General features: G+C 74.0%; 44 protein-coding genes and 1 pseudogene (1 of these 45 running past the window's edge). 17 read left to right on the top strand and 28 right to left on the bottom strand.

Annotated elements, in window-relative coordinates:
* On the top strand, positions 1–310 hold the 3' portion of the coding sequence (locus ACFIF2_RS29755; RefSeq protein WP_395576339.1) for a DinB family protein. 206 nt of this gene lie to the left of the window's left edge; 310 of the gene's 516 nt are visible here — the last part of the coding sequence; its start codon lies beyond the left edge, outside the window; the stop codon is at positions 308–310.
* Here the strand turns inward: ACFIF2_RS29755 and ACFIF2_RS29750 are convergent.
* Together ACFIF2_RS29750 and ACFIF2_RS29745 are read right to left on the bottom strand one after the other, a co-directional pair.
* Entirely contained in the window at positions 292–1,371 is a 1,080-nt protein-coding gene (locus tag ACFIF2_RS29750) for an adenosine deaminase (protein ID WP_395576338.1), read from the bottom strand. The genes ACFIF2_RS29755 and ACFIF2_RS29750 overlap by 19 nt on opposite strands.
* Before the next feature lie 44 nt (positions 1,372–1,415).
* Positions 1,416–1,811: a VOC family protein gene (locus tag ACFIF2_RS29745; RefSeq protein WP_395576337.1), complete on the bottom strand. Its 396-nt coding sequence runs from the start codon at positions 1,809–1,811 to the stop codon at positions 1,416–1,418.
* Positions 1,812–1,981: 170 nt separating this feature from the next.
* Between ACFIF2_RS29745 and ACFIF2_RS29740 the strand changes: the two genes are divergently transcribed.
* Positions 1,982–2,440 (top strand): pyridoxamine 5'-phosphate oxidase family protein, encoded by a 459-nt coding sequence (locus ACFIF2_RS29740; protein ID WP_395576336.1) that lies wholly within the window; start codon positions 1,982–1,984, stop codon positions 2,438–2,440.
* A gap of 191 nt (positions 2,441–2,631) precedes the next feature.
* Here ACFIF2_RS29740 and ACFIF2_RS29735 read toward each other — a convergent pair whose 3' ends face one another.
* Together ACFIF2_RS29735 and ACFIF2_RS29730 are read right to left on the bottom strand one after the other, a co-directional pair.
* Positions 2,632–3,522 (bottom strand): glycoside hydrolase family 19 protein, encoded by an 891-nt coding sequence (locus ACFIF2_RS29735; RefSeq protein ID WP_395576335.1) that lies wholly within the window; start codon positions 3,520–3,522, stop codon positions 2,632–2,634.
* A 219-nt stretch (positions 3,523–3,741) separates the two neighbouring features.
* Positions 3,742–5,064, bottom strand: coding sequence for an aldehyde dehydrogenase family protein (locus ACFIF2_RS29730; protein WP_395576334.1), 1,323 nt, complete (start codon positions 5,062–5,064; stop codon positions 3,742–3,744).
* Positions 5,065–5,288: 224 nt separating this feature from the next.
* Between ACFIF2_RS29730 and ACFIF2_RS29725 the strand changes: the two are divergent.
* A pseudogene (locus ACFIF2_RS29725) lies at positions 5,289–6,366 on the top strand (acyl-CoA dehydrogenase family protein).
* A gap of 46 nt (positions 6,367–6,412) precedes the next feature.
* On the opposite strand, the gene ACFIF2_RS29720 reads toward ACFIF2_RS29725, so the two are convergent.
* From ACFIF2_RS29720 to ACFIF2_RS29705, 4 genes are all read right to left on the bottom strand, one after another.
* Positions 6,413–7,555 (bottom strand): LLM class flavin-dependent oxidoreductase, encoded by a 1,143-nt coding sequence (locus ACFIF2_RS29720; protein WP_395576333.1) that lies wholly within the window; start codon positions 7,553–7,555, stop codon positions 6,413–6,415.
* A gap of 114 nt (positions 7,556–7,669) precedes the next feature.
* Positions 7,670–8,233, bottom strand: a complete 564-nt coding sequence (gene ssuE, locus ACFIF2_RS29715; RefSeq protein WP_395576332.1) for an NADPH-dependent FMN reductase — start codon at positions 8,231–8,233, stop codon at positions 7,670–7,672.
* 253 nt (positions 8,234–8,486) lie between these two features.
* Positions 8,487–8,570, bottom strand: a complete 84-nt coding sequence (locus ACFIF2_RS29710) for a putative leader peptide (RefSeq protein WP_395576402.1) — start codon at positions 8,568–8,570, stop codon at positions 8,487–8,489.
* 204 nt (positions 8,571–8,774) lie between these two features.
* Complete coding sequence (locus ACFIF2_RS29705) at positions 8,775–8,954, bottom strand: hypothetical protein (protein ID WP_395576407.1); 180 nt, start codon at positions 8,952–8,954, stop codon at positions 8,775–8,777.
* A gap of 184 nt (positions 8,955–9,138) precedes the next feature.
* Here ACFIF2_RS29705 and ACFIF2_RS29700 point away from each other — a divergent pair, with 184 nt between their 5' ends.
* The gene (locus ACFIF2_RS29700) at positions 9,139–9,579 is read left to right on the top strand and encodes an SPW repeat protein (RefSeq protein WP_395576331.1); all 441 of its coding nucleotides are present in this window, start codon (positions 9,139–9,141) and stop codon (positions 9,577–9,579) included.
* Positions 9,580–9,659: 80 nt separating this feature from the next.
* Here the strand turns inward: ACFIF2_RS29700 and ACFIF2_RS29695 are convergent, their stop codons facing one another.
* Complete coding sequence (locus ACFIF2_RS29695) at positions 9,660–10,619, bottom strand: NAD-dependent epimerase/dehydratase family protein (RefSeq protein ID WP_395576330.1); 960 nt, start codon at positions 10,617–10,619, stop codon at positions 9,660–9,662.
* Positions 10,620–10,806: 187 nt separating this feature from the next.
* On the opposite strand from ACFIF2_RS29695, the gene ACFIF2_RS29690 reads away from it, so the two are divergent.
* Entirely contained in the window at positions 10,807–11,292 is a 486-nt protein-coding gene (locus ACFIF2_RS29690; protein WP_395576329.1) for a nucleoside deaminase, read from the top strand.
* 148 nt (positions 11,293–11,440) lie between these two features.
* On the opposite strand, the gene ACFIF2_RS29685 is transcribed toward ACFIF2_RS29690, so the two are convergent.
* Positions 11,441–12,172, bottom strand: coding sequence for a chaplin family protein (locus ACFIF2_RS29685; RefSeq protein WP_395576328.1), 732 nt, complete (start codon positions 12,170–12,172; stop codon positions 11,441–11,443).
* A 260-nt stretch (positions 12,173–12,432) separates the two neighbouring features.
* On the opposite strand from ACFIF2_RS29685, the gene ACFIF2_RS29680 reads away from it, so the two are divergent.
* The 4 genes from ACFIF2_RS29680 (at position 12,433) to ACFIF2_RS29665 (ending at position 17,967) form a co-directional block, all read left to right on the top strand.
* On the top strand, positions 12,433–14,031 hold the full coding sequence (locus ACFIF2_RS29680) for an alpha/beta hydrolase (protein WP_395576327.1): 1,599 nt from the start codon (positions 12,433–12,435) through the stop codon (positions 14,029–14,031).
* A gap of 102 nt (positions 14,032–14,133) precedes the next feature.
* Positions 14,134–15,228 (top strand): chemotaxis protein, encoded by a 1,095-nt coding sequence (locus tag ACFIF2_RS29675; protein ID WP_395576326.1) that lies wholly within the window; start codon positions 14,134–14,136, stop codon positions 15,226–15,228.
* 115 nt (positions 15,229–15,343) lie between these two features.
* Complete coding sequence (locus tag ACFIF2_RS29670) at positions 15,344–16,363, top strand: Gfo/Idh/MocA family protein (protein WP_395576325.1); 1,020 nt, start codon at positions 15,344–15,346, stop codon at positions 16,361–16,363.
* Between the two features lie 272 nt (positions 16,364–16,635).
* Positions 16,636–17,967, top strand: a complete 1,332-nt coding sequence (locus tag ACFIF2_RS29665) for a SpoIIE family protein phosphatase (protein ID WP_395576324.1) — start codon at positions 16,636–16,638, stop codon at positions 17,965–17,967.
* A gap of 15 nt (positions 17,968–17,982) precedes the next feature.
* Here ACFIF2_RS29665 and ACFIF2_RS29660 read toward each other — a convergent pair whose 3' ends face one another.
* Positions 17,983–19,488 (bottom strand): hypothetical protein, encoded by a 1,506-nt coding sequence (locus ACFIF2_RS29660; RefSeq protein ID WP_395576323.1) that lies wholly within the window; start codon positions 19,486–19,488, stop codon positions 17,983–17,985.
* A 289-nt stretch (positions 19,489–19,777) separates the two neighbouring features.
* On the opposite strand from ACFIF2_RS29660, the gene ACFIF2_RS29655 reads away from it, so the two are divergent.
* The gene (locus ACFIF2_RS29655) at positions 19,778–20,920 is read left to right on the top strand and encodes an aminoglycoside phosphotransferase family protein (protein WP_395576322.1); all 1,143 of its coding nucleotides are present in this window, start codon (positions 19,778–19,780) and stop codon (positions 20,918–20,920) included.
* A gap of 303 nt (positions 20,921–21,223) precedes the next feature.
* Positions 21,224–23,143: an N-acetylmuramoyl-L-alanine amidase gene (locus ACFIF2_RS29650; protein WP_395576321.1), complete on the top strand. Its 1,920-nt coding sequence runs from the start codon at positions 21,224–21,226 to the stop codon at positions 23,141–23,143.
* Between the two features lie 8 nt (positions 23,144–23,151).
* Here ACFIF2_RS29650 and ACFIF2_RS29645 read toward each other — a convergent pair whose 3' ends face one another.
* The 4 genes from ACFIF2_RS29645 to ACFIF2_RS29630 all read right to left on the bottom strand — a co-directional run bounded on the left by ACFIF2_RS29645 (position 23,152) and on the right by ACFIF2_RS29630 (position 26,697).
* Positions 23,152–23,649: a hypothetical protein gene (locus ACFIF2_RS29645; protein WP_395576320.1), complete on the bottom strand. Its 498-nt coding sequence runs from the start codon at positions 23,647–23,649 to the stop codon at positions 23,152–23,154.
* A gap of 104 nt (positions 23,650–23,753) precedes the next feature.
* Positions 23,754–24,665: a universal stress protein gene (locus ACFIF2_RS29640; RefSeq protein WP_395576319.1), complete on the bottom strand. Its 912-nt coding sequence runs from the start codon at positions 24,663–24,665 to the stop codon at positions 23,754–23,756.
* Positions 24,666–24,827: 162 nt separating this feature from the next.
* A complete protein-coding gene (locus tag ACFIF2_RS29635; protein ID WP_030182473.1) occupies positions 24,828–25,070 on the bottom strand; it encodes a DUF397 domain-containing protein in 243 nt (80 codons plus the stop codon).
* A gap of 121 nt (positions 25,071–25,191) precedes the next feature.
* Entirely contained in the window at positions 25,192–26,697 is a 1,506-nt protein-coding gene (locus ACFIF2_RS29630; protein WP_395576318.1) for an acyl-CoA synthetase, read from the bottom strand.
* A gap of 140 nt (positions 26,698–26,837) precedes the next feature.
* Between ACFIF2_RS29630 and ACFIF2_RS29625 the strand changes: the two genes are divergently transcribed.
* Together ACFIF2_RS29625 and ACFIF2_RS29620 are read left to right on the top strand one after the other, a co-directional pair.
* Positions 26,838–29,258 carry a penicillin acylase family protein gene (locus ACFIF2_RS29625; protein ID WP_395576317.1) on the top strand — a complete coding sequence of 807 codons (2,421 nt, stop codon included), beginning with the start codon at positions 26,838–26,840 and terminating at the stop codon, positions 29,256–29,258.
* 160 nt (positions 29,259–29,418) lie between these two features.
* Positions 29,419–31,194: a serine hydrolase gene (locus ACFIF2_RS29620; RefSeq protein WP_395576316.1), complete on the top strand. Its 1,776-nt coding sequence runs from the start codon at positions 29,419–29,421 to the stop codon at positions 31,192–31,194.
* Between the two features lie 43 nt (positions 31,195–31,237).
* On the opposite strand, the gene ACFIF2_RS29615 is transcribed toward ACFIF2_RS29620, so the two are convergent.
* From ACFIF2_RS29615 to ACFIF2_RS29595, 5 genes are all read right to left on the bottom strand, one after another.
* Positions 31,238–31,429: a DUF2795 domain-containing protein gene (locus ACFIF2_RS29615; protein WP_395576315.1), complete on the bottom strand. Its 192-nt coding sequence runs from the start codon at positions 31,427–31,429 to the stop codon at positions 31,238–31,240.
* 83 nt (positions 31,430–31,512) lie between these two features.
* Entirely contained in the window at positions 31,513–33,102 is a 1,590-nt protein-coding gene (locus tag ACFIF2_RS29610; protein ID WP_395576314.1) for a phytoene desaturase family protein, read from the bottom strand.
* 184 nt (positions 33,103–33,286) lie between these two features.
* On the bottom strand, positions 33,287–35,509 hold the full coding sequence (locus ACFIF2_RS29605; protein ID WP_395576313.1) for a tetratricopeptide repeat protein: 2,223 nt from the start codon (positions 35,507–35,509) through the stop codon (positions 33,287–33,289).
* A gap of 61 nt (positions 35,510–35,570) precedes the next feature.
* Positions 35,571–36,440 carry an oxygenase MpaB family protein gene (locus tag ACFIF2_RS29600; protein WP_395576312.1) on the bottom strand — a complete coding sequence of 290 codons (870 nt, stop codon included), beginning with the start codon at positions 36,438–36,440 and terminating at the stop codon, positions 35,571–35,573.
* A 62-nt stretch (positions 36,441–36,502) separates the two neighbouring features.
* Positions 36,503–36,880 carry a four-helix bundle copper-binding protein gene (locus ACFIF2_RS29595; protein ID WP_395576311.1) on the bottom strand — a complete coding sequence of 126 codons (378 nt, stop codon included), beginning with the start codon at positions 36,878–36,880 and terminating at the stop codon, positions 36,503–36,505.
* A gap of 323 nt (positions 36,881–37,203) precedes the next feature.
* On the opposite strand from ACFIF2_RS29595, the gene ACFIF2_RS29590 reads away from it, so the two are divergent.
* Positions 37,204–37,560 carry a DUF6479 family protein gene (locus ACFIF2_RS29590; RefSeq protein WP_395576310.1) on the top strand — a complete coding sequence of 119 codons (357 nt, stop codon included), beginning with the start codon at positions 37,204–37,206 and terminating at the stop codon, positions 37,558–37,560.
* Between the two features lie 161 nt (positions 37,561–37,721).
* Here ACFIF2_RS29590 and ACFIF2_RS29585 read toward each other — a convergent pair whose 3' ends face one another.
* The 4 genes from ACFIF2_RS29585 to ACFIF2_RS29570 form a co-directional block, all read right to left on the bottom strand.
* Positions 37,722–38,972, bottom strand: a complete 1,251-nt coding sequence (locus ACFIF2_RS29585) for a CaiB/BaiF CoA transferase family protein (protein WP_395576309.1) — start codon at positions 38,970–38,972, stop codon at positions 37,722–37,724.
* A gap of 141 nt (positions 38,973–39,113) precedes the next feature.
* Complete coding sequence (locus ACFIF2_RS29580; RefSeq protein ID WP_395576308.1) at positions 39,114–39,758, bottom strand: hypothetical protein; 645 nt, start codon at positions 39,756–39,758, stop codon at positions 39,114–39,116.
* Complete coding sequence (locus ACFIF2_RS29575) at positions 39,755–41,257, bottom strand: ATP-binding protein (protein WP_395576307.1); 1,503 nt, start codon at positions 41,255–41,257, stop codon at positions 39,755–39,757. Before ACFIF2_RS29575 ends, ACFIF2_RS29580 begins: the two co-directional genes overlap by 4 nt.
* A 2-nt stretch (positions 41,258–41,259) precedes the next feature.
* Positions 41,260–41,949, bottom strand: coding sequence for a response regulator (locus ACFIF2_RS29570; RefSeq protein WP_395576306.1), 690 nt, complete (start codon positions 41,947–41,949; stop codon positions 41,260–41,262).
* Between the two features lie 113 nt (positions 41,950–42,062).
* Between ACFIF2_RS29570 and ACFIF2_RS29565 the strand changes: the two genes are divergently transcribed.
* The gene (locus ACFIF2_RS29565) at positions 42,063–43,004 is read left to right on the top strand and encodes a DUF3152 domain-containing protein (protein ID WP_395576305.1); all 942 of its coding nucleotides are present in this window, start codon (positions 42,063–42,065) and stop codon (positions 43,002–43,004) included.
* Positions 43,005–43,047: 43 nt separating this feature from the next.
* Here ACFIF2_RS29565 and ACFIF2_RS29560 read toward each other — a convergent pair whose 3' ends face one another.
* From ACFIF2_RS29560 to ACFIF2_RS29545, 4 genes are all read right to left on the bottom strand, one after another.
* Positions 43,048–43,257 carry a hypothetical protein gene (locus tag ACFIF2_RS29560; protein WP_395576304.1) on the bottom strand — a complete coding sequence of 70 codons (210 nt, stop codon included), beginning with the start codon at positions 43,255–43,257 and terminating at the stop codon, positions 43,048–43,050.
* A gap of 92 nt (positions 43,258–43,349) precedes the next feature.
* Positions 43,350–44,429, bottom strand: coding sequence for a TerC family protein (locus tag ACFIF2_RS29555; protein ID WP_395576303.1), 1,080 nt, complete (start codon positions 44,427–44,429; stop codon positions 43,350–43,352).
* Positions 44,430–44,436: 7 nt separating this feature from the next.
* Positions 44,437–45,462 (bottom strand): SPFH domain-containing protein, encoded by a 1,026-nt coding sequence (locus ACFIF2_RS29550; RefSeq protein WP_395576302.1) that lies wholly within the window; start codon positions 45,460–45,462, stop codon positions 44,437–44,439.
* 2 nt (positions 45,463–45,464) lie between these two features.
* Positions 45,465–45,896 carry an NfeD family protein gene (locus ACFIF2_RS29545; RefSeq protein ID WP_395576401.1) on the bottom strand — a complete coding sequence of 144 codons (432 nt, stop codon included), beginning with the start codon at positions 45,894–45,896 and terminating at the stop codon, positions 45,465–45,467.
* 271 nt (positions 45,897–46,167) lie between these two features.
* On the opposite strand from ACFIF2_RS29545, the gene ACFIF2_RS29540 reads away from it, so the two are divergent.
* Both ACFIF2_RS29540 and ACFIF2_RS29535 read left to right on the top strand, forming a co-directional pair.
* Positions 46,168–46,929 carry a thioesterase II family protein gene (locus tag ACFIF2_RS29540; protein WP_395576301.1) on the top strand — a complete coding sequence of 254 codons (762 nt, stop codon included), beginning with the start codon at positions 46,168–46,170 and terminating at the stop codon, positions 46,927–46,929.
* A gap of 285 nt (positions 46,930–47,214) precedes the next feature.
* On the top strand, positions 47,215–57,671 hold a 10,457-nt coding region (locus ACFIF2_RS29535), incomplete at its 3' end, for an SDR family NAD(P)-dependent oxidoreductase (protein WP_395576300.1).

Here is a 57,671-nt window from a genome sequence, read left to right as displayed (position 1 = left end):
CGGGTGGGAGAAGCGCTTCGGCCTCGGTCTGCCCCGGCACGACACCGGGTACGGCCACAGCTCCGCCGAGGTCGCGAAGGTGCGGGTCGACTCGGCCGGCCTGCTGACCGGCTACCACGACGCCGTGCACGAGCAGACGCTCGGCGCCCTGCGCTCCCTGACCGCGGGGGACCTGGAGCGGGTCGTGGACGACAACTGGGACCCGCCGGTCACGCTGGGCGTGCGGCTGGTCAGCGTCCTGTCCGACGACCTCCAGCACGTCGGACAGGCCGCCTACGCGCGCGGGCTCGTTCAGAGCGCCGAGGCGTAGCCCGGCAGGACCACGTCCTCGATCAGGGCCCGGCGCTCGTCGAACGGGATGAAGGCGCTCTTGAGGGCGTTCACCGTGACCGTGCGCAGGTCCTCGGCCGTCCAGCCCGCCTGCTCGACCAGCAGGGACATCTCGCGGGTCATCGTGGTGCCGGAGACGAGGCGGTTGTCGGTGTTGAGGGTGACGCGGAAGCCGAGGTCCTTGAGCGCGGTGATGGGGTGCTCGGCGATCGAGGTGGCGGCGCCGGTCTGGAGGTTGGAGGTCGGGCACATCTCCAGGGCGATCCGGCGGTCCCGGATCCAGCCGGCGAGGCGGCCGAGCTTGCCCGCCGCGAGGTCCGGGATGTCGTCGGTGATGCGCACGCCGTGGCCGATGCGCTGGGCGCCGCACACCTGGAGCGCCTGGTGGATGCTGGGCAGGCCGTGCGCCTCGCCGGCGTGGATGGTGAAGGGCACGTTCTCGCGGCGCAGGTACGCGAAGGCGTCGAGGTGGTCGGCGGGCGGGAAGCCGTCCTCGGCGCCCGCGATGTCGAAGCCGACGACACCGGCGTCCCGGAAGGCGACCGCGAGGTCGGCGGTCTCGCGGGTGCGGTCGAACATCCGCATGCCGCAGAGCAGGGTGCCGACGCGGACCGGGGTACCGGCCGCCGCCGCCTTGGCCATACCGGCGGCCAGACCCTCCTGGACGGTCTCGACGACCTCGGCGAGGCTGAGACCGCCCTTCAGCATCAGCTCGGGGGCGTAGCGGACCTCGGCGTAGACGACGCCGTCGGCGGCGAGGTCGAGGACGTACTCCTCGGCGGTGCGCAGCAGTCCCTCGCGGTTCTGCATCACGGCGAGGGTGTGCTCGAAGGTGGCGATGTAGCGCACCAGGTCGCCGGAGTTGGCGGCCTCGTAGTACCAGGCGGCCAGCTCGGCGGGGTCGGTGGTGGGCAGGCGGTGGCCGACGGCCCGCGCCAGCTCCACGACGGTGGCGGGGCGCAGGCCGCCGTCGAGGTGGTCGTGCAGCACCGCCTTGGGAAGGCGGCGGAGGGTCTCGGTGTCTATGCGCGTAGATGACATGTGCGGTCGTTCCTCGGCGGGTCGGTGCGGGAAGCGGGGACGGATCAGGAGGCGGCGGGCTGGAGCAGGTCCCAGCGGTTGCCGTACAGGTCCTGGAAGACGGCGACCGAGCCGTAGGGCTCGTGCCGGGGCTCCTCCAGGAAGGTCACGCCCGCGGCCGTCATGCGGGCGTGGTCGCGGGCGAAGTCGTCGGTGTGCAGGAAGAAGCCGACGCGCCCGCCCGTCTGGTCGCCGATCCGCGCGCGCTGGGCCTCCCCCTTGGCACGGGCCAGCAGCAGGGCGGTGCCCGACGTGGTGCCGGCGGGCTCGACGACGACCCAGCGGGAGCCGTCGGGCCGGGGCGCGTCCTCGGCGAGGCGGAATCCGAGGGCCTCGGTGTAGAAGCGGATCGCCTCGTCGTAGTCGTCGACGACGAGGGTGACCAGGGCGATGCGTGTCATCGGGACCTTTCGGGACGGGCGATTGACGGGAGAGGTTATACGTAAAACGCATCGCGGCGCCAGTCTCGCGGCGCCAGTCTCCGGTCGCACGGCCCTAGGCCCCGGGACGGAGACGCGGGACAGCCCAGGGCCCGAGGCGCGAGCGCCGCCCGCCCGTTACCGTCGCGGCCATGAGGATCACCGCACCGCCGCGCGAGCCCGGTCGCCGCAAGCAGGACGTGCTGGACCGTCTGGAGCGGGAGGAGGACGTCTGGGTGTCCACGGCGGACGCGGACGGGCTGCCGTGCCTGGTTCCGCTGTGGTTCGTGTGGCACGCGGAGTCGGTCTGGCTGTGCACCCGGCTCACCAACCCCACCGGCCGCAACCTGCGAGACGGCGGCCGGGTCCGGTTGGCGCTCGGGGACACCAGGGACGTCGTGCTGATCGACGGCGAGGTGGCGACGTTCGGCCGGCGCGAGGTCCCGTCCGCGGCAGCCGACGCGTTCCGCGCGAAGACCGGCTGGGACCCGCGTGAGGACAGCGCTTCGTACGCCTGGTTCCGGGTGCGCCCGCTCGCGGTGCAGGCGTGGCACGAGCAGCACGAGCTGCGGCAGCGGCACCTGATGCGGGACGGCGCGTGGGCCGTGTAGCGCGGCGTCGGACCCCGCCGGTGAGGCGCGGGGCGCCCGCCCGGGCCGGGCCGGCGAGACACAGGGCGCCCGCCCACCGCAGGGCGGACGGGCGGCGTGGCGGACGGGCGGGCCGACCGGGGGGCCGGGGGCACGCGGGCTCCGCCGTGACCGCCTCCGAGGCCGGCGGAGCCCCGCGCATCCGGCGCGGCTCAGCAGTAGAGGTTGGCGCCCGGTGAGACGCCGAGGATCTGGCTGAACTGCTGGTACTTGGTGACGCGGCTCTGGACCTGCGCGGGGTTCTTCCCGTCGCACTCCAGGGAGCCGTTGATGGAGCGGATCGTCTGGCCGAAACCGGCGCCGTTGACCATCGCGTTGTGCGGCGTCATGGTGCCGGGCCCGGACTGGGTGTTCCAGTACCACAGGGCGGTCTTCCAGGCGACGGCCGCGTCGTTCTGCACCAGCCAGGGGTTGCCCAGCAGATCGATGCCGAGCGCGTCGCCGGCCGCCTTGTAGTTGAAGTTCCAGCTGAGCTGGATGGGGCCGCGCCCGTAGTAGGCGGCCTGGCCGGCCGGACAGCCGTAGGGCTGGCTCCAGTCGCAGTAGTGCGGATAGTTGGCGGTGTTCTGCTCGACGACGTGCACGAGGCCGCCGGTCTCGTGGCTGACGTTGGCGAGGAAGGCCGCGGCCTCCTGCTTCTTGGTGGTGTCGCTCCCGGTGTTGGCGAAGCCGGGGTAGGCGGCGAGCGCGGTGGTCAGGCCGCGGTACGTGTAGAAGGCGTTCCGGCCCGGGAACATCTGGTTGAACTGGGCCTCGGTGACCACGAAGGTGCCGGCCGGCGTCTCGGAGCCGCCGTCGCAGGCGTACGGCTCCCAGTACCAGGTGCTGATGAGCGGGTCGTAGCCCGGGTTGGCGTGCTCGGCGATGTAGGCCTTGCCGTCCGTGTAGCGGACGATGTCGCCGGCGTTGTAGGACTTGCCGGCCGACCAGGCCGGGTAACTGAAGCACGCGGCGGCGGACGCCTCGGACGCGGGCAGGAACGCGGGCACGGCTGTCGCGAGGGCGAGTGCGGTCACCACGGCGGATATACGGCGCCTCGACACAGGTCTGCCTCCTTCGGCGGAGCACGGCCGCTCCCGTACAAGGGCAGCGAGGAGCGGAGCCTTGCGCGCGCGTGCCGGGCGGGCCGGCCACGGCGTGGGGGCGGCCGTGGTGGGGGGTGTGGAGGCACACTCAACCGCGTTGGTCTGTACCAGTCAAGGGTGTAGACCAGTCAACCCGGCCGATCCTGGGCCGGGTTGAGGGTGACGTGCGGCGGCGGCTCAGCCGAGCGGCTTCTTCAGGACGGCCTTGCGGTGGCTGAACGTCTCGATCGAGTAGCGGCCGTGATAGCTCCCCATGCCGCTCTCCCCCACCCCGCCGAACGGCAGGTCGGAGACGGTGAGATGGGCGAGCGGCAGCCCGTGGCCCAGACCCCCGGAGGACGTCTCGGCGGCGAACCGCTCCCGGGTCGCGTCGGACTCGCTGAAGACGTACAGCGCCAGCGGCTTGTCGCGGTCGTTGACGAAGTCGATCGCCTCGTCCAGCCCGGGCACGGTGACGATCGGCAGGATCGGACCGAAGATCTCCTCACGCATGACGGGCGCGTCGGGGGTCACGTCGGCGAGCACGGTCGGCGCGATGTACTTCGCCGTACGGTCGCTGTCGCCCCCGACGACCACGCGGCCGGAGTCCAGCAGGCCGGTCAGCCGGTCGAAGTGGCGCTCGTTGACGATGCGGGCGTACTGGGCCGACCGCGCCGGGTCGGTCCCGTACAGGGCCTCGACCGCGCGGACCAGGGCCGGCTCCAGGGCGGCGGCGGTCTCCGGGTCGGTCAGGACGTAGTCGGGGGCCACACAGGTCTGGCCGGCGTTCAGGAACTTGCCGGCCACGAGCCGGGCGGCGACGACGTCGAGGTCGGCGTCGCGGTCGACGAACGCCGGGGACTTGCCGCCCAGTTCGAGGGTGACCGGGGTCAGGTGCTCGGCGGCGGCGCGCATGACGATGCGGCCGACGGTGCCGTTGCCGGTGTAGAAGACGTGGTCGAAGCGCTCGGCGAGCAGGGCCGTGGTCTCGGGGACGCCGCCCTCGACGACGGCCACGGCGTCGGTGTCCAGGTACCGGGGCAGCAGGCGGGCCAGGGCGGCACAGGTGGCCGGGGCCAGCTCGCTGGGCTTGGCGACCACGGCGTTGCCCGCGGCCAGCGCGCCGACCACGGGGGCGAGCAGCAACTGGGCCGGGTAGTTCCAGGGCGCGATGACGAGGACGACTCCGAGGGGGTCGTACTGGGTCCAGGCCGTGGCGTCGTCGCCCAGATGGGCCGGGACGGGGGCGGGCTCGGGGCGCAGCCAGTCGTCGAGGTGGCCGAGGGTGTGGTCGATCTCGCGCACGGTGAAGCCGATCTCGGTGCGCTGCGCCTCGGCGGCGCTCTTGCCCAGATCGGCGTGGAGCGCGGCCTCCAGCTCCGGGCCGTTCTCCGTGAGCAGCGCCCGCAGCCGCCGCAGCTGCGCGGTGCGCCACTCGACGGGCTTGGTGCGGCCGGTGCGGAAGGTGGCGCGCAGGCGGGCCACGGTGTCGGCGGGCTGCTCGGGGGCGGGGTGGTTCACGGGTGCCTCGCTGGTGGGGAAGACGTCGACCGGTCGGTAGGGGCGACCGTGCGACCGGACTCTAGATGCTCTAGATGTATATGCCAACCTTTCAGGTGCCAAAATACATTCCCCACCGCACCGCCCGCTTCTTCCTCACCGCGCAGCCCGCTTCTCCCTCACCGCGCCGCCCGCTTTCCGTGGTGCCCTCGTCGCGGCCGGAGCCCGGTCGCGAGAATCGCCCCATGACCACCACGACACCCCACCCGCTCGTCACCGAGGCCCGTCGGCTCGCGGACGGCCTGCTCGCTCCGTCCGCACAGCGCGTCGACCAGGACGGTGTGCCCGTGAGCCACATCGAGGCGGTCCGCGCGTCCGGGCTGCTCGGCGTGAGCGCCCCCGAGGAGTACGGCGGGGCCGGCGCCCCGGACGCGGTCGCCCGGGAGGTCGCGGAGATCTTGGCGGGGGCCTGCTGCTCGACCTGGTTCGTGCAGACCCAGCACCACACGCCGGTACGGCTGCTCGCCGGGGCGGAGCCCGGGCTGCCCGCGCGCGAACGCCTGCTGCGCCCCCTCGCCACCGGTGAACTGCTCGGCGGCATCGCCTACGCGCACGTCCGCTCCCCCTCCCGGGTCCAGGTGCGCGCCACCGACGAGCGGGGCGGCCTGCGCTTCGACGGCACCGTGCCCTGGTACACCGGCTGGGGGCTGAACGACGTGATGCTGCTCGCCGGCGTGACGGAGGCGGACGAGGTGGTGTTCGCCGTCACGGACGCCCGCGCGCAGCCGGGGCTGCGGCCGTCGGCGCCCATGCGGCTGGCGGCGCTGTCGGCCGCCCGGACGGTCTCCGTCGAACTGGACGCCCTGTGGGTGCCCGGGGACGCCGTGGTGCTGCGCACGTCGCGCGAGGAGTTCGCCCGGGGTCGACGTGCCCCGCAGCACCAACACCTCCCCGGCCGTCTTCGGAGTGGCCCGCGCGGCCCTCGACCTGCTCGGCGGCGCGCCGGACGGGCGCGGGACCGCCGACGCGCTGCGGTCCCGGCTCGACGAGGTCAGGGCGCGGGCGTACGCCCTGGCCGACCACCCCGTCCCGCACGAGCACGTCGAGGAGCGGCTGGCGCTGCGGACGCGGGCGTACGACCTCCTGCGGGCCGCCACGACGGCGGCGGTCGTGGCCGGGGGCGGCCGGGCCATGAGCCTGGACGGCCCGGCCCAACGACTGGCCAGGGAGGCGATGTTCCTCCTCGTGCAGGGCCAGACGGCACCGGTTCGCCGGACCCACCTGGCCGCGCTGGCGGGGTCCGGTTCCGGGTCATGGTCCTGAGTTCCGGGTCCGTCCGTCCGAACAACCGGCCCCGGTGACCGTACGACTAGACCGCGAGCGGCACCGGCGCGCCGGTGTCCCTCCGCGTCCCGGCCGGGTGGCGCCACAGGCCCCGCGCGGCCAGGCGCGGCAGGACGCCCTCGCCGAACCAGTACGCCTCCTCCAGGTGCGGGTAGCCGGAGAGGACGAACTCGTCGATGCCGAGCGCGTGGTACTCGGCGATCCGGTCGGCGACCTCGTCGTGGCTGCCGACCAGGGCCGTTCCCGCGCCGCCGCGCACCAGCCCGATGCCGGCCCACAGGTTGGGGTGGATCTCCAGGTTGTCGCGGGCCCCGCCGTGCAGGGCGAGCATGCGCCGCTGTCCCTCGGACTCGCTGCGGGCGAGCCCCTCCTGCACGGCCCGCACGGTATCGGGGTGGAAGCCGTCGAGCAGCCGGTGCGCCTCGGCCCAGGCCCCTTCCGCGGTGTCCCGCGTGATGACGTGCAGCCGGATGCCGAAGCGCAGGGTGCGGCCCTCCTCGGCGGCCAGTGCCCGCATGCGGGCGATCTTGCCGGCGACCTGCGCGGGCGGCTCGCCCCAGGTGAGGTACACGTCGACGTGCCGGGCGGCGACCTCGCCGGCGACGGGCGAGGAGCCGCCGAAGTACACCTCGGGCACCGGGTCGGGCACCCGCACCAGCCGCGCGTCCTCCACCTGGACGTGCTCGCCGCGCAGAGTCACCGCCTCGCCCCGCCACAACGCCCGCACGACGTGCAGGAACTCGCCGGTACGGCGGTAGCGGGCGTCCTTGTCCAGGAAGTCGCCGTAGGCCCGCTGCTCGCGGCTCTCACCGCCGGTGACGACGTTGAGCAGGAGCCGTCCGCCGGTCTGCCGCTGGAAGGTGGACGCCATCTGCGCGGCGAGCGTGGGCGAGACGGAGCCGGGGCGGAAGGCGACGAGGAACTTCAGGCGTTCGGTCTCCCGGGACACCATGGCGGTGGTCAGCCACGCGTCCTCGCACCACGCACCGGTGGGCGTGAGCGCGCCGACGAAGCCGAGGTCCTCGGCGGCGCGGGCGATCTGGCTCAGGTAGGCCACCGTGGGCGGCCGGTCGCGCCCGGAGTCGGTGGCGGGGGCACCGTGGCCGCCGCCGACGACATCGCGGCTGTCGCCGCTGGTGGGCAGGAACCAGTGGAAGGTGAGGGACACGGGGGTCTCCGTTCGGGAGGTCGTACGGGTCATGCGGGGCGCGCGGGTCGTGCGGGTCGCGGGTCGCAAGGGGGCGGACCGATCGCGAGGGGGCGGACGGGACGGATCCTGCGGTCAGCCCGCGGCGGCCAGCACGGGGCCGTGGACGCGGGCGCCGAGAGCCGCCGAGAACTGGTCGACCACCTGGGCGAGGGCCTCCGCCGCGCCCTCGGCCACGGTCACCGCGCCGCCCTCCTGGACGGAGATGTCCCGGTCGAGGGTGAACCAGCCCTGCACGATGTGCGCCGCGCCCATGGAGTTCAGCACCGGGCGGAGCGCGTAGTCGATGGCCAGGACGTGGGCGGTGGAGCCCCCGGTGGCGAGCGGGAGCACCGTCTTGCCGGTGAGGGCGTACTGCGGCAGCAGGTCGAGGAGCGCCTTCAGGACGCCGGAGTAGGAGGCCTTGTAGACGGGGGTGCCGACGACGAGGCCGTCGGCGCGGGCGACCAGCGCCGCGGCCTCCGCGATGGCGGGGTGCCGGAAGTCCGCGCCGAGCAGGGCGTCGGCGGGGATGGTGCGCACGTCGAGGGGGATCACGTCGTGCCCCTGCGCGGTCAGCCGGTCGTCGAGGTGGCGCAGCAGGCGGTGGGTGCGGGAGGAGACGGAAGGGCTGCCGGAGACGGACAGGACGGTGGCCATGGGTCCTCTTTTCGGGAAGGCGGGCGCACGGCGTCCGCCGGCCGGCGCCGGGTGCCGGGCGGGCACGGGGACCAGGGGCGGCGGTGTCACCGGTGGGCGGCGCCGACGAGACGTCGCGGGCACCACAGGCGGCGGGCGCGTACGGCGGCCGCGTGCGGGCGGTGCGGGGGAAGCGCTCGCACGCGAGCACCGGGCCGGTGCGGCGCGGTGAACGGAACGAGGCGGTCGGGGACGGGGCGGCGGATCGGCGGAATCAGGCCGCGGCGCGACAGGCGGCGCTGGAGACGCGGGCGAGGTCGACGTGGCGTCGCCGCGTGAGGTCCGGTCGCGTGGTCATGCCGTCGATCGTGGCAGCAGCCGTCGAGGAGGGTCAACGGAAAGCGGACCGGTCTCGGATCGCGGACCGGGATTTCACACGCGTGTGACAAAGAGCGACGGCGCGGGGCCCGGGAACGCGCCGTCGCGCGTTCCCGGGCCCCGGTCTCTCAGTCCGCTGCCTTCAGCCCGCTGCCTTCCACCCGCTGCCTTCGGTCCTCTGTCTTCAGTCCTCGTCGCGGGCCGGGACGACGACCAGGAAGGCGTCCGACCTGAGGTCCATCACGACGGTCGCGGCCTCACCCTGAGCACGGCGGCGTGCGGCGTACTCCTCGGCCGGCCACGATCCGCGCGGAGAACCCGCTGGAAACCGCTCCAACACCTTCTCGCCCATAGCGGCGGTCACCTCCACTGCCTCCGTGTCCGTTCACGCTCTCGTGCCTGAGCGTTTGCCCGCGTTCCGCGTGGACATGTCCCATCGATCCCCGACTACACATAAGGAGAAAATAAGAGCAGAATGGTGCATATACGGCGCTACCGCACACCGCGTCAGACGCGGTTCGGCCCCGGCTACTCGAAGGAGACGACTCATGGCCAACGTCTCGCACCCCCGAGGTGACATCACCAGTCATCCCGACGCCCCGGAAATGCAGGCGCGATACGCCCGCATGCTCGGCGGTCGCGATGTGGCACTCGTGGACGGGCCGGTGTTCCTGCTCGGCCTGTACTGTGCCGTGTCCCCGTGGATAGTCCACTTCACCGCGAGTCAGCCCGCACTCGTGGCGCACAACCTGATCATCGGCGTCGCCATCGGCCTGCTGGCCCTCGGCTTCACCCGCGCCCCGGAACGCATGTACGGCCTCAGCGGAGCGATGTGCGCGATGGGCATCTGGATGATCATCTCCCCGTGGATCGTCGGCACGAACCCGGACGCCGGTGTCATCTGGAACAACATCATCATCGGCGCCCTGACGCTGGCTCTGGGGTCCGTGTGCGCCGCCACGGCGGCGAAGAGCATGCGCAAGCCCTAGAGGCGGAACAGCACACCACAGGCCGGCCCGCGCCCCCGCGGACCGGCCCGCGCACGCCCGTGGGCCGGCCGCGCGGGGCGTCACCGTGCGGCGAGCCACTCCTCGTACCAGGTCACGGTGGCGTCCACGGTGTCCTCCAGCGATCGCGGGGCGAGACCGAAGGCCCGCTCGAAGGCGGTGGAGTCCATGATCTGGGGCTCCGTGTGCTGGTAGAACATCTCCGCGTACTCGGCCATGAACCGCTCGTCGAACGGGCCGAAGGGGCGGGGCTCCGTCAGCAGCACGACGTTCAGCGGCCTGCCCACGCGCTTCTCGATCACCGTGTGGACCTGGCGCGTGCTGACGGCGGCCGCGGTGGGCAGGTGCCAGACACGCCCGTCGCCCTCGGGGCGTTCCCCGAGCGTGGCGAGACCTGCCGCCACGTCCCGGATGTCGGTGTAACTGTGCGGCAGGTCGATGTCGCCGATCCCGACGACCTCCCCGCCCGTGAGCGCCCCGGGGAAGACGGCGGCCCCGAGGGTCGAGCCGAGCACGCCCGGGCCGACGAAGTCGGCGCTGCGGCCGAGGACCACGCGGGCGCGGCCCGCCCGGTGCGTGGCGAGGTACCGCTCGTCCAGCTCGGCGCGCATCCGTCCCTTGCGGCTCGTCGCCTGCCAGGGACTGCCCTCCGTCATCACCGCACCCCCGGTCTCGCCGTACGGATACAGCGTGTCGAGCACGACCAGCCGGGCCCCCTTCTCCTCGACCGCGGTCAGGACGGCCTCCTGGACGCGGGGCATCACCTCGACCTGGAGGTGATAGGCGACGTTGACGCAGTGGTGGACGACGGCCGCCTCGCCGATCGCGGCCCGGGCGCCCTCGACCGTGCTCACGTCGGCGGCGAACCGCTCGACGCCCGCGAGGGCGGGACCGTCGCCCCTGCGGTCGACGAGGCGGACGGGGTGGCCCCGGCGCACCAGCTCACGGGCGAGCGCGGTGCCGGCGGGGCCGGACCCCAGGACGGTGTGCGGGACAGCCGACTGCGGTGCGGTGACGGACATGACGGGCCCTTCTCTCGGTTCCGGTGCGCGGCCGGCGCGAGGTGACGACGACCGGGCGACTACGACTTGGCGACTACGACCTCTCGCTTTAGTTAGAGACTATAACCATGGCGACAGCTCTTAGCAACGGCGTCCCGGAGACGTAGGCTGCCGGTGAGGATCACGTTGCCGAGGAGGGCCGAACGTCATGGTCGTGAAGGACGTCGAACTGCCGCACCTGCGCCGCTGCCTGGAGCTGGCGGCCGAGGCGCTGGAAGCCGGCGACGAGCCGTTCGGGTCGGTCCTGGTGGGCGCGGACGGCACGGTGCTGGCCGAGGACCGCAATCGCGTGGCCTCGGGCGACCGCACCCGTCACCCGGAGTTCGAACTCGCGCGCTGGTCGGCCGCGCACCTCTCCCCCGAGGAGCGGGCCGCCGCCACGGTGTACACCTCCGGCGAGCACTGCCCGATGTGTGCCGCCGCGCACGCCTGGGTCGGCCTCGGACGCATCGTGTACGTCGCCTCGTCGGAGCAGCTCGGGACCTGGCTGGCGGAGCTGGGCGTGCCCGCGCCGCCGGTGCGCACGCTGGCGGTCCGGGACGTGGCGCCCGGCGTGACCGTGGAGGGCCCGGTACCGGAACTGACCGGGGAGATCCACGCGTTGCACCGCCGGTTCCACCAGGAGCGGGCCTGAGCGGACGGGCCCCGGGCGGGCCCCCGGGCCGGCCCTCGCGTCACGGGCGGCCTGGGCGGCCCGGGCCGGGCCCGGAAACGGCACGTCCCGGCGGCGCCCTGTGCGGCGCCCCCGGGACGGGTGCCGGCGGTCGACCGCCGGCGGTCGGTCAGTTCGCGGCCGCCGGACGGAACCGGCGGTAGAGCACGGCTCCGCCCAGGACGAGCGCGGCGCCGCCCGCGAGCGCGGGCAGGGTGCGGTCCGCACCGGTGTGGGCGAGGGACGCCGACGGGTGCGGCGCGGGGGTGTGCGAGGACGCCTCCGGCCGGGAGCGCTCCTCCTCGGGCGCCGCGGGCTCCGAAGGCCGCTCCGGCTCCGAAGGCCGCTCGGGCTCGGCAGGCCGCTCGGGCTCGGGGCGTTCGCCGGAGGTGTTCGTCGACTCGTTGCCGACGGCCGGATTGCCGATGCCGACGACGTTCACGCTGTTGCCGCTGACGTTCACCGGAAGGTGGACCGGCAGCTGTACGCCGTTGCCGGAGAGCACGCCCGGCGAATCCTTCGCGCCGCCCTCGGCGACCGCGCCGCCGGAGGTGCCGGACGCGGCGTCGCCACCGGAGGCGCCCGCCCCCTTCTCCGCCGAACCGTTCCCTCCGGTGTTGGCGCACGTGTTGCCCGCGGCCGGGTTGAGGAGCCCCACCACGTTCACCGTGTTGCCGCACACGTTGACCGGTACGTCCACGGGGAGCTGCACGGTATTGCCCGAGATCAGCCCGGGCGAGCCGGCCGCCGAGCCGTCCGCGGCGGCGCCGTCGGACGCGAACGCCGCGTACGCCGGCATCGTCACGGCCAGCGCGCCGGAGGCGGCGACGGCGAACACACCGTTTCGGGTAACCCTTCTCATGAGGTTCCCTGCCTTCCAGACATGGTCACGGGCACTCGCCCGCACCGGTTAAAACGCGGGCGCACCATCCGAGTTATGGCTTATACGCCTTTCACCCCATCGAGTGGCCGCCTTGTCGAACGCGCGGCAAAGCGTCCGTACGCCCGCCGCGTCCCGTCCACGGACCGCGCCGGCGCCCGGAGGCGAGGCGTCCGGGCCCCGCTTATGGTGGGCGAGGGCGTCGACCACCGGTCCGCGACGGGGCGCCCCGGGAGGCATCGATGCTGGCCAAGCTGTCGCTTCTGCCCTCGGTCAGGTGCCGCGCGGCCACCGGAGTGCTGGGGCTGGCCCTGCTGGGGGCGGGGCTGCCCGCCGCGACGGCGGACGACGCCGAGCCCGGCCTGTCCCGGTTCTACGACCAGAGGATCAAGTGGTCGGCGTGCGAGGGCCTGGAGGCGCCGGAGGACCTGCAGTGCGGCAAGGTCACCGTCCCCCTCGACTACGACCGGCCGCGGGCCGGAACGCTGGACCTGGCCCTCGCCCGGTACCGGGCGACCGGTGACTCGCGCGGCTCGGTCCTGCTGAACTTCGGCGGTCCGGGCGGCTCCGGGGTCGCCGAACTCTCCGCCGGGGGCAAGGAGTTCATGCACCTGACCAACGGCTACGACGTGGTGACCTTCGATCCCCGCGGCGTCGGCCGGTCCTCCCCGGTCACCTGCGGCCCCGCCACCACGGAGATCATCGAGGCGACGGACGGGGACGAAGGGCTCGCCGACCCCGCCGACGTGCTCCGACGCCTGCGCGACGCGGCGGCCGAGTGCGCGAGGCACTCCGGTCCGGTGCTGCCCCACATCGGTACGGTCGACGCGGCGCGCGACATGGACGTGATGCGCCGGGCACTCGGCGACGACCGCCTCAACTACCTCGGCTTCTCCTACGGCACCCGGCTCGGCGCGGTCTACGCCGCCCGGTTCCCGGACAAGGTCGGCCGGATGGTGCTGGACGGCGTGGACACGCTGACGGAGCCGCTGACCGAGCAGGGCCTGGCCGGCGCGCGGGGCCAGCAGACGGCACTGGAGAACTTCCTCGACTGGTGCGTGGAGGACATCGCCTGTCCGTTCGGGCAGGATGCCCGCACCGCCCGGCGCCAGGTCCAGCAGGTCATCGCCTCCCTCGACGAGGATCCCGTGCCGTCGGGCTTCGGCGAGCCCTTCTCCGGACAGGACATGGTCGGCGCCATCGGCCAGGCCCTCTACAGCGAGGAGCTGTGGCCGCTGCTGCAGCGGGCCATCGCACAGCTGATGGAGGACGGGGACACCCGCGGCCTGGAGGGCTTCGTGTCCGGCGGCGTCACCTTCCCGGTCCGCGCGCAGAAACCCGCGGGCGCCCACAGCGGCCTCACCGACCCGGAGGACGTCCCGCTGGACAACCTGCCGGCCGCCCTGATGGCCATCAACTGCGCCGACGACCCCGACCGCCCCACCGCCGCCCAGGTGGCCGCTTCCCTGGACCGGCTGCGCGCACGCTACGAGGAGGCGTCGCCGGTCTTCGGCCGGTACCGGCTCACCCAGGTGCTGATGTGCCACGGCCGACCCAAGGGCACCGACTACATCCGGGACGAGGTGAAGGACCTCGACACCGCCCGGATGCTGCTCGTCGGCACCCGGGGCGACCCGGCCACGCCGTACGACTGGACCGTGGAGACGGCCGAGCGCCTCGGCCCCTCGGCCGTGGTCCTGGACAACCGGGGCGACGGACACACCGGCTACGCGTCGTCGGAGTGCGTGCACCGCAAGGTGGACGACTTCCTGCTGTACGGCTCCCTGCCGCGCGACGGCAGCTCCTGCGGCTCCGACGCACCCCGGGACGAGGACGACTGAGCCCCGGGACGAGGACGGCTGAGCCCGGCAGATGGGACGGGAACGAGCGAGTGGCGGATTGCTCCGAATGCCCGATACGCCCATCGGTCCTATCGTGCTGACATGGAGCACGATCTGAGTCCCGCCGCCCTCGCCGAACTCCGGCGCCCCCGCCCGTACCCGGCCGTGTCCGTGCTGACGCCGACGCACCGCCGCGAACCCGACAACGCCCAGGACCCCGTCCGGCTGCGCAATGTGGTCGCCGAGGCGAAGAAGCAGCTGGAGGACGATCCCTCGGTCACCCGCGAACGGCGTATCGAGGTGTCCCGGGAACTCGACCGGGCCCTCGCCGAGGTCGATCTCTCGCACATGGAGGACGGCTTGGCGATCTTCGCCGCTCCGGGCGAGCACCAGGTCTGGACCCTCGCCCGCCCGGTGCCGGAGCGCGTGGTCCTCTCGGACACCTTCCTGACCCGCAACCTCGTCGCCGCGCAGGCCGCCGAGCGGCCGTTCTGGGTGCTGTCGGTCGCCGCCGACCGGGTCACGCTGTGGAGCGGCGGCGCGGGCCGGGTCGTCGAGGACCGCACCGGCGGATTCCCGATGCACCGGCCGCCGCTGGACTTCGACCCCGAACGCCAGGAGCGGATCGGGGACGCGCCGAGCACCTTCCGGGACGAGACCACGCGCCGGTTCCTGCGCGACGCCGACACCGTGATGGGCAGGGTTCTGCGCGAACACCCCCGGCCGCTCTACGTCACCGGCCCGCAGCCCGCGCTGTCCCTGCTGGAGGAGACCGGGAACACCGTGCGGGACGCGGTGCTGGTCCCGCACGGCGGCCTCGCGCACGGCACGGCCGAGGCCGTGTGGCAGGCGGTGCGGCCCGTCCTCGACGACGAGGCGCGCGGCTCCGTCGAGGCCGTCGCCCGGGAACTGGAGGCGGCCCGTGGACGCAAGGACTTCGCCGCCGGCGTCGACGAGCTGTGGGAGAGCGCCCACACCGGCCGGGTCCGGCTGCTGGCCGTCGAGGAGAACTTCAAGGTGACGATGCGCGACGACGGCGAGCATCTGATCCCGGCGGACAGCGGCGACCTGGACGCCCGCGAGGACATCGTGGACGAGATCGTCGAGCAGTGCCTGGAGACCGGCGCCGACGTGCGCTTCGTACCGGACGGCGCGCTGGGCGAGGTGGAGGGCATCGCGGGCGTCCTGCGGTACTGAGCCCCGCCGCCGCACCTGAGGGCGCCCTCCCCTCTTGACGCCCGTGAAACCCTGTCCGCCGTACAGGTACCCGCCCCCGCGGGTGCGCGGCGGACGGGGAAGGAGCCGGCGGAGCGTGAGCGAACTTCTGGGTGTGGCGGTCCTGGGCGCGGGACACATGGGTGCCGACCACGTACGACGACTCGACCGTGTGGTGAGCGGCGCCAGGGTCGCCGCGGTGGCGGACCCCGACGCCGAGCGTGCGAAGGAGGCCGTGGGCGCGATCGAGGGCGTCACCGTGCACACGGACGTCGAGGCGGCGCTCGACGCGCCGGGCGTCGAGGCCGTCCTGATCGCCTCGCCGGGCGAGGCGCACGAGGAGGCGCTGCTGGCCGCCTTCGCCCGGGGGCTGCCGGTGCTGTGCGAGAAGCCGATGGTGCCGGAGTCCGCGGGAGCGCTGCGCGTGGTGGAGGCGGAGGCACGGCTGGGCCGGAGGCTGGCGCAGATCGGGTTCATGCGGCGGTACGACGCCGAGTACCTGCGGCTCAAGTCCCTGCTGGACGGCGGGCGGCTGGGGAAGCCCCTGATGCTGCACTGCGTCCACCGCAACGTGTCCTCTCCCCCGCACTTCACCTCGGCGATGCTGGTCACCAGCTCCGTCTCGCACGAGATCGACGCCGCCCGCTGGCTGCTCGGCCAGGAACTGACCGCGGTGACCGTCCTGCGTCCGCGCCCCTCGGCGGGCGCGCCGGCGGGACTGCTGGACCCGCAGTTCGTGCTCTTCGAGAGCGAGCGGGGCGCCCTGGTCGACGTGGAGGTCTTCGTCAACTGCGGCTTCGGCTACGAGGTGCGGTGCGAGGCCGTCTGCGAGGCGGGCAGCGCCCGGATCGGGGACCCGCGCACCATGGTGGTGACGGCGGCGGGCGGCGCGCGCGAGGAGGTGCCGCAGGACTACCTCGTACGGTTCGCGGACGCCTACGACCGCGAGGTGCGGGCCTGGGTGGACGCCACCCGGCGGGGCCGGGTCACCGGCCCGGACGCCTGGGACGGGTACGCCGCCTCCGTGGTCGCCGAGGCCGGCGTCCGCGCCCTGGAGACGGGGGCGCGCACCCCGGTCGCCCTGGCGCCCCGGCCGGCCCTGTACGACCCGGCGTAGAACAGAGGTCCGACGAACACCAGGACGACGACGTGACGAGGCCCGTCCGACCATCAAGTCGCGTAGCCGCTCTACGACTTGGCCGCCACTCCGCGTAGGCCCCGTACGTGCCCAAGTCACTCGGGGAAGACGGTGGCATATGCCGGAAGCACCACCGTATCGTGTGTCGCCGAATCCCTTACGGGGCATCGCGGGCTGTGCAACAGTCGTAACGGTCCTTCCGCCAGCCTCGGTTCCGCCTTGGTCGTACCGTCTGCACATCGGAGTGCGTCATGTCGTCCCCTCTCTCCGCGGACCACCCAGCCGCCCAGCCGTCAGGACGCGGTGCGGTCGAGGACCTGATATCGCAGGCCCGGCGGCTGAAGGGTGACGTGGACGCGGTACGGCGGGACAGCCGGGGCGACGGAACGGACCCCCGCGGACGCTGGCAGCGCGCCCTGTACGACCTGGCACTGCACCAACTCACCGACCTGGACGCGCACCTGGCGCAGCTGAGGGACGGCCCGGCGCCCGCGCCCCGCCCCGGATCGCTGCTCAGCCGGGTCGGCAGCGCGGAGTGGAACCTGCTGACGGACGAGGCCGAATGGTCCGGTGAACTCTTCCAGATCCTCGGACGCGCCCCGGACTCCGCCCCGCTCAGCCTCGACGAACTCCCGTCCCTGGTCATCGCCGAGGACCGGCCGAAGCTGACCGCGATGGTCACGGGCTGCCTCGTCGACGGCCGGCCGATCGACGGCGAGTTCCGCATCGTGCGGCCCGACGACACGGTCCGCACCGTGCACATGATGGGCGAGCCCGTGCTCGACGCCGACGGCAGCACCGCCTCGATGTGGGCGGTGCTGCGGGACGTCAGCGAACTGCGGCGCAGTCAGCGGGCGGTGAGCGAGACCCGTGACTCGCTGCACCGTTGCCCGCCGGCCGCTGCCGCCGGGCAACGGGCCGCGGTCGAACCGCGGGAAGCCGTGCCGCCGCCCTGGCACGGCCTCCTGCGGTTCCCGCACCGGGGACGGCCGGGCCTGGACCTGGCCGCCGGGTACCTGCCGCCGACCGCCCCCGCGCCCCCCGCGGCGCGGTACGACTGCTGGTACGACGCGTGCCCCCTGGCCGACGACGAGTCCCTGCTCAGCGTCGGACAGCTGGCCGGCCGGGCAGTCGAACCGGCGCAGGGCCCGGCGATGCTCATCGGCGCGCTGCGAGCCCTGGCGGCGGCGGGCACGCGGCCCGCGCACCTGCCGGACCGCGTCGACCGGTTACTGGAGGGCACCGCCCTTCCCCCCGTGCGCTCCGCCCTGTACTGCGGTTACCGGCCCGGCACCCGCACCCTGTCCTGGGCGCGGACCGGACGCCCCGCCCCCCTGCTGTTCCGCGCGGGGGCGGGGCGTGGTCTGGCCGGGCAGGCCGAGGTGACCCTCGAAGCGGGGGACCTGCTGCTCCTGCACACCGGCGGACTCGCACCGGAGGCCGAGCAGCGCCTGATCGCCCTGGCGCCCGATCTGGCCGGGGCAGGCTCGGCCGAGGACGCCGTGCGGATCGTGACGGGGAGCCTCGGCGCGTCCCCGCGTCAGGACGACGCGTGTGTACTGGTGGCCCGGGTGACGCCCTAGGGAGCGCGTCGCGCGCTACGCCGGGGCGGCACCGCCCCTCCCCTTCCCTCTGGGCGACTTGCCCTTGGGAAGCGCCAGTCGGATCTCCTCACGCAGCTCCTGGATCTTCGGGTACTCGGCGTACTCGGCGGTGAGCCGGTACATCTGACGCAGCCGGTCCCAGGTCCGCTGGGAGGAGTTGGAGCCCATCGACACCAGGGCGAGCCGCGCGTACCGGTCCGCCTGTTCGGGGTCGTCGGCGATGAAGCAGGCGGAGGCCATCGACAGATAGTCGAAGATCTTCGACCGCTGCCGGCCGTCGACGCGCAGGGCCAGGGCCTTCTCCGCGTAGTGCTGCGCGTGCGCGGCGGCGCCGGGCTCGAACTCGGCGAGCGTCCGGTAGGCCAGTGCCTGCATGCCGTACAGGTCCTCCTCCTTGAAGGTCTGCATCCAGTCCGGCGGCGGCACGTCCGCCTTGTCGGAGACGAAGAGGTCCTCGGCCCGTCCCAGGGTGCGGCGCATCGCCTGGCCCTTGCCCATGGACGCCTGCGCCCACGCCTCGATGGTGTAGAGCATGGCCCGGGTGCGCGGCAGGACCTGCTCCCCCGAGCCGGACTCGGCGAGCTTCATCAGGTCCAGCGCGTCGTCGGGCCGGCCCAGGTGCACCATCTGGCGGGCCGCCCGGGAGAGCGCCTCGCCGGCCCGGGGGCGGTCGCCGCCCTCGCGCGCGGCGTGGGCGGCGATCACGAAGTACTTCTGGGCCGTGGGTTCGAGGCCGACGTCGTGCGACATCCAGCCCGCGAGGACGGCGAGGTTGGCGGCGACGCCCCACAGGCGCCGCTGGAGATGGGGTGGGTGGTGGTAGGCGAGCATGCCGCCCACCTCGTTGAGCTGGCCCACCACGGCCTTGCGCTGGAGTCCGCCGCCACGGGCGGCGTCCCAGGCGCGGAACACCTCGACCGAGCGCTCCAGTTCCTCCACTTCCTGCGACCCGATGGGGGCGGCCTCGTAGCGGTCGAACCCGGCGGGGTCGGCGTGCAGGGGGTGGCGTAGGTCGGGAGCGTCGGCAGCCAGGGCCGGGTCGGTGTGCAGCCAGTCGTGCATGGCGCTGCTGAGTGCGGAGCCCGCGGCGAGCGCGGCGCCCGCGCCCACCAAGCCGCGTCGGTTGAGCATGAGGTCCATTCCCGTGAATTCGGTGAGGACCGCCGCGGTCCGCTCGGGCGCCCACGGCACACCGTCGGGATGCTCCTCGCTCCCGCCGCCCTGCCGTTTCCCCGCACGCCCGTGCCGGACCAGACCGAGGTCCTCGATGGTCACGACACGGCCGAGACGCTCGGTGAACAGCACCGCCAGCACCCGCGGCACCGGATCGCGCGGGATCTCTCCCATGTCGATCCACCGCCGCACCCGTGAGGTGTCGGTCGCCAGCTGGGGGTGGCCCATGGCCGCCGCCTGCCGGTTGACCAGCCTCGCGAGTTCGCCCTTGGACCAGCCGGCCAGGCCGAACAGGTCCGAGAGACGGGTGTTGGGTTCTCTGCTCACGTCAAGCCCCCAGGTTCTCGGCTGAGTTGAACATAGCCCCGTGCGGGTTGCCGGGCGACTATTCGCCACCGTTCGCCAGGGTGCGCCAGATGGTGTGCCACGGGCGGACGGGTGTCAGGTAGGAATGCGCCACCCCGACCCGGTCGCCGAGGGGATCACTCCCCAGGGTGGTCCCCCGGCGGCCGGTCGGGCGGCGCGACGGCTTTCGGAAGAAGGGCCCCCGCCTCGTGCGGGGGGCACCGCCTCTTCAGGCAGGCACAGCAGGCACACGAAGGGATCTGTCTCGCCCATGTACGCAGCATCGTCCTCCGTGTCCGCCCCGCAGCGCTCGCTGCACCCCCGCCCGGCGGCGGGCGGCGGCCCCTACCTCGCCCCCGCGCGTCCGGCGGCCCCGGTGCTCGGGGCGGGCAGGGCGCGGCACGGCTCGGGTCCCGGCGCGCAGCCGCTCAGCGGGAGAATCGACCTGTCCGGCCCGCAAGGGGCCCAACTGCGCACGGCGATCGCGTCCGTGCACCGGATCTGCCCGGAGTTCTCCCCGGTACAGGTACTGCGGCGCACCGGCCGGTCCGTGCTGCTGGTCGGCACGACCGGGCGCAGCACCGCGGTCGCCAAGTGTTTACTGGACCACTCCCCCGCGTGGGCGGAGCGCATCCGGCACGAGATAGGGGCATACCGCTCGTTCGTCCGGCACCGCCCCCCGGTGCGGGTGCCGAGGCTGATCGCAGCGGATCCGGACAACTGCACGCTGGTGATCGAGCGGATGCCGGGACGGGTGGCGGCGCTGCAGCGGCACCCGCTGGAGGCCCCGCCGCGGGCGGACATCAGGGCGGCGCTCGGCGCGGTCTGCCGGCTCAACGCCTGGCACCCGCCGGCCGGTACGTTCGACGCCCCGCTGGACTACGCGGCCCGCATCTCGCGCTACCACGACCTGGGACTGCTCACCGACCGTGACCTGGGCGACCTCCAGAAGCTGCTGCACGGGATCGCGCACGCGGCCGGGCGTCACGGCATGGGCCAGTTCTGTCACGGGGACGCGCTGCTGTCCAACATCCTCATGTCGCCGGCCGGTCCGGTGCTGGTCGACTGGGAGCACGCGGGCTGGTACCTGCCCGGCTACGACCTGGCGACCCTGTGGGCTGTCCTCGGCGACGCCCCGGTGGCCCGCCGTCAGATCAGCCAGATCGCCCAGTCGGGAGGGCCCGCCGCACGGGACGCGTTCCTGGTGAACCTGATGCTGGTACTGACCCGCGAGATCCGTACGTACGAGACGGCCGTGCAGCGTTCGATGCACGAGACGGCACCGGCCCAGCCGGTGGCCGCCCACGCCGGCGCCGTACCGTCCGGCGAGGAGCAGCGCCTGCTGCTGCGCCGACTGCACGACGACTGCCAGATGGCCCGGCGGGCCGTGCGCGCGGCGGTCGGCACGCGCTGACGGCGAGGCCGGCGCTCCGCGGTGTGCCCTTCGGGGCGCACCGCGGATTTTTGTGTGCCCGGATCTCCGCCGTGGCCACTGGTGTACGCCACTGACGCCGCGCAGGCCCCCGCCCCGCCGCCACGAAACTCGCCGGACCCCCCGCTGACATGGGAAATCGCCGACACGGCGGCATGATTGACGGATCGTCCGACCGCCGGGTACCACTGACCCACGCCCGGCCCCGCACGCCCGTCCCGGACGCCACGCTCGCCCCGTCCCGCCCGACCGTCACTGGAGGCCGCCTTGCGAGGATCCCCCGTCGTGCCCGCCCTGGCCACCGCGGCACTGCTGCTGCCGCTGCTCGGCGCGGCACCCTCCGCCGCCGGGCCCTCCGGCGCGCCGCCCGCCCCGGACCGTCTCCAGCGGGCGTTCGCCGCCGCGGCGGCCGAGTACGACGTTCCGCAGAGCGTCCTGCTCGGCGTCTCCTACCTCCAGTCCCGCTGGGACGCCCACGCCGGCGCGCCGAGCGTGACCGGCGGCTACGGCCCGCTGCACCTGACCGACGCGCGCACGGCGCTGGCCGGGGCGTCGTCGCACCACAGCGAGGGCACCGAGGACCCGCGCGGCGACGACGCCCGGGCCCCGCTGCACCCGGCCCCGCCGGTCCTCCGGTCCGCCGAGCTGCCGGCCCGGCTGACCACGCTGCCCAGGGCGGCCGAGCTGACGGGGCTGAGCCCCGAGGCGCTGCGCACCGACCCGGCCGCGAACGTGTCCGGCGGCGCCGCGCTGCTGGCCGCCGCCCAGCGTGACCTGGGCGAGCCGCTCAGCGCGGACCCGGCCGACTGGTACGGGGCGGTGGCCCGCTTCTCGGGCGCGGAGGACTCGGCGACCGCGGCGGCGTACGCGAACGACGTGTTCGAGGTGATCCGCGCGGGCGGGCGGCGGACCACGGACGCCGGGCAGCGGGTCGCCCTCGCCGCCCGCCCCGACGTGGAACCCGACGTGTCACAGCTCCAGGGCGCGGGTCTGCGTGCCGCCTCGGCCGCCGGCACCGAGTGCCCGCCGACGGTGTCGTGCGAGTGGATCCCGGCTCCGTACGAGGAGTTCGGCGACGGTGACTACGGCAACCACGACCTGGGCGACCGGCCCGCCTCGCAGCGCATCCGGTACATCGTCGTGCACGACACGGAAGGCGCCTGGAACGGCGTGCTCAACATGGTCCAGGACCCGACGTACGTCTCCTGGAACTACACCCTGCGCTCCACCGACGGGCACATCGCCCAGCACGTGAAGGCGAAGGACGTGGCCTGGCACGCGGGCAACTGGTACGTCAACGCGAAGTCGATCGGACTGGAGCACGAGGGCTTCCTCGCGGAGCCGGACGCCTGGTACACGGAGGCGATGTACCGCTCGTCGGCGCGGCTGGTGAGGTACCTGGCGAAGAAGTACGACATCCCGCTGGACCGGCAGCACATCATCGGCCACGACAACGTCCCCGGCACCACCACCGCGACGATCCCGGGCATGCACACCGACCCGGGCCCGTACTGGGACTGGCGGCACTACTTCCAGCTGCTGGGCCGCCCCTTCGAGCCGACCGCCGGAAAGAACTCCGGCCTGGTGACGATCCGCCCCGACTACGCGAGGAACGGCCCCGTCTACACCGGCTGCGTCACGCGGGGCGAGCCCTGCGCGCCGCACGGCTCCAGCGCGGTGCGGCTGTACTCCGACCACGACCTGAACGCGCCCCTGATCAGGGACATCGGTCTGGGCACGGCCCCGACGACCGGGGTGAACGACCTGTCCTCCCGCGTCTCCACGGGACAGCAGTACGCCGTGGCCGACCGGTGGGGCGACTGGACGGCCATCTGGTACCTGGGGCAGAAGGCCTGGTTCCACAACCCGGAGAGGAGCCCGGCGGCGGTCCCCGCGTCCGGCCGGGTGATCACGGCGAGGGAGGGCCTGGAGAGCGTGCCGGTGTACGGGCGCGCGTACCCGGAGAAGTCCGCCTACCCGGCGGGCGTGCCCGCCCAGACGGTATCGCCGCTGCCGTACCGGCTGCCGAAGGGGCAGAAGTACGTGGTCGGTGAGAAGGTGCCCGGCGAGTACTACTACGCCGTCACCTTCGACGAGGCGTCCCACCGGGTGGTGACCGGCGAGGACATGTACTACGAGATCCAGTTCGGCCACCGGGTCGCGTACGTGCGTGCCGCCGACGTCACGCTCTCGGCCCTGCGGTAGGCGCCGGTTCAGCCCTGCTGGAACAGCTCCGCCGGGAGCGGCTTCAGCAGGGCGTACAGGTCGTCGGTGATGGGGCGGTCCCAGGCGGCGATGGTCACCAGGACGCCGTCGCTGCGGTCGAACTGCACGCAGGAGATGCGGCTCTCGGAGAGCTTGAGGCGGCGCACGATGAGCAGGTTGTCGCCCTGCATCACCGGGACGTCCTCGGCGCCGACGACCGTCACCTCCTCGTCGTTCTCCAGGGCCAGCAGCAGCTGGGCGACCTCGAAGGGGATCTCGCCCTCTGGCACCTCGCGGGCCGGGGAGCCCTCCGGCAGGTTGCCGATGATCATCGCGGGGCCGCGTCCGCCGAACAGGTCGTAGCGCAGGAAGACGCCCTGACAGCTGCCGTCGGGCGCGGGCAGGAGACCGGCGCCCAGGTTGCCGGGCCAGTCGCCCGGGTCCATGGCCAGTACGTCGAAGTCGGGCCCGGCGGGCGTGGCGCTGCGGCGGCGGAGGAACGACATGCCGCCATGGTACGTGGCCGGGCGCCGCACACGGTGTGCGGGCGGGGCGCCGATCGCCGGGCTCCGGGTCCGCTCGCGCCGTTCGCGGCGGCGGGTCCGGCGCCTCAGTCCTCCGGCGGGGCCGGTGGCACCACCGCGACGGGGGACACGGCGTGCAGCAGGACGGCGTGGGTGACGGACCCCATCATGCGGGCGGGGGCCAGCAGGCGCCGGCGGTGACGGCCGACGACGACCAGGTCGGCGTCGCGGGAGGCGGCGACGAGGTTCCCGGCCGCGTCGCCGGGCAGGGCGTGCGTCTCGGTCCGGACGTCGGGGTGGCGTCCCCTGTAGGGGGCGAGGAAACCGTCCGCCAGGACCCGGGTCTCGCTCTCGATGGAGACCTCGTCGATCACCAGCGGCATCATCTGGCCGGCGGCGGCCCACGTCTGCACCGGCCACGGGTAGGCGGCGATCACCTGGAGGCGGGCGCCGCGCCGCGCGGCCTCGGCGAAGGCGAAGGTCAGCGTGGCGTCGTCCGGGCTGTCCACGTGCAGGCCCACGACCACGCGGGCGCCGGCACCGGGATCGCCCGGCGCCTGGCCGTGGACCTCGCGCCCGGGGCGGGGCACGACGACGACCGGGCACGCGGCGTCCCGGGCGACGGCCAGGCCGTTGGAGCCGAGCAGCAGGCTGGCGAAGCCGCCGCGGCCCCGGGAGCCGAGCACCAGCAGTTGGGCGTCGGCGCCCAGCTCCGGCAGCACGGCACCCGGCACGCCCTCCATGCCGACGTACTCCGTCGGCACCGCGTAGGCCCGTCCCTGGAGGTGCGCGCGGGCCTGGTCGAGCACCGGGTCCTCCCCGGTGTCCGGCGGACCGGCGACGAGGACGTCGGTCTGCGCCCAGGCGGCGTACTGACGCACGTGCACCACCCGCAGGGGCGCCTCGCGCCGGTGGGCGGTGTCGAGGGCCCAGTCCAGGGCGCGCAGGCTGTCGTCCGAACCGTCGACCGCCGCGATGACCGGCAGGGTGGTGCTCATGGTTCCTCACCTCCGGAGTACGACCGTGTTCCTCCCGGCGTCAGCCTCGCTCAGGCGTCGGCTCCGGAAGGGCGCTCACGGTCGCGTGTCCGGAAAAAGGGGTCGAACACCCCCGGATCGGCCGGACGGACGCGACGCGGCCCGTCGCCACCGCCGGGCGTCTCACGTGAGGTCGAACTCCCCCTCCCGCGCTCCCGACACGAACGCGCCCCATTCCGCCGGGGTGAAGATCAGGGAGGGGCTCTGCGGGCTGCCGCTGTTGCGCATGGCGATGAACCCTTCGACGAAGGCGATCTGGACATCCCCCAGGCCTCGGCTGCTGGACTGCCACTGCGCGTTGCTGAGATCCAGCTCCGGCTTGTCCCAGCCCATGAGCGGGCGCTGGTGGGTGGTGCTCTCGGCCACGTCCGTGCTCCTCCCGGTGTCGTCGTCCGCGGCCAGCCTAGCGACCGGGTCCGACCGCCGACAGGCCACGTGAGGGGTGCCTTTCGGAAGATCGGCACCGGGCCTGCCCGGGGCCGGCGGGTCAGGAACCGGCGAACCGGTCCCGCAGTTCCCGCTTGAGGATCTTCCCGCTGGCGTTGCGCGGCAGCGCGTCCACGAAGTGCACCCGCTTGGGTGCCTTGAACGCGGTCAGGCGCTCGCGGGCGTGGGCGATCAGTTCGTCCCCGGTGACCTCGCCGCGCGGGACGACGACCGCGGTGACGGCCTCGATCCACCGCTCGTCGGGCAGGCCGATCACGGCGGCCTCGGCGACGGCCTCGTGGGTGTACAGGGCGTCCTCGACCTGCCGGGAGGCGACCAGCACGCCACCGGAGTTGATGACGTCCTTCACCCGGTCGACGATGGTGAAGTAGCCGTCCGCGTCGCGCACGGCCAGGTCGCCCGAGTGGAACCAGCCGCCGCGGAAGGCCGCTTCGGTCTCCTCGGGCTTGTCCCAGTAGCCCTCGCACAGCTGCGGGGAGCGGTAGACGATTTCGCCGGGGGTGCCGTCGGGCACGTCCTCGCCGGCCTCGTCGACCACCCGGGCGTCGACGAAGAGGACGGGTCTGCCGCAGGAGTCCATCCGGCCCTCGTGCTCGTCCGGGCCCAGGACGGTGGCGAGGGGGCCGATCTCGCTCTGGCCGAAGCAGTTGTGGAAGGCGAGGTGCGGGAGGCGTTCGCGCAGGCGCTCCAGGACGGGCACGGGCATGATCGACGCCCCGTAGTACGCCTTGCGCAGGCCGCCGAGGTCGCGGGTGGCGAAGTCGGCGCGTGCGGCGAGGCCGATCCACACGGTGGGCGGTGCGAAGAGGCTGTCCACGCGCCCGGCCTCGATCAGGTCGAAGAGCCGGTCGCCGTCGGGCGCGTCGAGGACGATGTTCGTCGCGCCGACCGCGAGGTAGGGCAGCAGAAAGACGTGCGTCTGCGCCGAGTGGTAGAGGGGCAGGGCGTGCACGGGGCGGTCGCCCGCGCGCAGGTCGAGGGCGGTGATGGCGCTCAGGTACTCGTGGACCAGCGCCCGGTGGGTCATCATCGCGCCCTTGGGCAGCGCGGTGGTGCCCGAGGTGTAGAGCAGCTGCACGAGGTCCTCGGCGTCCGGCCCGGGACCGTCGTACGCGGGCGCCGAGGCCAGCCGGGCGAGCAGCGAGTCGCCGGCGTCGCGCAGCGGCAGGGTGCGTACGCCGTCGGGGAGCCGGCCGACGAGGTCCGGGTCGGCGAGGACCAGGGTGCTGCCGGACTGGCCGACGAGGTAGGCGAGGTCGTCGCCGGTCAGGTTCTGGTTGACCGGGACGTGCACCAGACCCGCGCGGGCACAGGCCAGGAAGGCGATCAGGTAGGCGTCGGAGTTGTGCCCGTAGGCGCCGACCCGGTCGCCCGGGGACAGGCCCTGGGCCAGCAGGACGCTCGCCGCGCGGGAGACCGCGGTGTCGAGTTCCCCGTAGGTCCAGGCGCGGTCGCGGTACTCCACCGCGACGCGGGCCGGAGTGCGCCGGGCGCTGCGTCGCAGCACTCCGTCGACCGTGCTGCGGTGTCCGGGCGTCAGCGTCATGCCATGATCCTCGGCCGGTCGGCGGGGCGGGTCAAGACGCGTGCGTCGCCGTCGCGAGCAGTTCGTGTCATGCCACTGACACGTGAACATACCCGCTGGTACGCTCGGCCGCTCCTTCCCCTCAGACGTCGGGAGGCACGATGCGCACACGTCCGAGACGGTTCCTCGTCACGGCCATGGCCCTGCTCACCGCGGCGACCGCGCTGCCGGCCGCCACCGCGGCCGAGCGGTCCGGTGGCCACCGCGAGCGTCCGTCCCACGGCGGGCTCTCCGCCGTCATCCGCTACACCGAGTACGGCATCCCGCACATCGTCGCCGAGGACTACGCCGGCCTCGGCTTCGGCACCGGCTGGGCCCAGGCCGCCGACCACGTGTGCACGCTGGCCGACGGTTTCGTGACGGTGCGCGGCGAGCGCTCCCGCCACTTCGGCGCCGACGCGCGCTCCGACCTCTCGCTCTCCTCGGCCGGCACCAACCTCTCCAGCGACCTGTACTTCCGGGGCGTACGCCGGGCGGGCACCGTGGAGAGGCTGCTCGCCGAGCCCGCCCCGCGCGGTCCCAGCCGGGACGCCAAGGAGCTGATGCGGGGCTTCGCTGCGGGCTACAACGCCTGGCTGGAGCAGAACCGGATCACCGACCCGGCCTGCCGGGACGCCGCCTGGGTGCGGCCGGTGACCTCGCTGGACGTGGCGGTGCGCGGCTTCGCCCTCTCGGTGCTCGGCGGCCAGGGGCGCGCGGTGGACGGCATCACGGCCGCGTCACCGCCGGGCGGGAGCGCGGCGGCACCCGCGGGACAGCCCGACGCCCACGCGGTGGCGCGCGCCGCCCGGGAACTCTTCGCCGCCGACGGCGCCGACATGGGATCCAACGCCGTCGCGTTCAGCGGGCGCACCACCGCGAACGGCCGTGGGCTGCTGCTCGGCAATCCGCACTACCCCTGGCAGGGCGGGCGCCGCTTCTGGCAGTCGCAGCAGACGATCCCCGGACGGCTCGACGTCGCCGGCGGCTCGTTGCTCGGCTCGGCGACGGTGTCCATAGGCCACAACGCGCACGTCGCCTGGAGCCACACGGTCGCCACCGGCGTGACCCTCAACCTCCACCAGCTGACGCTGGATCCGGCCGACCCGACGGTCTACCTGGTGGACGGCAGGCGCGAGCGGATGACGAAACGGTCCGTCACCGTGCCGGTGAAGAACGGTTCCCCGGTGACGAAGACCCAGTGGTGGACCCGGTACGGGCCGGTGGTGACGTCGCTCGGCGCCTCGCTGCCCCTGCCGTGGACCACGACGACGGCGTACGCGCTGAACGACCCGAACGCCGCCAACCTGCGCGCCTCCGACACCGCGCTCGGCTTCAGCCGGGCCCGGGGCACGGACGACGTACGGGACGCCCTGCGCCGCACCCAGGGGCTGCCGTGGGTGAACACGATCGCCGCCGACTCGCGCGGCCGCACGCTGTTCACCCAGGCGCAGGTGCTGCCCCGCATCACCGACGAACTGGCCGGGCGCTGCTCCACACCGCTCGGGAAGGTCACCTACCCGTCCTCCGGGGTCGCGGTCCTGGACGGCTCGCGCGGTGACTGCGCGCTCGGCCGTGACCGGGACGCCGTGCAGCCGGGGATCTTCGGGCCGGGGCGGATGCCGACGCTCGAGGACGCGCCGTACGCGGAGAACTCCAACGACAGCGCGTGGCTGGCCAACGCGGACCGGCCGCTGACCGGTTACGAGCGGGTCTTCGGCACGGTCGGCACCCCGCGGTCGATGCGGACGCGGGGCGCGATCGAGGACGTGGCGGCGATGGCGGACCGGGGCGGGCTCACCGTCCGGGACCTGGAGCGCCGGCAGTTCGCGAACCGCGCGCCCGTCGGCGACCTGGTCGCGGCCGACGTGGCACGGGCCTGCGCCGCGCTCCCGGGCGGCAAGGCGACGGGCGGCGACGGCAAGTCGGTGGACGTGCGGGAGGCATGCGGGGTGCTCGCCCGCTGGGACCGCACCGTGGACACCGGCAGCAGGGGCGCGCTGCTCTTCGACCGGTTCTGGCGCGGCCTCACCAGGGCCGTCCCGCCGGAGCAGCTGTGGAAGGTGCCGTTCTCGCCCGCCGACCCGGTCGGCACCCCGCACACGCTGAACACCGGCGCGCCGGGCTTCGCCACCGCCCTCGCGGACGCGGTCGCCCAGCTGCGGGCGGCGGGCATCGCGCTGGACGCGCCGCTGGGCCGGTACCAGTTCGTCGTGCGGGGCGGCGAGCGCATTCCCGTGGGCGGCGGCACGGAGTCGCTGGGCGTCTGGAACAAGATCGAGCCCGTGTGGGACCCGGCCGGCGGGGGCTACACCGAGGTGACCACCGGCTCCAGCTACATCCAGGCCGTGGGCTGGGACGGGAGCCGGTGCCCGGTGGCCCGTACGCTCCTGACGTACTCCCAGTCCTCGAACCCGGCCTCGCGGCACTACGCCGACCAGACCCGGCTGTTCTCCGGTGAGCGGTGGGTGACGTCCCGGTTCTGCGAGCGCGACATCCGGTCGTCGCCCGCGCTGCGCGTCGTCCGGGTGCGCGAGCGCTGAGCCGCCCCGCGCCGAGCCCCGTCCGGCCCCGCGCCGGGCGGGGCCCGGGGCCCGTCGGGCGCGCACGCCCCATTGACACGGCCCGCCGCTGACAGGAAAGTTTCACCCCGCACGGCGATCCAGGAAAGATACTTTCAGCTCGGTGGCGGGAGGCTCTTCGATGGCCGGACAGGCGACGAACGGATGCACGCGGCGTCAACTGGGCGCCGGCGCCCTGGCCCTGGGCGGTGCCCTGGCCATCGCCCCGTTCGCGGCCGGGCCCGCCGAAGCGGCCGACGACGGGGGCCGCCGCCCCACCCTGCGGCGCGGCTCCGCCGAACGGGCGGGACTGCTCCCCGGCCATCTGCGCCGGCTCGTCACCGACGCCGAGACGTTCCTGGGCCCCTCCCCCGAGCATCCCTGGTACGCGGGCGCCGTGCTGCTCGCGGGCCGGGGCGGCACGGTGGCGCTGCACGAGCCGGTCGGCATGGCGGTGCGCTACCGGGCCTACGACGAGAAGACCGACACCGGTGTCGAGTTCCCGGCCGCGCAGCAGATCCCTATGGCCGAGGACACGGTGTTCGACCTCGCGTCGATCTCCAAGCTGTTCACCTCGATCCTCGCCGTGCAGCAGCTGGAGCGGGGCACGCTGGAGCTGGAGGCGCCGGTCGCGTCGTACCTGCCGGGCTTCGGGCGGGCCGGCAAGCAGGACATGACGGTTCGGCAGCTGCTGACCCACACCTCCGGCTTCCGGTCGTGGATCCCGCTGCACAGCGCGCCGACCTACGAGGAGAAGGTGCGGCTGATCTTCGACCAGGCGCCGGTCAGCCCGCCCGGCACGGCGTACCTGTACTCGGACCTGAACATGATCTCGCTCCAGCTGGTCCTGGAGAAGATCACCGGCCGCTCCCTGGACGTCCTGCTGCGCGAGGAGATCACCGCCCCGCTCGGGCTGGACAGCACCCGGTACAACCCGCCCGCGTCCTGGAGACCCCGGATCGCGGCCACCGAGGACGCCCGCCGGCCCTGGTCCGGTCTCGACCGGGGGCTGGTGTGGGGCGAGGTGCACGACGAGAACGCGTTCGGTCTCGGCGGGGTGGCCGGTCACGCCGGGGTGTTCTCCTGCGCCTGGGACCTGGCGGTGCTCGGCCGTACGCTGCTCAACGGCGGTTCCTACGGCCGGGCGCGCATCCTGCGGCCGGAGTCGGTGGAGCTGATGTTCACCGACTTCAACGCCGACTTCCCCGGGGACGAGCACGGCCTCGGCTTCGAGCTGTACCAGCACTGGTACATGGGCGCGATGGCCACCCCGCGCACGGCCGGGCACACCGGGTTCACCGGCACCTCGCTGGTGCTGGACCCGACGACCGACTCGTTCCTGGTGGTCCTGGGCAACTCCGTGCACCCGGTGCGCTCCTGGCGCTCGGGTTCGGCGCCCAGGGTCGCGGCCGGCACCAACATGGCGCGGGCCGTGCCGGTGCGTCCCGCGCACGGGCGCACGGCGTGGTTCTCCGGGACGGCGAGTTCCGCGACGGCGACGCTCACCCTGCCCGCGCTGGACACGTCCGGCGGACGGGCGCGGCTGGGCTGCGCGCTGTGGTGGGACACCGAGCCCGGTGCGGACGCGCTCGTCCTGGAGGCCACCACCGACGGCGGCACGACCTGGCAGCCGGTCCCGTTCACCACGACGGTCCGCGGCGAGGCCCCGCGCGAACATCCGGCGGGCACGGTCACCGGCTTCTCGGGCCGCGTCTGGCACCGGCTGACGGCCGCCCTCCCGGCCGCCCGCGGGCTCACCCTGCGCTGGCGGTACACGACCGACCGGCTCTACGTGGGCCGCGGGGCGTACGTCGACGGGCTGCGCGCCGAGGCGGCCGGCGACGTCCTGTTCCACGACGCCCGCCCGGCCGACGCGGCGCGGGTGGAGGCGGTGGGGTGGACGGCGTCGGCCGACTAGACGGTCGCGCCCTTCGGGGGCCGGTCACGCGCTCCGGGGGCGGTCAGCCGTTGAAGACGGCCTTCTGGACCTCGTTCGGTCCGTCGAAGCTGTTTTCCTTCAGGCTGTCGAGACGGCTCACGACCTTCTCGTCGGCCTTGTTCTCGCGGGCGCGGTCGACGAGCGACTTCTTGTCCGCCGGGTAGTCCATGCCGCTGAGGGCCTTCTGCAGGTCGATGGGGCTGAGGTCCGCCATGACTGGCTCCTTCTCCGTACGGGTCACAGGTGCGGTATGTCCGCTATGTCGCGGTACCCAGCCCCGTCGGCCGCATGCCCCCGTCAGCGTCCCGCGCGTTCCAGCACCGCCATCGCCGCGTTGTGCCCCGGCACTCCGCTGACCCCTCCCCCGCGCACCGCGCCCGCACCGCACAGCAGCACGTTCGCGTGTCCGGTCTCCACGCCCCAGCGGCCGGTGTGCTCCTGGGCGTGGGGCCAGGACAGGTCGCGGTGGAAGATGTGGCCGCCGGGCAGCCGCAGGTCGCGTTCCAGGTCGAGCGGCGATCGCGCCTCGAGGCAGGGGCGCCCGTCGGCGTCGGTCGCCAGGCAGTCCGCGAGGGGTTCGGCCAGGTGGGCGTCGAGCTGGGCGAGGGTCGACTCCAGCAGTTCGTCGCGTACGGCGTCGTTGTCCCGGGCGAAGAGGCGGGCGGGGGTGTGCAGGCCGAACAGGGTGAGCGTGTGCATGCCCGCGGCGGCCGGGCCGGGGCCGAGGATCGTGGGGTCGGTCAGCGAGTGGCAGTAGATCTCGGAGGGCGGGGCGGTGGGCAGCTCGCCGGCCGCGGCACGGGCGTGGGCCTGGGCGAGCTGCTCGTACCCCTCCGCGATGTGGAAGGTCCCCGCGAAGGCCTCGCGGGGGTCGGCCGCGGGGTCGCGCAGCGCCGGGAGCCGGGTCAGCAGCATGTTGACCTTGAGCTGGGCACCCTCGGCGGGCGGGGGCGGCGCCTGTCCGGTGAGCGCCGCCAGCTCGCGCGGCGAGGCGTTCACCAGCACGTGGCGTGCGGCGGCGACGCCCTCGCCGTCGGCCGAGCGGTAGGCGACCTCGGCCGCGTGCCCGTCCGTGTCGATCCGCAGCGCCTCGTGCCCGGTGGCGAGCACGGCGCCCGCGTCGCGTGCCGCGCCGGCCAGCGCGTCGGTGAGGGCCCCCATGCCGCCGACCGGTACGTCCCAGGCGCCGGTGCCGCCGCCGATCACGTGGTAGAGGAAGCAGCGGTTCTGGCGCAGGGACGGGTCGTGGGCGTCGGCGAAGGTGCCGATCAGGGCGTCGGTGAGGGCGACTCCCCGCACCAGGTCGTCCGCGAAGTGCTCCTCGATCGCGACGCCGACCGGCTCCTCGAACAGGGCCCGCCAGGCCGCCTCGTCGTCCACCCGGCGGCGCAGCTCCTCCCGGGTGGGCAGGGGCTCGGTGAGGGTCGGGAAGATCCGGCCGGCGACGTGGCCGGTCATCCCGTAGAAGCGCTGCCAGGCCGCGTACTCCCGGTCCGATCCGGTGAGCCGGGCGAACGACTCCCGCGTGCGCCGCTCGTCGCCGCCGACGAGGAGTCCGGTGGGCCGGCCCTCCCGTTCGACGGGCGTGTACGAGGAGACGGTGCGTCGGCGGACCCGGAAGTCCAGGCCCAGATCGCGCACGATCTTCGTCGGCAACAGGCTGACCAGGTAGGAGTACCGCGACAGCCGCGCGTCGACCCCGGCGAACGGCCGCGTGGAGACGGCCGCGCCACCGGTGCGGTGCAGCCGCTCCAGCACCAGCACGGACCGGCCGGCGCGGGCCAGGTAGGCGGCGGCGACCAGCCCGTTGTGGCCACCGCCGACGATGACGGCGTCGTAGGCGCGGGAGAGGCGGGGCGGGGTGGCGGTGGCGGTGGGCGGGGTCATGGCTCTTGGTAACACGGGGCGGCGGCGGGCTGCCAGAGGGGGCGGGGCGGCCGGGAGCGTGACGGGACGAGCCCCGACGGCGGTCGGTACAGCGGCCGGTACCTCGGCCGGACGTCCGGCGGGACGGCCGTCCACCGGAAGCCACCGGGGGACGTCGCCCGGTTCCGGTCTGCCGGGGCGGGGCTCAGCGTGCGCACGCTCGGCGCAGGTCCGCCACCCTGCGGTACAGCTCCACCGCCTCGGCGGCGCGGCCGAGTTGTTCCAGGCAGTGGGCCTCGTCGTCGCGGCCGGCGAGGGTGTCGGGGTGGTCGGGGCCGAGGACGCGCTCGCGGGCGACGGCGACAGCGCGGTACTCGGTGAGGGCGGCGGACCAGCGGCCCAGCCAGCCGAGGGCGACGGCGACCTCGCGGCGGCTGACGAGGGTGTCGGGATGGTCGGCGCCCAGGACGCGGGCGCGGACCGCGCACACCTCGCGGGACTCGGCCAGCGCCTCTTCCCAGCGGCCGAGCCGGCCGAGGTTGACGCCCAGGCCGTGCCGGGCGCGCAGGGTCTCGGGATGCTCGGCGCCCTGGGCGCGGGTGCGGTCCTCGATCAGTTCCTCGTAGAGCGCCCGCGCTTCACCGCTGCGGCCCAGGCGGCCGAGGCTGATGCCCATCTCGTAGCGGGCGGCGAGGGTGTCGGGATGGTCCGGGCCGAGCGCCCTTCGGCGCGCCTCGGCGACCTCCTGGTAGGCCGCGAGGGCCTCCTGCCAGCGGCCCAGACGGCCCAGTTCGTAGGCCACCTCGTAGCGGGAGACCAGGGTGTCGGGATGCTCGGGACCCAGGACGCGGGCGCGCGCGGCGGCCACCTCGCGGGCCAGGCGGTGGGCGTCCTCGGTGCGGCCGAGGCGGCCGAGGTTGAAGGCCAGGTTGTGCCGGCAGCGCAGCGTGTCGGGGTGGTCGGCGCCCATCACCCGCTCGCGGGCGGCGAGGACCGACGTGTACACCTGGTGGGCGTCCGCGTGGCGGCCGAGCCGTCCCAGGGTGTACGCCATCTCCTGGCGGACGGCGAGCGTGTCGGCGTGGTCGGCGCCGAGGACCCGGATCCGGGTTTCGGCGACGCGCTTGTACGCGCGCAGCGCGTGCCCGGGGTCGCCGGTGCGGCTCAGCGCGAAGGCGGCCTCGTAGCGGGCGGCGAGGGTGTCGGGGTGGTCCGGGCCGAGCAGGCGCTCGCGCTCGTCGGCGACCGAGCGGTGCACCTCGCCCGCCTCCTCCCAGCGGCCGAGCCGTCCGAGGCTCAGGCCCGCGTTGTGCCGCCCGGCCAGCGCGGCGAGCGCCTCGGGCGCCGGTTCGGGCCGCTCGTCGGGGACCGGTGGGGCGGCCGTGCCACCGGCGGGACGGGGGATCCACTCGCCGGACAGGCCCGCCGCGGGGTCCGGTGGTGTGGAGCGCAGGCCGCCTCCGGTCGCCTTGGGCCCGGTGGTCATGCCGTGCGTCCAGGACGGCAGCGCGACCCGCCCCCCGACCGGCTGGGGCGTGCGCGACCGGGGTGCCACCACGGCCGGCGTGTACGCCTGGGCGGCGCGTCCCTCGGTGAGGCGGCGGCCCAGTTCGCGGGCGTCGTCCGGGCGCTGCTCGGGCCGCTTGGCGAGCAGGTCCAGGATGATCCGGTCCAGGTGGGCGGGGAGTTCGGCGCGGTGGGTGCGCGGCGGCGCGGGCTCGGTGTCGCGGTGGCCGACGAGGATCGCCCAGGCGTCGTCGAGGTCGAAGGGCGGGACGCCGGTGGCGATCTCGTAGAGCACGCAGCCCAGGGAGTACAGGTCGCTGCGCCGGTCCACCTCGTCCCCGCCGATCTGTTCCGGCGACATGTAGTGCGGGGTGCCCATGGCGATCCCGGTGCCGGTGAGGCGGGCGGTGAACCCGACGTCGTGGCCGAGCCGGGCGATGCCGAAGTCGCAGATCTTCACGGTGCCGTCGGCGAGCCGCACGATGTTCGCGGGCTTCAGGTCGCGGTGCACGATGCCCTGTTCGTGGGTGTAGGCGAGGGCGGCGGCGACCTGTTCGGCGATGTCGAGGACATCGGCGACCGGCAGCGGATGGTGCTTGTTGTCCTCCAGCATCCGGCTCAGGTCCCGGCCCTCCAGCAGCTCCATGACCAGGAAGAGCACGCCCTCGCACTCGCCGAAGTCGTGCACGACGGTCACCCCGCGGTGCTGGAGCGACGCGGCCACCCGGGCCTCGCGCCGGAACCTCTCCCGCAGCACGCGGGTGAAGGAGTGGTCGTGCTGCGTGCCCAGCGGCTTGAGGCACTTGACGGCGACGCGGCGGCCCAGGGACTCGTCCCGCGCCCGCCACACCTCGCCCATGCCGCCGCGTCCGATCCGCTCCAGCAGCCGGTACCGGCCCTGGATCAGCGTGCTGTCCCCCATCTCGCTGCCCGCCCCCGTAGCAGTCCGCCGCGCCCTCCCCTGGCCGGTCCAGTATGGCGGCTTATCGTCCGAGTTTGTATGGCGCCGGGCGCGCGGCCGGCCCGAGGCGGGCCACGGCGCGCAGGATGTGCTTGGGCGGCAGCTGCCAGCGCAGACGCGGGGGGATCGAGCGCAGCGCGGTGCCCGTGACCCGCAGCCGCCGGGTGACGGCGGCGGGTGCGGGGGCCGGTCTGCCGTAGAGCTCGTGCGCATACGGCGGTAGCGCGTCGTACGCCAGACGGGCCACCCGCCGCCACAGCAGCTCGCGTGCGGGGACCAGGAGCGGGTGCGTGGGCGGGCGGCGCAGGAAGTCGTCCACCTCGTGCGCCTCCTCGCCCGCGGCCAGCGACGGCCGTACGCGGTCGAAGTAGGCGGCCAGCTCGGCCCGGTTCGCGGGCACGGCGTCGGGGTCGAGGCCGACCAGGCGGGCGCTGTGCCGGTGCTCGGCGAGGTAGCGGTCGGCGTGGGCGTCGGTGAGGGGGAACCCGGAGCGGCGCAGGACGTGCAGGTAGGAGCCGATCTCCGCACAGTGCACCCACAGCAGCAGCGCGGGTTCGTCGACGGCGTAGCGCTCCCCCGTCTCCGGATCGGTCGCCCCGAGCATGCGGTGGATCGTGCGGACCCGGGCACCGGCCCGCTCGGCGGCTTCCGTCGTGCCGTACGTCGTCGTGCCGACGAAGGCCGCCGTGCGCATCAGCCGGCCCCACGCCTCGCGCCGGAAATCGCTGTTCTGCGTCACGCCGCGCAGCGCCCGGGGGTGCAGCGCCTGGAGGTACAGGGCGCGGATGCCGGCGATCCACATCATCGGGTCGCCGTGCGCCTGCCAGGTCACCGAGCCGGGACCGAACAGCCCCGGGTCACCTGGCGGTCCGCCCGTCCGCGTCGCCGTCATACCGGCAGGCTAACGTTCCCGGGCCGCCTGCCCCAGGGCCTGGGCGGCCTCGGCGCCCGCTCTCAGCGCAGGGTGGCGAGGAAGTCCCCGCAGGCCCGGGCGCAGGCGCGGCAGGCCTCGGCGCTCTCCTCGGCGCCCGGGTGGCCGTCGAAGACGTGCGCGCTGTCCAGGCACACCTGCCGGCACCACTCGAGCTGGGCGCGGATGGCGGCCTCGTCCACCTGGTTCTGCTCGGACAGCAGCCGGCAGGTCGCGTCGCAGACCTCCGCGCACATGATGCCCTTGCGTCGTACGAGTTCCTGGTTCTCGGTCCCGTCCGGGTCCACGAGGCTGGCCCGCAGCGCGCAGGCGCGTGCGCACTCCGTGCACGCCAGCGCGCAGGCGAACCGGTCCTCCAGGAAGCGGAACAGTTCCTGCTGGGAAGTCCTCGTCGATGTCACACCGCGCGGGTTGCCCCTGGGAACGCCGCCAAACCGCCCGGCCCGGTCACCCCAAGGGATCCGGCCCGTTTTCCGCGAGGGCCGCCCGGAACGCTCTCCCCGGGACGCGCGCGGACAGGGCGGGCGCGGCGGCGAGGGGGTCGACGAGAAGGCGTCGAAGGAGCATCTGTACGACCTGGCCGAGCGGCTGGGTGTCGAGGGGCGCTCCACGATGTCGATGGCTGATCTGATCACGGCGATCCGGAAGGCCAGCCGTTCGCGGACGCGATCCTCCCGGTCGCGCTGAGCAGGTTCGTCACGGGGACCGGGGGTACCCGCGTCCCATGACCAACGCATGGATGGACCTGGCCGCGGGTTCCGGCGGCATCGGAATCGGTATCGGCGTCGCGGCCGTCGTGGTGGTGGCGCTCTTGATCGGGGCGTTCGCCTTCGGCAGCCGGCAGAAGCGCAAGGAGTCGCCGCCGCCGCGCCCCGAGGAGCAGCCCCGCATGCCCGAGGGGGGACCCGTCCGAGAGACCCGGGAGCGCCGGGAACCCGACGAGATGCCCCGGACCGACGACCGGACGCTGCCGCACGACCTCGGGCACCAGGGCAGCCGCACCGCCCCCGGGCAGGAGCGGCCCCGCTGGGACGAGGGCAGCAGCGGTTCGTTCGGCAGCGGCGGTCCGGGCGGACGCTGACCCGGACCACGTCGTAGGGAGGGGCGCGAGTCCCGGGTACCCGGGCGTAGTGGGTGCGGCGTAGTGGATGCGGCGTAGTGGTGCGGATGGGATGCGCATGAGTGCGCATGAGAAGGGCTCGCGCGAGGGCGCGGGCCCTTCCGGCATGCGTGGGGGGGTGTCTACGACGGGCCGGCCGTTCCCCGGGGCGTGCGGGGTCCGTCCGCGCGGAACACCTCCTCGGTGTGTTCGCCCAGGTCGGGCGGTGCGAGCCGGTAGCTCGCCGGGGTGGCGCCGAAGCGGATCGGATGGGCCACCTGACGGTGGCCGCGAACGTCCGCCACGGCCTCGACGCCCAGCCGCTCGGCGTAGGCGAAGGCCTCGTCGAGGGCGTTGACGGGCCCCGCCGGAACACCGGCCGCGGGCAGCGCGTCGGCCCAGTGGTCCGCGGTGCGGGTACGCAGCCGGTCCTGGAGGAGCGGACGGAGTTCCCCGCGGTGGGCCACCCGGTCGGGGTTGGTGCGAAACCGCTCGTCCTCGGCGAGTTCCGGTACGCCCAGCAGTGCCGTCAACGCGGCGAACTGCCGGTCGTTGCCGACCGCGAGGGCGATCGGCCGGTCCGCCGCGTGGAAGGTCTCGTACGGGGCGATGCTCGGGTGCGCGTTGCCGAGCCGTCCCGGGACGACGCCCGCGGCGACGTAGCCGGATGCCTGGTTCGCCATCGCCGACAGCAGGGAGCCGAGCAGGCTGACCTCGACGAGCTGGCCCTCGCCGGTGCGCTCGCGGTGGCGCAGGGCGGCGAGGATGCCGACGGTGGCGTGCAGCCCGGTGATGACGTCGACGAGGGCCACGCCGGTCTTGGCCGGCTCCCCGTCCGGTTCCCCGGTGACGCTCATCAGTCCGCCGACGGCCTGCACCAGCAGGTCGTAGCCGGGCAGCGCGGCGCCCGCTCCGGTGCCGAACCCGGTGACGGAGCAGTAGACGAGCCGGGGGTCGGCGGCGAGGAGTTCCTCGTGGCCGAGGCCGAGCTTCTCCATGGTGCCGGGGCGGAAGTTCTCCACCACGACGTCGGAGCCGGCGATCAGGGCGCGGGCCCGGTCGCGTCCCTCGCCGGTGGTGAGGTCGAGGGCGACGGAGCGCTTGTTGCGGTTGACGCCGAGGAAGTAGGTGGAGGTGCCGGAGGCGTCGGCGGGCGGGCGCCAGGCCCGGGTGTCGTCGCCGGTGCCGGGGCGCTCGACCTTGACGACCTCGGCGCCGAGGTCGGCGAGGAGCATCGTGGCGTAGGGCCCGGCCAGGACGCGGGAGAAGTCGGCGATCCGCACACCGTGGAGGGCTCCCACGTCGTGCGGATCGTGGTGGGCGGGGGCGGGGTTGGTGCTCGTGGGACCGCTGTCCGTCGGCGTGGGGTTCATCGGCGTGGGCTTCGGGGGCATGGCGCTGCTCCTCGTCGGGTTCGGGGCTCGGGTGCGGGGTGTCGGGTCCGGTCTCCTGATCGGCATGCGCTCCCGCCGGCCTCCCTACACGTGACCTGGGCCACGTGCGCACCCGGGCCGGGCGGCGGCACCGCTGCCGCGTCAGCCGCCGGCGCCGCCCGTCCCCTCGGCTCCGCGGGGCTCCGCGGTCGGGCAGTCGTCGCTCGACCGGCCCGCGAGCCGGCCGCCTGGCTGCTCCACGGTCACCTGCGCGCTCCCCAGGGTGGGGTCCTGGCGCAACCGGGCGACGGCGACCGTGCAGGCCAGCTGGTCGACGGCAGTGTCGCTGAGGCTCCCGGCGCCGCGCGGCAGCTGGACGACGACCGCCGCTCCGTCCGTGCGGACGGTGGGCGCCGCGGCGGACGCCGGCAGTTCGGTCGTCAGCCCCCGCGCCCGTTCCCGGCCGTCGGGCCCCTTGAGGAGCATGAGTACGGTGCTCCCGAGGTCGGTCGCCCCGGGCACCTCGCGGGACACGGCCACCACCGTGCCGTCCGCGACGAAGTAGAGCGGCACCGTGGCGACGGGCACGGCCGCGGACTCGGCCGGCGACGGCGTGGCGGTGCCCGGTTCCAGGACGCCGGACGCGGGCTCGCCCGCCTCGACCACACCGGTCGCGGGGATGCCGCAGGCGGCCAGCGGGATCAGCAGCGCCCCGAGCAGGAGGGCGAGCCGGTGCCGGGCGGGACGGCCGAAGCGTTCGGTGCCCGACGTCGTGGTGGCCGTCCGGGGTGAGGGTCGCGGGTTCACGGCCGGTCCCCCCGCGAGGTCGTCGTCCGCTCCGGCGCGCCCTCGGCCGGCAGGGGGAGCACGACCGTGAAGACGGCCCCGCCTGCGGGATGGTTGGCCGCGCGGACGGTGCCGCCGTGCAGGCGCACGTTCTCCGTGGTGATGGCGAGCCCGAGGCCGCTGCCCTCGCTGCGGACGCGGGCGCTGTCCGACTTGTAGAAGCGGTCGAAGACATGGGGCAGGACGTCGTCGGGGATGCCGTCCCCGCTGTCCCGGACCGCGATCACCGCCCGCCTCCCCGCCCCAGGGTCGTCCTGTGCGCGCAGGTGCAGCCGGACGGGCGGCGCCCCGTGCCGCAGGGCGTTGGCGACGAGGTTCGCGACGACCACGTCGAGGCGGCGCGGATCCACCCGGCCCCGCAGCGTCCCCGGTGCGGGGAGGCCGGTCTCCACGGTGTCCAGCCAGCCCCGGGCGGCCAGGGTGCGTCGTAGGCACTCGGCGAGGTCGATCTCGTCCAGGTGCAGGGCGGCGGCCCCCGCGTCGAACCGGGAGATCTCCATCAGGTCGTCCACGAGGCCGGCCAGTTTCGTGGTCTCCTCGCTGATGAGGCGTACCGCCATGGCGGTGTCGTCGTCCAGGCCGGCCGCGTCCTCGTCCAGTACGTCCGTCACGGCCGACATCGCCGCCAGCGGGGTGCGCAGTTCGTGCGAGACGTCCGCGGCGAAGCGGCGGGCGCCGGCCTCCATGCGGCGCAGTTCCGCCACCGATCCCTCCAGGGCGGCGGCGGTCTCGTTGAAGGTGCGGGACAGGTCGGCGAGTTCGTCGGAGCCCTGCACCGCGAGCCGCGTGTCCAGGCGGCCCTCGGCGATGCTGCGGGTCGCCCGCCGCAGCGCCCGCACCGGCCGCAGCACTCCGCGCGCGGCCAGGAGGGCGATCAGGACGGCCAGGGCCAGGGCCGGCACGGTGGCCCGTTCGATCGCGGTGACCAGGGCGTCCACGTAACCCTGCTCCTCCCGCTGCGGCACGGTGAGGTAGACCTCGAGTCCGGAGGCGCCCCGCGCGGTGACGTAGGGGCCGGCGAACGTGACGGGCATGCCCACCACCAGGGAGGGGTGGCCGTCCCGCGTGACCCGCTGGAACACCGTGGCGAGGCGGGAGCGCACCGCCTCGCGCATCGCGGGCGACAGTTCCGCGAACGCGTCCCCGGGCGCGGACGTCGCGCTCGTCCCGTGGAAGGCGACCAGCACCCGCCAGTCCTGCGACGGCCCGCCGCGCGCCACGTCGGCGGCGAACGACGTCAGGTCGGCCTCGTCGGGCGGGAAACGGTAGTTGGGGACCAGGGTGTTGACCCGGTGCCGGAAGTCCTCGATCACCGCGTCCTGGCTCTGCTGGAGGACGCCGGTGCGTGCCTCGCGGAAGGTCAGCGCCCCGGTGGTCACCGTGGCCGCGACGGCGACGACGGTGAAGGCCACCACCAGCCGCACGCGGAGCCCGGTCAGTGTGCGCAGGACCCGTGGCATCCTCACCGCGCGCCGAACCGGTAGCCGAAGCCGCGCACGGTGTGGACGTAGCGCGGACTGCCCGCGGCCTCGCCGATCTTGGCCCGCAGGCGTTTGACGCAGGCGTCCACGAGCCGCGCGTCCGCGTGGTAGCTGTGCTCCCACACGGCTTCGAGGAGTTGCTGGCGGCTGAAGACCTGCCCGGCCGACGCGGAGAGCGTGAGCAGCAGCCGCAGTTCGGAGGGGCCGAGCGCGACGGGCCGTCCCTGGTGGGTGACGGTGAGTCCGGCCCGGTCGATGACCAGGTCGCCGTGGTGTTCGGTGCGGGGCGTGCCGTGGTCGTCGGGAGCGGTGCCCACGCGGCGCAGCACCGCGCGGATGCGGGCGTCCAGGACGCGGGCGCGCACCGGCTTGACCACGTAGTCGTCGGCTCCGGCCTCCAGTCCGACCACGATGTCGGTGTCGTCGCCGCGGGCGGTGGCCATGATGATCGGCACCTGGTCGTGGGCGCGTATGCGGCGGCACACCTCCAGGCCGGGCAGGCCCGGCAGCATCAGGTCGAGGACCACCGCGTCGGGCCTGAAGGACCGCAGCTGCTCCAGTCCGTCCTCGCCCGTCGCGGCCGCGGCGACCTCGTGCCCCTGTCGGCGCAGGGCCAGGCGCACGCCCTCCCGGACGGCGCGGTCGTCTTCGATGATCAGGACCCGTGGCATGGGACTCAGTATGCGGATGAGTGTGCGAACGTCCGCGCTCGGGCCATGGCTGTTACACAGCGGTCCAAAAGCGGTCCACGGGCCATCACACGACGGAGCCAGGCTTCGTGATCATGACCGAGCACCGATCGACGCCCTCTCCGTCCCCCGCCCCGGACCGCCGGCACCGCCGGCGCGGGAGCCGTGCCCGCCGCCGACGGGGCGGCCGGCGGCGTCCGGTCCTGTGGGCGGGGCTCGCGGCCGGCGTCGTCCTGCTGTTCACCGGCGGTCTGGTGCTCCAGGAGCGCACGGAGCCCTCCGGCGGCTCGGCCGGTGCCGCCGAAGCCTCCGGAGCCGCCGGAGGGTCAGCCGCGGCCGAGCGGTCCGCCCCGCGCACGGTCGTCGAGTCGCAGGAGGCGGCGGACGAGCCCCGGGGCGAGGGGGAGAAAGAGGAGGAGGGAGAGGGCCGCGAGAAGGAGAAGGAGAAGGCTCCGGACGCCGGCTCGATCCCGTCGTCGGGCCCCGGCACGTTCGCCACCGCGAGCGGCGGCGGCGAACGGGTCGGGGGGAGCGCACGCACGCTGACCTACGTGGTCCAGGTCGAGGACGGCATCGGCATACCGGCCCGGGACGTCGCGACGGAGGTCGAGCGGGTCCTCGCCGACGCACGGGGCTGGGCGGCCGACGGGCAGGTCGGGTTCCGGCGGGTCTCCCACGGCGCGTCCGACTTCCGGGTGCGGCTCGCCACGGCGGGGACGGTGGACGACATCTGCGGCCGGTACGGGCTGGACACCGGCGGCGAGGTCAACTGCAACGTGGGGCAGGACGTCATGGTCAACCTCAAGCGCTGGCTGCTGGCCACGCCGTACTACGCGGACGACGTGACGTCGTACCGGGCGCTGATCATCAACCACGAGGTCGGGCACTTCCTCGGCCACGGCCACGTGGGGTGTCCCGGGCCGGGCCGTCCGGCCCCGGTGATGATGCAGCAGATCAAGGGGCTGCACGGGTGCCGGACCAACGTCTGGCCCTACGACGGCGAGGGCCGCCTCGTCACGGGGCCGGCCGTGGGCTGAGCGGTTGCGGCGGGGGCCGCTCCGCGCGCCGCGCCGAGCGCGGTCACCGGTCCCGGCCGGGCGCGGACGCTCCGCAGTCGGGGTTCCGGCAGGTGCCGGGGTGCCAGACCGGGACGTAGACGCCGAGCGTCTTGTGCCGTTGGACCTCCGCGGGGACATGGTGGCCGCAGGACGGGCAGATGTCCCCGCGCTCCGAGCCGGTCTGCCGCGTCGTGGTCTGCGGGGTGGTCTTCTGCCGCGTGTGACTGCTCATGGTTCTCACGCCCACGCCTGTAAGAGTCTTGGAGAAGCTTTTACTGCCACTTTACGTGGGATTGTCCGGTGGGGCCAGACCCGTGCGCGTGCTCACTGGGAGTCCCGGCGCCCTTCCGGGGGCGGGGCGGCGGCCTTCTCGGCGGGGTCGTCGGCCTTCTCGGCGGAGTCGTCGGCGTCCCCCTCCGTGCTCCCTTCTCCTTCCGCGCCCCCGTCCCCCTCCGTGTTCCCGTCCGCCGCCTCGGCGGGGCGCCGCAGGCTCAGGAACACCGACGCCGCCAGGACCACGACGATGACCGCCAGGCTCACCGGGGACGGGATCTCCGGCACGGACGGGCTGACCAGCTTGTGCATCGCCTGAAGGATGAGCTTGACCCCGATGAAGCCGAGGATGATCGCCAGGCCCTTGCTCAGGTAGTGGAAGCGGTCCAGCAGCCCGGAGAGCATGAAGTACAGGGCCCTCAGGCCGAGGATCGCGAAGGCGTTGCTGGTGTACACGATGAAGGTGTCGTCGCTGACGGCGAGCACGGCCGGCACGCTGTCCACGGCGAAGATCAGGTCGGCCGCCTCGATCGCGGCGACGACGGCGAGCAGCGGCGTCGCCACGTGCTTGCCCGCCTCCTTGACGAAGAACTTGTGGCCCTCGTAGGTGTCGCGCACGGGGATCACCTTGCGCAGCAGCCGGACGGCGAAGCTCCTGCCCGGGTCGAAGCTCTCCTCCTCGCCCTTGAGGATCTTGTAGACGCTCCAGAAGAGGATGGCCGCGAAGACGAACAGCACGGCGGTGAACCGGCTGACCACGGCCACGCCGGCGGCGAGGAAGACCCCGCGGAACACCAGCGCGCCGATCACGCCGAAGAACAGCACCCGGTGCTGGTAGGCACGGGGGACCTTGAAGTAGGCGAAGATCAGGGCGAAGACGAAGAGGTTGTCGACCGAGAGGCTCTTCTCCAGCAGCCAGGCGGTGGTGTACTCCGTGCCCGCCGTCGTGCCGAGGACGAGGAAGACGACCGCGCCGAAGACGAGGGCGAGCCCCACCCACAGTCCGCTCCAGGCGGCCGCCTCCTTGAAACCGATGACGTGGGCGCTGCGGTGGGCCAGCAGGTCGACGACGAGCGAGACGACGACGATCGCGGCGAAGGCTGTCCAGAGCCAGAACGGCACGTCGAGCATGGGACGGTCACCGGTCCTCGGCCAGGGACGTCGCACGGTCCGCCCGGGCGGCGTCGGCCACCGCCTGGGCGGCGGCTTCCGCGGCGCGGGCCGTGTCGTCGGCGGCCTCGGCGGCGCCGTCGTCGGCGTGGTTCTCGCGGGTGGCGGGTGACTGGGGCAGCGCTTCGGTGAAGGCGCGGGACACCCCTTGGAGCGCGGAGGTGACCTCGCCGGGAATGACCCAGAAGGTGCTGCCCGGCCCCTGGGCGAGCTGGGGCAGTACCTGGAGGTACTGGTAGGCGAGGAGCCCCGGGTCGGGGTCGTTGCGATGCACGGCCTGGAAGACCTCGTCGACGGCCCGGGCCTGCCCCTCGGCCTTGAGGATCTCGGCGGTGCGGTTGCCCTCCGCGCGCAGGACGGCGGCCTGCTTGTCGCCCTCGGCGGTGAGGATCTGCGACTGGCGCTGCCCTTCGGCGCCCAGGATCGCGGCCCGCTTGTCCCGCTCGGCGCGCATCTGCTTCTGCATCGCGTCCTTGATGGACTGCGGGGGGTCGATGGCCTTGATCTCCACGCGGTTCACCCGCAGGCCCCACTTCCCGGTGGCCTCGTCGAGCACGCCGCGCAGCTGGCTGTTGATGGTGTCGCGTGACGTGAGCGTCTTCTCCAGGTCCATGGAGCCCACGACGTTGCGCAGGGTGGTGACGGTGAGCTGTTCGACGGCCTGGAGGAAGTTCGCGATCTCGTAGAAGGCCGCGCGCGGGTCGGTGACCTGGAAGTACAGCACCGTGTCGATCTCGACGACCAGGTTGTCCTCGGTGATGACGGGCTGCGGTTTGAAGGACACGACCTGTTCCCTCAGGTCGATCACCGGATAGACGCGGTCGATGTACGGGATGACGAGGCTGAGGCCGGGTTTGAGGGTGCGGTGGTAGCGGCCGAGCCGTTCGACGTTGCGGGCCCGGGCCTGGGGCACGATGCGCACCGCCCGCACCACGGTGAAGACCGCGAGAAGGGCGACGATCACGCCGGCGATGAGGAACGCCGAGACTTCCATGGTCACTCCCGGGGGTGGACGAGTGCGGTGGAGCCGCTGATCTCCAGGACGTCGACGGTCGTTCCTCGTGGGATGACCAGTGACTCGTCGTAGGCGCGGGCCGTCCACTCCTCACCGCCGATGCGGACCCTGCCCTCCCGGCCCGACACCTCGGAGACGACGTAGGCGGCCCTGCCGACCAGGGCTTCCACGCCGAACCGCTCGGTCGGGGGCCGCAGGACGTGGCGCAGGGCGACGGGGCGTACGAAGAGGACGCTGACCGTCGCGACGACGGTGAACACCAGGAACTGCCAGGGCGGCGCCAGCCCGGCCGCGGCCGACCCCGCGGTGATCAGCGCGGCCGCGCCCAGCATGCCGAGGGCGGCGGTGAGCGTGAAGATCTCCGCCACGATCAGAACGGCCGCGACGATCAGCCAGATCAGCCACGGATCCATGACGGCCCCCTCCTGAACGGTGCGGGTGCGCGGATGGCTGGACATTTACGGCTATGTCATCTTCTTCCAGGAAAACACGAACGCGGATGTGACCGCCGTGAGAGCCACTCTGTGAGAGCCGGTCCGCGAGAGCCACTCCGTGAGACCGGCAGCGGTGCGCGGCGCGGGGGCCGCCCGAGCCATAGGGGGGCTTAGGGGTTGGCCGGGGGGCCGCGGGTGAGCAGCATGGCCGGTGATCATGCGGCCAGAGGGGACCAGAGAGGAAGCTGCCATGGCGGGAGCCACCACCGACAGCGGGAGCTGGGTCCGGCTCTACCATCCTTCGCCGGCGCCCAAGGCGCGTGTCGTGTGCTTTCCGCACGCCGGCGGATCGGCGTCCTTCTTCCACCCGGTGTCCAGCGCCCTGCGCCCCGACATCGAGGTGCTGGCGATCCAGTACCCGGGGCGTCAGGACCGGCGCGCCGAGGAGCCGCTGACCGACATCTCCACCCTGGCCGACCGGGTCTTCGACGCGCTGCGTCCCCACCTCGTCCGGGAACCGCGGCCGGCCTTCTTCGGGCACAGCATGGGCGCCACGGTCGCCTTCGAGGTGGCGGTGCGCATGCGGCGGGAGGGGCTCGCCCCCACCGTGCTGGTCGCGTCCGGGCGTCGCGCGCCCTCCCGGCGCCGGTCCGACGACGTCCATCTGCGGGACGACAGCGGCCTGGTGGCCGAGATCCGCAAGCTCAGCGGCACCGACGCCCGGCTGCTGGACGACGAGGAGATGCTGCGGGCCATCCTCCCCGCCGTGCGGGCCGACTACCGCGCCATCGAGCGCTACGTCGGCGCACCCGACGCCGTCGTCGACTGCCCGGTCGAGGTCTTCGTCGGCGACACCGACGAGCAGGTCACCCTGGAGGAGGCCGACGCGTGGCGCGGGCACACGAGCGGTGCCTTCGCCGTCCACGTGTTCCAGGGCGGCCACTTCTACCTCACGGCCCGCGCCGCCGAGACCATCGATCGGCTCGCCACGACGGTGCGCGCCCACGCCTGAGCACCGCGCCGCGCGGGCTGCTCCACGGCACTCCGGATCTCCCCGCTCGCCGCTCCTCCTAGCTCCTCCTAGCTCCTCCTAGGGGGCGTATAGGGGTGTTTGACCGCGTTGGCCCGGATCTAGCCTGACGCCGAGGTGGCGCGTCCTTGACGACTTCTTCCTCGAATGTGTGCGCCGCGGCGCCGCGCGACGACGTCCTGTGCGACGCCCTGCGGTGCGATGCGGTGCAGTGCGACGCAGTGCAGTGCGGTGATTCCTCACGTACCGGAACGGTGGAGTGCGCGGATGAGCGAGTCCAGGGATCTCATTCCTGACGAGGTGGCGGGCGACGAGGTGCCGGGCGGCGGGGAGGCGCTGGTCCGGCGGTTGCGGAGTCTGCCGGCATCGGCCCGTCAGGCCGTGGTCCTGGACCTGGTCCGCGCCCGCGCGGCGGCCGTGGTGGCCGAGCTGGCCCCCGGCGGGGGCGGCACCGTGGAGGCCGGACTGCCGTTCCAGGAGCAGGGTTTCGACTCGCTCGCCGCCGTCGAACTGCACGCGGCCCTGGTGGCCGCCACCGGTGCGGATCTGCCCGTCACGATGGTCTTCGACCATCCGACGCCCCTCGCGCTGGCCCGTTTCCTGTCCGGACGTCTGCTGGGCGAGAGCCCGGCCGAGCGGACGGCCGGGGCCGAACGGTCCGCCCCCGCGGAGGCCGATCCGCACGAGCCGATCGCCATCGTCGGCATCGGCTGCCGCTTTCCCGGCGGCGCGACCTCGCCGGACGCGCTGTGGCGCCTGGTGGCCGAGGAACGCAACGCCCTCTCACCCCTGCCCACCGACCGCGGCTGGGACGTCGACGGCCTCTACGACCCCGACCCGGCCAAGCCCGGCAAGAGCTACGTACGCGACGCCGCGTTCCTGGAGGGCGCGGGGGGCTTCGACGCCGAGTTCTTCGGCATCGGTCCGCGCGAGGCGTCCGCCATGGACCCGCAGCAGCGGGTGGTCCTGGAGCTGTGCTGGGAGGCCCTGGAGCACGCGGGTGTCGACCCGCACTCCCTGCGCGGCAGCTCCTCGGGGGTCTTCATCGGCGCGGAGCCCCAGGAGTACGGCTTCCGTCTGCACGAGGCCCCCGACGGCCTGGACGGCTACCTCCTCACCGGCACCGCGCCCAGTGTGGTCTCGGGCCGCGCCGCCTACACGCTCGGCCTGGAGGGCCCGACCCTCACCGTGGACACGGCCTGCTCGGGTTCGCTGGTGGCTCTGCACCTCGCCTGCCAGTCCCTGCGGCAGCGCGAGTGCGCGCTCGCCCTGGCCGGCGGTGTCGCCGTCATCGGCAGCCCCGGCGTCTTCACCTCCTTCAGCCGTCAGCGCGGACTCGCCCCGGACGGCGTGTGCAAGCCGTTCGCGGCGGCGGCGGACGGCACCGGCTGGGGCGAGGGGGCCGGTGTGCTGGTCCTGATGCGCCTGTCCGACGCCCGCCGCGCCGGCCACCGGGTCCTCGCCGTGATCCGCGGTTCCGCCGTGAACCAGGACGGCGCCTCCAACGGTCTGACCGCGCCCAACGGTCCCTCCCAGCAGCGCGTCATCGAGCAGGCCCTGACCTCGGCGGGCCTGGACCCGGCCGACGTGGACGCGGTGGAGGCGCACGGCACGGGAACGACGCTGGGCGACCCGATCGAGGCCCAGGCACTGCTGGCCACGTACGGTCAGGGACGGCCCGAGGACAGTCCGCTCCGGCTCGGCTCGCTCAAGTCCAACATCGGGCACACGCAGGCGGCGGCCGGCGTCGCGGGCGTGATCAAGATGGTCATGGCCATGCGGCACGGGCTCCTGCCGAGGACGCTCCACGTGGACCGGCCCACCCCGCACGTGGACTGGTCGTCGGGTGCCGTGGAACTGCTGACCGAGGCCCGCCCGTGGACGGTCGCGGGACGCCCGCGCCGGGCCGGGGTGTCGTCGTTCGGTATCAGCGGCACCAACGCTCACCTGGTGCTGGAGGAGACGCCGGAGGCGCCCGGGGAGTCATCGCTGGGGCAGGCCGGGCCTTCCGCCGCCATGGACGACGCTGTCGGGTCGCCGCCGGTGCCGGTGCCATTGGTGGTGTCGGCCCGGAGCCGGGCGGCGCTCCGCGCCCAGGCCGAACGGCTGCGCACACGGCTCGCCGGGATCGACAACGGGATCCACAGCGGGATCGACAGCGGGAGCGCGAGCGAGGACGGCAGCAGCGAAACCGGCGCGCAGGACGGGGAGTTGACGGACGTCGGGTACTCCCTGGCCGTCGGCCGGGCCGCGCTGGAGCACCGGGCCGTGCTGCTGCCGTACGGCAGGGAGGAGGCGCTGCGCGGCCTCGCCGCGCTGTCGGCCGGCACGGAGGACCCCGTCCTGATCACCGGGGAGCCCACCGAGGGACGTACCGCGTTCCTGTTCTCCGGGCAGGGCAGCCAGTGGGCCGGCATGGGGCGGGAGCTGTACGCGCGCCACCCGGTCTTCGCCTCGGCCCTGGACGAGGCCGTGGGGCACCTGGACCTCCAGCTGGACCGCCCGCTGCGGGAGGTCATGTGGGACACCGCGCCGACGGCCGGCGGCGGACACCTGCTGGACCGGACCGAGTACACGCAGCCGGCGCTGTTCGCGTTCGAGGTGGCGCTGTACCGGCTGCTGGAGCACTGGGGCGTGATGCCGGACGTGGTGGCGGGCCACTCGGTCGGCGAGCTGGCCGCCGCCCATGTGGCGGGTGTGCTGTCGCTGGAGGACGCGGCGACGCTGGTGGCCGCCCGGGGCAGGCTGATGCAGGCGCTGCCGGAGGGCGGGGCCATGACGGCCGTGCGCGCCTCCGAACCGGAGGTGCGCGCGGCGCTCGGTGACCGCGCGGACGTCGGTGTCGCCGCCGTGAACGGACCGGCCTCGGTGGTGATATCCGGCGCGGCCGACGCCGTGGCCGAGATCGCCGCGCGGTTCGGCCGGGCCGTCGCGCTGCGGGTGTCGCACGCCTTCCACTCGCCCCTCATGGAGCCGATGCTGGACGAGTTCCGGCGGGTGGCCCAAGTCCTGGACTACCGTCCGCCGACGATCCCGCTGGTGTCCACGGTCCTGGGCGCCGAGGCGGAACCGGGTGACCTGTGCGACCCGGAGTACTGGGTACGCCACGCGCGTGAGACGGTGCGCTTCCACGACGGTACGACCGCTCTGGCGCACGCCGGTGCCACCGTCTTCCTGGAGGTCGGCCCCGACCGGACCCTGACGGCTCTGGTCCAGGAGTCGGTGACCGGTGAGGGCGTGCTGGCGCTCGCGCCGCTGCGTCGGGAACGGCCCGAGGAGTCCGGTCTGCTGACCTGCCTCGCCCAGCTGCACGTGCGCGGCCGGACGGTCCGGTGGAGTGCCGGGTTCGAGCGGCACACGCACGGCCGGGCACCCCGGCAGGTGGACCTGCCGACGTATCCCTTCCAGCACCGGCACTACTGGCTGCACACCCCCGCCGCCTCCGGCGACGCCACCGGGTTCGGCCAGGCACCCGCCGCGCACCCGCTGCTCGGGGCCCTGGTCGCGCTGCCCGGTTCGGACGGTGTGGTGCTCACCGGGCGGCTGTCCGCCCGTACCCACCCCTGGCTGGCCGACCACGTCATTCTGGACACTCCCCTGCTGCCCGGCACCGCCTTCGTGGAGCTGGCCGCGCACGCGGGCGAGCTGACCGGCTGCCCGTTGATCGACGAACTCACCATCGAGGCGCCGCTCGTCCTGCCCGAGCGGGACGGCGTGGCCCTCCAGGTGACGGTGGGCGGGCCCGACGCCACCGGACGCCGCGCCCTCACCGTCCACTCCCGTCCCGAGGAGGGCACGGCAGTGGACGGCGAGGCAGAGGAACCGGCGTGGACCCGGCACGTCTCCGGCGTGCTCTCCCCCGCCGAGACGTTCACCGCGGCGCCGGCCTCCACCGGAGCCGACGTGTGGCCACCGCGCGGCGCCGTCCCCGTGGACACCTCCACGCTGTACCGCGACCTCGCCGCCCAGGGGTACGGCTACGGCATCCCGTTCCAGGGTGTGCGGGCGGTCTGGCGGCACGCGGACGGTGTGTACGCCGAGGTCGCGCTGGACGACGCGACCGCCGTCGGCGCGGACGCCTACGGTCTGCACCCGGCCCTGCTGGACGCCGCCCTGCACAGCGCCGAGTTCCTCACCTCCGACACCCTCCCGCAGGACGCGTCGGCCGCCATCCCGTTCGCCTGGTCCGGAGTACGACTGCGGGCGAGGGGCGCCAGCCGGGTGCGGGTACACATCACCGCCGCGGACGGCGGCGGTTCCGAGAGCCTCGCGCTGGAGATCACCGACACGGCCGGCGCACCGGTCGCGTCCGTGGCCTCCCTGGTGTCCCGCCCGGTCCCCGCCGGCCGGCTGACCGCCTCCCCGGCGGACCCCCGCCCCGTGTACGGCCTCACCTGGCAGCGCGGCCCGGCCGTGCCCGTGTCGTCGGCGCCGGGCACCTGGGCCGCGGTCGACGGGGCGGCCGCGCTGACCGCTCTGCTCGACACGCCCGCCCGCCTGCCCGGGGTGGTCCTCGCCGAACTCCCGGTGGCGGAGCCCGGCACGGGCGGTACCGTGCCGGACCGGGTACGGGCCGCCACCGCGTGGGCGCTCGGGCTCCTGCGAGCCTGGCTGGTCGAGACGGACGCGAACGAGGACGCGGACGAGAACGGCGCCGACCGACGTCCTCCCGGGACGCGGCTGGTCTTCGTGACCCGGGGCGCGGTGGCGGTGGGGGCCGACGAGGAGCTCACCGACCTGGCGGGGGCCGCCGTACGCGGTCTCGTCCGCTCGGCCCAGGCCGAGTACCCGGACCAGGTGGCGCTCATCGACGACGACCCCGTACGGCACTCCTCGGCAGGGCACCTCGCGGCGGCGGCGACGTCGGCGCCGGAACCCGAGACGGCGCTGCGGCAGGACGCGATCTGGGTGCCCCGGGCCGTGCGCGTGCCCGGCGGCCCGGACGGCGACCACGAAGCCGCCGCAGGGCCCTGGAACACGACGGGCACCGTGCTGATCACCGGCGGGACGGGCGGCGTCGGCCGCGAGATCGCCCGCCACCTGGTGACCCGTCACGGCGTACGCCATCTGCTGCTCGCCGGACGGCGCGGCGAGGCCGCGGACGGCGCCACCGAGCTGGTCGCCGAGCTGACGGCCCTGGGCGCCCGCGTCCGCGTGGCCGCGTGCGACGTCGCCGACCGGACCGCCGTGGCCGGCCTCCTGGCCGGCATCGACCCCGCACACCCGCTCACCGGCCTGGTGCACGCGGCCGGGGTACTGGACGACGCCCTGCTGGCCGGCCTCACCGCCGACCGCGTCGACGGCGTGCTGCGGCCGAAGGCCGACGCGGCCTGGCATCTGCACGAGCTGACCCGTGAGCTGCCGCTGACCGCGTTCGTCCTCGTCTCCTCGACGTCCGGCCTGCTGGACGCTCCCGGACAGGGCAACTACGCGGCCGCCAACGCCTTCCTGGACGCCCTCGCCCACCACCGCCACCACCTCGGCCTCCCCGCCCAGTCCCATGTGTGGAGTCTGTGGGCGGGCGGCGAGGGCATGGGCACCACCCTCGGCCGGGCCGGCCTGAGACGCATCGAACGCCAGGGCCTGGCCCCGCTCACCCCGGCCGAGAGCCTGGCCCTGTTCGACCGGGCCACCGCCGCAACCGACCTCGCGGTGGCCCTGACCGTGCGCATCGATACGGCCGCCGTCCGGGCCCGCCCGGACGGCATCCCGCCGCTGCTCCGGTCCGTCGTACGGCCCGCACGGCGTACGGGGGACTCCCGCCCCTCCGCCGCGGGATCGGTGATGGGACCGGTCACGGGACCGGGTGTGGGGCCGGGTGTGGGGCTGGTTACGGGACCGGTTGTCGGGTCCGCTGTCGGGTCCGCTGCCGGGCGATCCGGACCGGGGCAGGAGCTGCCCTTCGCGCACGCTCTCCTCGTCCACCCCGAGCCCGAGCGGGAAGGGCGCGTACTGGACCTGGTCCGCGACCGGGTGGCCGCGGTACTCGGACATGACGACGCGACAGCCGTCGAGCCCGCCCGCGCCTTCAACGAGATCGGCTTCGACTCGCTGGCCGCGGTCGAACTGCGCAACCTGCTCACCACCGCCACCGGCCTGCGCCTGCCCTCCACCCTGATCTTCGACCACCCCACGCCCCGCGCCCTCGCCGCGCACATCCTCCAGGCGTCGCTGGACACCTTGGCCGGGACCACCACGGCGCCGACGGCCGCGGCAGCGGCGGGTACGACGGCGACCGGAGCGGCCCACGCCGACGACGAGCCGATCGTCATCGTCGGCATGAGCTGCCGGTATCCGGGTGGGGCGGCCTCTCCGGAACGGCTGTGGGAGCTGGTCGCCGAGGGCGCGGACGGCGTGACGCCGTTCCCCGGGGACCGCGGCTGGGACGTGGCGAACCTCTACGATCCCGAGCCCGGCACCCCGGGACGCACCTACACCCGCGAAGGCGGCTTCCTCCAGGACGCCGCCGAGTTCGACCCGGCCTTCTTCGGGATCAGTCCGCGCGAGGCCCAGGCCATGGACCCGCAGCAACGCCTGCTCCTGGAGACCTCCTGGGAGGCACTCGAACGCGCGGGGATCGACCCGGTGTCGCTGCACGGCAGCGCGACCGGTGTCTTCGCCGGCGTCATGTACCACGACTGGGGCACCCGACTGCACGAGGTCCCGGAGGACGTCGCCGGCTACCTGGGCAACGGCAGTCTGGCCAGCGTCGTGTCCGGGCGGGTCGCCTACGCGCTGGGCCTGGAGGGTCCCGCGGTGACCGTGGACACCGCCTGCTCGTCCTCGCTGGTGGCACTGCACTGGGCGATCCAGGCGCTGCGGCGCGGAGAGTGCACGCTCGCGCTGGCGGGCGGGGTGACGGTGATGTCCACGCCGGACACCTTCGTGGACTTCAGCCGCCAACGTGGCCTGTCGGCCGACGGCCGCTGCAAGTCGTTCTCGGCCGCCGCCGACGGCGTGGGCTGGTCCGAGGGGGTGGGTGTGCTGGTGGTGGAGCGTCTGTCCGATGCCCGTCGCAATGGGCATCGGGTGCTGGCGGTGGTGCGGGGTTCGGCGGTGAATCAGGACGGTGCGTCGAATGGTTTGACCGCGCCGAACGGTCCGTCGCAGCAGCGGGTGATCCGGCAGGCGTTGGCGGCTGCGGGGCTGCGGGCCTCGGATGTGGACGCGGTCGAGGCGCACGGGACCGGGACGACGCTCGGGGATCCCATCGAGGCGCAGGCGCTGCTGGCCACTTATGGTCAGGAACGGCCGGGTGAGGGTGCGCCGTTGTGGCTGGGGTCGTTGAAGTCGAACATCGGGCATGCGCAGGCGGCTGCGGGTGTGGCCGGTGTGATCAAGATGGTGATGGCGATGCGGCACGGGGTGCTGCCGCGCACGCTGCATGTCGAGGAGCCGTCGCCGCATGTGGACTGGTCGGCGGGGGCGGTGGAGCTGCTGACCGAGGCCCGGTCGTGGGAGAGCGGGGCGCGTCCGCGCAGGGCGGGCGTGTCGTCGTTCGGGATCAGTGGGACCAACGCGCACGTGATCCTGGAGGAAGCGCCGGTACTGGCGGAGGAGGACGTGGAGTCTTCTGGACCGTTGCCGGTGGTGCCGTGGGTGCTGTCCGGGCGTGGTGAGGGTGCGTTGCGGGCGCAGGCGGAGCGGCTGGCGGGGTATGTGGCCGGGCGGGACGATCTGACGCCGCTGGATGTGGGGTTCTCGCTGGCCACCACGCGGAGCGCGCTGGAACGCCGGGCCGTGGTGGTGGGCCGTGACACCGAAGAACTGCTGCGTGGGCTGAGTGCGGTGGTGTCCGGTGAGAAGCCGGGTGTTTCGCCGGTGACCGGTCGTACGGCGTTCGTGTTCTCGGGGCAGGGCAGTCAGCGTGCGGGTATGGGGCGTGAGTTGTACGAGGCGTTCCCGGTGTTCGCGCGGGCGCTCGACGAGGTGGTCGAGGCGCTGGGGCTGCCGCTGCGAGAGGTGATGTGGGAGGGCGCCGACGATCTGGACCGGACTGGGTTCACGCAGCCCGCCCTCTTCGCTCACGAGGTCGCCTTGTTCCGGCTGCTGGAGTCATGGGGTGTGCGCCCGCATGTCGTGGCGGGGCATTCCATCGGGGAGCTGACAGCGGCGCACGTCGCGGGCGTGCTGTCCCTGGAGGACGCGGCAACACTGGTGGGCGCCCGGGCCCGGCTGATGGAGGCGCTCCCGATGGGCGGCGCGATGATCGCCGTACAGGCCACCGAAGAGGACGTACGGGGACGCCTCATCGACGGTGTGACCGTGGCCGCCGTGAACGGCCCCCGGTCCGTGGTGATTTCTGGGGACGAGGCGGCCGTCACCGAGGTGGCCGGGCACTTCGAGCGGACGACGCGGCTGAAGGTGTCCCACGCGTTCCACTCCCCGCTCATGGAACCGATGCTCGACGAGTTCCGGCAGGTGGCATCCGGGCTGGCGTACCACGAGCCGGCGCTGCCGGTGGTGTCGAACGTGACCGGCGCTCTCGCCGAACCGGCAGCTCTGTGCGATCCCGAGTACTGGGTGCGTCATGTCCGTGAGACCGTCCGCTATTACGACGGAATGCAGGCGCTGGAGGAGCAGGGCGTCCGCACGTTCGTGGAGGTCGGTCCGCAGGCGGTCCTCGCCGGCCTGGGCTGCGGCGACGACGCCGTCTTCCTCGCCGCCCAGCGACGCGACCGCCCCGAGACGCAGCAGCTTCTCACCACCCTGGGCGACCTGCACACCCGAGGCGTCACTGTCGACTGGGAGGCGTTCTTCGCGGGCCGCGGTGCCCGCACCGTCGACCTGCCCACGTACGCCTTCCAGCACCAGCGCTACTGGCTCGACGCCACCTCGTCCGCGTACGGCGACCCCATCGGACTCGGTCAGCTGCTCGTCGAGCATCCCCTCCTGGGCGCCGCCGTGCCCCTGCCCGGTACCGGCGGGCTCGTCCTCACCGGTCGTCTCGCCGGCGACACCCAGACCTGGCTCAACGATCACGTGGTGATGGGCACGGTGCTGTTCCCCGGTACCGGGTTCGCGGAACTGGCGCTCCAGGCCGGACAGCGCACCGGTTGCCCCGTCGTCGAGGAACTGACCCTCCACGCGCCCCTCGTGCTGCCCGAGGGCACTGCGGCGGCCTTGCAGGTCGTCGTGGGGGCGCCGGACGGGTCGGGCCGCCGGGCGGTGGAGATCCACTCCCGGCCGGAGAACGCAGCGGCCGACGCCGACTTCACCGACTCCTGGACGACCCACGCCGTCGGCTTCCTCAGCCCGCTCCTGCCTGACCCCGAGTTCGACCTCACCTCATGGCCTCCGGCGGGCGCGACTCCTGTGGACGTCACCGACGCCTACGCGCTGCTGGCCGACCGGGGTTATGCCTACGGTCCGGCGTTCCGGGGCCTGCGGGGCGCCTGGCGGGACGGCGACGAGATCTACGCCGAGGTGGCGCTGCAGCCTGAGACCGCCGCCGAGGCGGCCGGCTACATCCTCCACCCCGCCCTGCTCGACGCCGCCATGCACGTCGACCTGTTGGACGAGAGCGACGGTCCGGTACTGCTGCCGTTCGCGTGGAGCGGCATCGCCCCGCACGCCGCGGGGGCGGCCGGGCTGCGGATGTGGATCACTCGCCTGGACGGTGCCGAGACGTCCGTGATGCGGATGGCCGACGCCGATGGCCGGCCGGTCGCCACCGTGTCGAAGCTGGTGTCCCGCCCGGTGGATCAGGAACGGCTCAGCGAGGCCGGCGGTGGGCGCGGTTCCGACCTCCCGCTGCACCGAGTGGAGTGGCAGGCCGTCACGGCTCCGCCACCCGCCGACGGCGAGCCGCGGTGGGCCGTCCTGGGCTCCGGTACTTCGCTCCCCGCGCCGGCGGCCACCGTCCACGGCAGCCTGGCCGGGGTTCCCCATTACGCCGATGTGGCGGCACTGGCGGACGCGGTGGCCGATCCGGCATCGGGACCGGCTCCGCTGACCGTCGTGTACCGGGTACCCGATGGCGGGGAGGACGGTGCGGATCTGCCGGGCCGGGCCCGCGCGCTCACCCAACGGCTGCTGGTCCTCCTGCGGGAGTGGCTCGCCGAGGACCGCCTCGACGGTACGCGCCTGGTCGTGCTGACCCGGGGCGCGGTCACCGGCGGCGCCGACGGGAGTGCGGTCGACCTGGTGCAGGCGCCCTTGTGGGGACTCGTACGCGCGGCCGCCGAGGAGCATCCGGGCCGGTTCGCCGTCCTCGACGTCGACGGCACCGACGCGTCGGACCACGCGGTACCCGGCGCCCTCGCAGCGGGTGAGCCCGAGTTGGCGCTGCGCCTGGGCCAGGCCCGGGTGCCCCGCCTCGCCAGGATCAGCGGGATGCCGCCCACGAGGCCGGCCCCGTCCGCGTCCGCGTGGGGCGCGGACGGCACGGTCCTGATCACGGGCGGCACCGGTGGCCTGGGCGCCGTACTGGCCCGGCATCTGGTGGCCGAGCACGGGGTGCGGCACCTGCTGCTCACCAGCCGCCGCGGCCCCGACGCCCCCGGCGCCGACACCCTGCGCACCGAACTGACCGAACTCGGCGCCCACACCGTCACCATCGCGGCCTGCGACACCGCAGACCGGACCGCACTCGCCGCACTCCTCGACCACATCCCCGCCCCACACCCCCTGACCGCGGTCGTCCACGCAGCCGGAGTGGCGGACGGGGGCCTGGTCGCCTCGCTGTCCGAGGAGCAGACCGAACGGGTACTTCGGCCGAAGGT

It is taken from the genome of Streptomyces sp. BK79 (genome assembly GCF_044142145.1).
In the GTDB taxonomy this organism is placed as follows: domain Bacteria; phylum Actinomycetota; class Actinomycetes; order Streptomycetales; family Streptomycetaceae; genus Streptomyces.
The sequence above is the reverse complement of the archived record's forward strand: the minus strand, read 5'-3'. Positions and strand labels throughout refer to the sequence as shown.

Excerpts from the sequence above, each read along its gene's own strand:
- ACFIF2_RS29750 (WP_395576338.1), bottom strand. The coding sequence starts at position 1,371 with ATGTCATCTACGCGCATAGACACCGAGACCCTCCGCCGCCTTCCCAAG.
- ACFIF2_RS29745 (WP_395576337.1), bottom strand. The coding sequence starts at position 1,811 with ATGACACGCATCGCCCTGGTCACCCTCGTCGTCGACGACTACGACGAG.
- ACFIF2_RS29740 (WP_395576336.1), top strand. The coding sequence starts at position 1,982 with ATGAGGATCACCGCACCGCCGCGCGAGCCCGGTCGCCGCAAGCAGGAC.
- ssuE (WP_395576332.1), bottom strand. The coding sequence starts at position 8,233 with ATGGCCACCGTCCTGTCCGTCTCCGGCAGCCCTTCCGTCTCCTCCCGC.
- ACFIF2_RS29710 (WP_395576402.1), bottom strand. The coding sequence starts at position 8,570 with ATGACCACGCGACCGGACCTCACGCGGCGACGCCACGTCGACCTCGCC.
- ACFIF2_RS29700 (WP_395576331.1), top strand. The coding sequence starts at position 9,139 with ATGGCCAACGTCTCGCACCCCCGAGGTGACATCACCAGTCATCCCGAC.
- ACFIF2_RS29695 (WP_395576330.1), bottom strand. The coding sequence starts at position 10,619 with ATGTCCGTCACCGCACCGCAGTCGGCTGTCCCGCACACCGTCCTGGGG.
- ACFIF2_RS29690 (WP_395576329.1), top strand. The coding sequence starts at position 10,807 with ATGGTCGTGAAGGACGTCGAACTGCCGCACCTGCGCCGCTGCCTGGAG.
- ACFIF2_RS29685 (WP_395576328.1), bottom strand. The coding sequence starts at position 12,172 with ATGAGAAGGGTTACCCGAAACGGTGTGTTCGCCGTCGCCGCCTCCGGC.
- ACFIF2_RS29680 (WP_395576327.1), top strand. The coding sequence starts at position 12,433 with ATGCTGGCCAAGCTGTCGCTTCTGCCCTCGGTCAGGTGCCGCGCGGCC.
- ACFIF2_RS29675 (WP_395576326.1), top strand. The coding sequence starts at position 14,134 with ATGGAGCACGATCTGAGTCCCGCCGCCCTCGCCGAACTCCGGCGCCCC.
- ACFIF2_RS29665 (WP_395576324.1), top strand. The coding sequence starts at position 16,636 with ATGTCGTCCCCTCTCTCCGCGGACCACCCAGCCGCCCAGCCGTCAGGA.
- ACFIF2_RS29655 (WP_395576322.1), top strand. The coding sequence starts at position 19,778 with ATGTACGCAGCATCGTCCTCCGTGTCCGCCCCGCAGCGCTCGCTGCAC.
- ACFIF2_RS29645 (WP_395576320.1), bottom strand. The coding sequence starts at position 23,649 with ATGTCGTTCCTCCGCCGCCGCAGCGCCACGCCCGCCGGGCCCGACTTC.
- ACFIF2_RS29640 (WP_395576319.1), bottom strand. The coding sequence starts at position 24,665 with ATGAGCACCACCCTGCCGGTCATCGCGGCGGTCGACGGTTCGGACGAC.
- ACFIF2_RS29630 (WP_395576318.1), bottom strand. The coding sequence starts at position 26,697 with ATGACGCTGACGCCCGGACACCGCAGCACGGTCGACGGAGTGCTGCGA.
- ACFIF2_RS29625 (WP_395576317.1), top strand. The coding sequence starts at position 26,838 with ATGCGCACACGTCCGAGACGGTTCCTCGTCACGGCCATGGCCCTGCTC.
- ACFIF2_RS29620 (WP_395576316.1), top strand. The coding sequence starts at position 29,419 with ATGGCCGGACAGGCGACGAACGGATGCACGCGGCGTCAACTGGGCGCC.
- ACFIF2_RS29615 (WP_395576315.1), bottom strand. The coding sequence starts at position 31,429 with ATGGCGGACCTCAGCCCCATCGACCTGCAGAAGGCCCTCAGCGGCATG.
- ACFIF2_RS29610 (WP_395576314.1), bottom strand. The coding sequence starts at position 33,102 with ATGACCCCGCCCACCGCCACCGCCACCCCGCCCCGCCTCTCCCGCGCC.
- ACFIF2_RS29605 (WP_395576313.1), bottom strand. The coding sequence starts at position 35,509 with ATGGGGGACAGCACGCTGATCCAGGGCCGGTACCGGCTGCTGGAGCGG.
- ACFIF2_RS29600 (WP_395576312.1), bottom strand. The coding sequence starts at position 36,440 with ATGACGGCGACGCGGACGGGCGGACCGCCAGGTGACCCGGGGCTGTTC.
- ACFIF2_RS29590 (WP_395576310.1), top strand. The coding sequence starts at position 37,204 with ATGACCAACGCATGGATGGACCTGGCCGCGGGTTCCGGCGGCATCGGA.
- ACFIF2_RS29585 (WP_395576309.1), bottom strand. The coding sequence starts at position 38,972 with ATGCCCCCGAAGCCCACGCCGATGAACCCCACGCCGACGGACAGCGGT.
- ACFIF2_RS29575 (WP_395576307.1), bottom strand. The coding sequence starts at position 41,257 with ATGCCACGGGTCCTGCGCACACTGACCGGGCTCCGCGTGCGGCTGGTG.
- ACFIF2_RS29570 (WP_395576306.1), bottom strand. The coding sequence starts at position 41,949 with ATGCCACGGGTCCTGATCATCGAAGACGACCGCGCCGTCCGGGAGGGC.
- ACFIF2_RS29565 (WP_395576305.1), top strand. The coding sequence starts at position 42,063 with ATGACCGAGCACCGATCGACGCCCTCTCCGTCCCCCGCCCCGGACCGC.
- ACFIF2_RS29560 (WP_395576304.1), bottom strand. The coding sequence starts at position 43,257 with ATGAGCAGTCACACGCGGCAGAAGACCACCCCGCAGACCACGACGCGG.
- ACFIF2_RS29555 (WP_395576303.1), bottom strand. The coding sequence starts at position 44,429 with ATGCTCGACGTGCCGTTCTGGCTCTGGACAGCCTTCGCCGCGATCGTC.
- ACFIF2_RS29550 (WP_395576302.1), bottom strand. The coding sequence starts at position 45,462 with ATGGAAGTCTCGGCGTTCCTCATCGCCGGCGTGATCGTCGCCCTTCTC.
- ACFIF2_RS29545 (WP_395576401.1), bottom strand. The coding sequence starts at position 45,896 with ATGGATCCGTGGCTGATCTGGCTGATCGTCGCGGCCGTTCTGATCGTG.
- ACFIF2_RS29540 (WP_395576301.1), top strand. The coding sequence starts at position 46,168 with ATGGCGGGAGCCACCACCGACAGCGGGAGCTGGGTCCGGCTCTACCAT.